Annotated in this window: 61 protein-coding genes (1 of these 61 only partly in view); 19 read left to right on the forward strand and 42 right to left on the reverse strand. The window is 42.4% G+C overall.

Translation table 11 applies throughout. The features are described 5' to 3' along the window. The 7 genes in view from MHB66_RS17585 to MHB66_RS17615 are tightly spaced (at most 21 nt apart) and all read right to left on the reverse strand, a layout consistent with a single transcriptional unit that may run on beyond the window. Positions 1-954, reverse strand: the 5' portion of a protein-coding gene (locus MHB66_RS17585) for a glycosyltransferase (protein ID WP_046312871.1). Its footprint begins 75 nt before the window's first position; 954 of the gene's 1,029 nt are visible here — the first part of the coding sequence; the start codon lies at positions 952-954; the stop codon falls past the left edge of the window. Then, positions 951-1,691, reverse strand: a complete 741-nt coding sequence (locus tag MHB66_RS17590; RefSeq protein ID WP_046312869.1) for a glycosyltransferase family protein — start codon at positions 1,689-1,691, stop codon at positions 951-953. Before MHB66_RS17590 ends, MHB66_RS17585 begins: the two co-directional genes overlap by 4 nt. Then, a complete protein-coding gene (locus MHB66_RS17595) occupies positions 1,681-2,805 on the reverse strand; it encodes an N-acetylneuraminate synthase family protein (protein WP_046312867.1) in 1,125 nt (374 codons plus the stop codon). Before MHB66_RS17595 ends, MHB66_RS17590 begins: the two co-directional genes overlap by 11 nt. A 1-nt stretch (position 2,806) precedes the next feature. Next, positions 2,807-3,682 (reverse strand): GNAT family N-acetyltransferase, encoded by an 876-nt coding sequence (locus tag MHB66_RS17600; RefSeq protein WP_046312865.1) that lies wholly within the window; start codon positions 3,680-3,682, stop codon positions 2,807-2,809. Continuing rightward, positions 3,679-4,857: a DegT/DnrJ/EryC1/StrS family aminotransferase gene (locus MHB66_RS17605; RefSeq protein WP_041115442.1), complete on the reverse strand. Its 1,179-nt coding sequence runs from the start codon at positions 4,855-4,857 to the stop codon at positions 3,679-3,681. Before MHB66_RS17605 ends, MHB66_RS17600 begins: the two co-directional genes overlap by 4 nt. A gap of 21 nt (positions 4,858-4,878) precedes the next feature. Continuing rightward, positions 4,879-6,291, reverse strand: coding sequence for a CDP-glycerol glycerophosphotransferase family protein (locus MHB66_RS17610; protein ID WP_061110225.1), 1,413 nt, complete (start codon positions 6,289-6,291; stop codon positions 4,879-4,881). Positions 6,292-6,297: 6 nt separating this feature from the next. Next, complete coding sequence (locus MHB66_RS17615; RefSeq protein ID WP_041115894.1) at positions 6,298-7,068, reverse strand: glycosyltransferase family 2 protein; 771 nt, start codon at positions 7,066-7,068, stop codon at positions 6,298-6,300. Positions 7,069-7,252: 184 nt separating this feature from the next. On the opposite strand from MHB66_RS17615, the gene MHB66_RS17620 reads away from it, so the two are divergent. From MHB66_RS17620 to MHB66_RS17630, 3 genes are all read left to right on the forward strand, one after another. Continuing rightward, positions 7,253-7,918, forward strand: a complete 666-nt coding sequence (locus MHB66_RS17620) for a hypothetical protein (RefSeq protein ID WP_227001751.1) — start codon at positions 7,253-7,255, stop codon at positions 7,916-7,918. Between the two features lie 193 nt (positions 7,919-8,111). Next, positions 8,112-8,642 carry a spore coat protein GerQ gene (gene gerQ / locus MHB66_RS17625; RefSeq protein ID WP_024426405.1) on the forward strand — a complete coding sequence of 177 codons (531 nt, stop codon included), beginning with the start codon at positions 8,112-8,114 and terminating at the stop codon, positions 8,640-8,642. Between the two features lie 130 nt (positions 8,643-8,772). After that, a complete protein-coding gene (locus tag MHB66_RS17630; protein ID WP_046312860.1) occupies positions 8,773-9,390 on the forward strand; it encodes a cupin domain-containing protein in 618 nt (205 codons plus the stop codon). Positions 9,391-9,431: 41 nt separating this feature from the next. Here the strand turns inward: MHB66_RS17630 and MHB66_RS17635 are convergent, their stop codons facing one another. The 3 genes from MHB66_RS17635 to MHB66_RS17645 all read right to left on the reverse strand — a co-directional run bounded on the left by MHB66_RS17635 (position 9,432) and on the right by MHB66_RS17645 (position 11,547). Then, a complete protein-coding gene (locus tag MHB66_RS17635) occupies positions 9,432-9,803 on the reverse strand; it encodes a DUF423 domain-containing protein (protein WP_025093833.1) in 372 nt (123 codons plus the stop codon). 70 nt (positions 9,804-9,873) lie between these two features. Further along, complete coding sequence (locus MHB66_RS17640) at positions 9,874-11,181, reverse strand: purine/pyrimidine permease (RefSeq protein ID WP_034281286.1); 1,308 nt, start codon at positions 11,179-11,181, stop codon at positions 9,874-9,876. 33 nt (positions 11,182-11,214) lie between these two features. After that, complete coding sequence (locus MHB66_RS17645; RefSeq protein WP_034281287.1) at positions 11,215-11,547, reverse strand: YwdI family protein; 333 nt, start codon at positions 11,545-11,547, stop codon at positions 11,215-11,217. A gap of 170 nt (positions 11,548-11,717) precedes the next feature. Here MHB66_RS17645 and MHB66_RS17650 point away from each other — a divergent pair, with 170 nt between their 5' ends. Then, a complete protein-coding gene (locus MHB66_RS17650) occupies positions 11,718-13,076 on the forward strand; it encodes an aldehyde dehydrogenase (protein ID WP_342490565.1) in 1,359 nt (452 codons plus the stop codon). Between the two features lie 33 nt (positions 13,077-13,109). Here MHB66_RS17650 and MHB66_RS17655 read toward each other — a convergent pair whose 3' ends face one another. Further along, the gene (locus MHB66_RS17655) at positions 13,110-13,790 is read right to left on the reverse strand and encodes a uracil-DNA glycosylase (protein WP_046312854.1); all 681 of its coding nucleotides are present in this window, start codon (positions 13,788-13,790) and stop codon (positions 13,110-13,112) included. Then, complete coding sequence (locus tag MHB66_RS17660) at positions 13,787-14,614, reverse strand: glycosyltransferase family 2 protein (protein ID WP_024423819.1); 828 nt, start codon at positions 14,612-14,614, stop codon at positions 13,787-13,789. Before MHB66_RS17660 ends, MHB66_RS17655 begins: the two co-directional genes overlap by 4 nt. A 128-nt stretch (positions 14,615-14,742) precedes the next feature. Here MHB66_RS17660 and MHB66_RS17665 point away from each other — a divergent pair, with 128 nt between their 5' ends. Both MHB66_RS17665 and MHB66_RS17670 read left to right on the forward strand, forming a co-directional pair. Next, positions 14,743-15,057 carry a general stress protein gene (locus tag MHB66_RS17665; protein ID WP_046312851.1) on the forward strand — a complete coding sequence of 105 codons (315 nt, stop codon included), beginning with the start codon at positions 14,743-14,745 and terminating at the stop codon, positions 15,055-15,057. A gap of 125 nt (positions 15,058-15,182) precedes the next feature. After that, positions 15,183-15,992, forward strand: coding sequence for a bifunctional hydroxymethylpyrimidine kinase/phosphomethylpyrimidine kinase (locus MHB66_RS17670; protein WP_024426411.1), 810 nt, complete (start codon positions 15,183-15,185; stop codon positions 15,990-15,992). Between the two features lie 47 nt (positions 15,993-16,039). Here MHB66_RS17670 and MHB66_RS17675 read toward each other — a convergent pair whose 3' ends face one another. The 6 genes from MHB66_RS17675 to MHB66_RS17700 form a co-directional block, all read right to left on the reverse strand. Further along, entirely contained in the window at positions 16,040-17,113 is a 1,074-nt protein-coding gene (locus MHB66_RS17675) for a chitobiase/beta-hexosaminidase C-terminal domain-containing protein (RefSeq protein WP_046312847.1), read from the reverse strand. 155 nt (positions 17,114-17,268) lie between these two features. Beyond that, positions 17,269-17,523 carry a hypothetical protein gene (locus MHB66_RS17680; RefSeq protein WP_024423823.1) on the reverse strand — a complete coding sequence of 85 codons (255 nt, stop codon included), beginning with the start codon at positions 17,521-17,523 and terminating at the stop codon, positions 17,269-17,271. Between the two features lie 188 nt (positions 17,524-17,711). Then, positions 17,712-19,169: a sucrose-6-phosphate hydrolase gene (locus tag MHB66_RS17685; RefSeq protein ID WP_046312845.1), complete on the reverse strand. Its 1,458-nt coding sequence runs from the start codon at positions 19,167-19,169 to the stop codon at positions 17,712-17,714. Positions 19,170-19,188: 19 nt separating this feature from the next. Beyond that, positions 19,189-20,577: a sucrose-specific PTS transporter subunit IIBC gene (locus MHB66_RS17690; protein WP_046312843.1), complete on the reverse strand. Its 1,389-nt coding sequence runs from the start codon at positions 20,575-20,577 to the stop codon at positions 19,189-19,191. A 255-nt stretch (positions 20,578-20,832) separates the two neighbouring features. Further along, positions 20,833-21,666, reverse strand: a complete 834-nt coding sequence (locus MHB66_RS17695; protein WP_034281297.1) for a PRD domain-containing protein — start codon at positions 21,664-21,666, stop codon at positions 20,833-20,835. A 52-nt stretch (positions 21,667-21,718) separates the two neighbouring features. Further along, positions 21,719-21,997, reverse strand: a complete 279-nt coding sequence (locus MHB66_RS17700) for a hypothetical protein (RefSeq protein ID WP_034281298.1) — start codon at positions 21,995-21,997, stop codon at positions 21,719-21,721. Positions 21,998-22,497: 500 nt separating this feature from the next. Between MHB66_RS17700 and MHB66_RS17705 the strand changes: the two genes are divergently transcribed. Continuing rightward, complete coding sequence (locus tag MHB66_RS17705; protein WP_046312840.1) at positions 22,498-24,924, forward strand: S8 family serine peptidase; 2,427 nt, start codon at positions 22,498-22,500, stop codon at positions 24,922-24,924. A gap of 320 nt (positions 24,925-25,244) precedes the next feature. Here the strand turns inward: MHB66_RS17705 and MHB66_RS17710 are convergent, their stop codons facing one another. The 3 genes from MHB66_RS17710 to MHB66_RS17720 form a co-directional block, all read right to left on the reverse strand. Next, positions 25,245-26,246: an LLM class flavin-dependent oxidoreductase gene (locus MHB66_RS17710; RefSeq protein WP_080701182.1), complete on the reverse strand. Its 1,002-nt coding sequence runs from the start codon at positions 26,244-26,246 to the stop codon at positions 25,245-25,247. Positions 26,247-26,302: 56 nt separating this feature from the next. Continuing rightward, the gene (gene nfsA / locus MHB66_RS17715; protein ID WP_046312838.1) at positions 26,303-27,052 is read right to left on the reverse strand and encodes an oxygen-insensitive NADPH nitroreductase; all 750 of its coding nucleotides are present in this window, start codon (positions 27,050-27,052) and stop codon (positions 26,303-26,305) included. A 110-nt stretch (positions 27,053-27,162) separates the two neighbouring features. After that, positions 27,163-28,374: an FtsW/RodA/SpoVE family cell cycle protein gene (locus MHB66_RS17720; RefSeq protein ID WP_034281302.1), complete on the reverse strand. Its 1,212-nt coding sequence runs from the start codon at positions 28,372-28,374 to the stop codon at positions 27,163-27,165. 469 nt (positions 28,375-28,843) lie between these two features. On the opposite strand from MHB66_RS17720, the gene MHB66_RS17725 reads away from it, so the two are divergent. Then, the gene (locus MHB66_RS17725) at positions 28,844-29,107 is read left to right on the forward strand and encodes a spore morphogenesis/germination protein YwcE (protein ID WP_008345491.1); all 264 of its coding nucleotides are present in this window, start codon (positions 28,844-28,846) and stop codon (positions 29,105-29,107) included. Between the two features lie 77 nt (positions 29,108-29,184). Here the strand turns inward: MHB66_RS17725 and qoxD are convergent, their stop codons facing one another. The 8 genes from qoxD to MHB66_RS17765 form a co-directional block, all read right to left on the reverse strand. Beyond that, positions 29,185-29,565, reverse strand: coding sequence for a cytochrome aa3 quinol oxidase subunit IV (gene qoxD / locus MHB66_RS17730; protein ID WP_012011667.1), 381 nt, complete (start codon positions 29,563-29,565; stop codon positions 29,185-29,187). Between the two features lies 1 nt (position 29,566). Continuing rightward, positions 29,567-30,184, reverse strand: coding sequence for a cytochrome aa3 quinol oxidase subunit III (gene qoxC / locus MHB66_RS17735; RefSeq protein WP_041115415.1), 618 nt, complete (start codon positions 30,182-30,184; stop codon positions 29,567-29,569). Next, on the reverse strand, positions 30,184-32,142 hold the full coding sequence (gene qoxB, locus MHB66_RS17740; protein ID WP_024423835.1) for a cytochrome aa3 quinol oxidase subunit I: 1,959 nt from the start codon (positions 32,140-32,142) through the stop codon (positions 30,184-30,186). Before qoxB ends, qoxC begins: the two co-directional genes overlap by 1 nt. Positions 32,143-32,169: 27 nt before the next feature. Beyond that, the gene (gene qoxA / locus MHB66_RS17745; protein WP_111927023.1) at positions 32,170-33,126 is read right to left on the reverse strand and encodes a cytochrome aa3 quinol oxidase subunit II; all 957 of its coding nucleotides are present in this window, start codon (positions 33,124-33,126) and stop codon (positions 32,170-32,172) included. 517 nt (positions 33,127-33,643) lie between these two features. Continuing rightward, positions 33,644-34,726 carry an aminopeptidase P family N-terminal domain-containing protein gene (locus MHB66_RS17750; protein ID WP_046312833.1) on the reverse strand — a complete coding sequence of 361 codons (1,083 nt, stop codon included), beginning with the start codon at positions 34,724-34,726 and terminating at the stop codon, positions 33,644-33,646. A 12-nt stretch (positions 34,727-34,738) separates the two neighbouring features. Further along, positions 34,739-36,250 carry a UDP-glucose--hexose-1-phosphate uridylyltransferase gene (gene galT, locus MHB66_RS17755; RefSeq protein WP_046312830.1) on the reverse strand — a complete coding sequence of 504 codons (1,512 nt, stop codon included), beginning with the start codon at positions 36,248-36,250 and terminating at the stop codon, positions 34,739-34,741. A gap of 35 nt (positions 36,251-36,285) precedes the next feature. Further along, on the reverse strand, positions 36,286-37,278 hold the full coding sequence (gene galE, locus MHB66_RS17760) for a UDP-glucose 4-epimerase GalE (protein WP_041115409.1): 993 nt from the start codon (positions 37,276-37,278) through the stop codon (positions 36,286-36,288). Continuing rightward, a complete protein-coding gene (locus tag MHB66_RS17765) occupies positions 37,278-38,465 on the reverse strand; it encodes a galactokinase (RefSeq protein ID WP_080943475.1) in 1,188 nt (395 codons plus the stop codon). Before MHB66_RS17765 ends, galE begins: the two co-directional genes overlap by 1 nt. 175 nt (positions 38,466-38,640) lie before the next feature. Here MHB66_RS17765 and MHB66_RS17770 point away from each other — a divergent pair, with 175 nt between their 5' ends. Next, positions 38,641-39,486: an AraC family transcriptional regulator gene (locus tag MHB66_RS17770; protein WP_024423841.1), complete on the forward strand. Its 846-nt coding sequence runs from the start codon at positions 38,641-38,643 to the stop codon at positions 39,484-39,486. Between the two features lie 34 nt (positions 39,487-39,520). Here the strand turns inward: MHB66_RS17770 and MHB66_RS17775 are convergent, their stop codons facing one another. Beyond that, positions 39,521-39,778 carry a hypothetical protein gene (locus tag MHB66_RS17775; RefSeq protein ID WP_034281308.1) on the reverse strand — a complete coding sequence of 86 codons (258 nt, stop codon included), beginning with the start codon at positions 39,776-39,778 and terminating at the stop codon, positions 39,521-39,523. 26 nt (positions 39,779-39,804) lie between these two features. Continuing rightward, positions 39,805-40,188, reverse strand: coding sequence for a GtrA family protein (locus tag MHB66_RS17780; RefSeq protein WP_012011676.1), 384 nt, complete (start codon positions 40,186-40,188; stop codon positions 39,805-39,807). A 454-nt stretch (positions 40,189-40,642) separates the two neighbouring features. On the opposite strand from MHB66_RS17780, the gene MHB66_RS17785 reads away from it, so the two are divergent. The 3 genes from MHB66_RS17785 to MHB66_RS17795 all read left to right on the forward strand — a co-directional run bounded on the left by MHB66_RS17785 (position 40,643) and on the right by MHB66_RS17795 (position 42,436). Continuing rightward, positions 40,643-40,783, forward strand: a complete 141-nt coding sequence (locus MHB66_RS17785; protein ID WP_008345506.1) for an anti-repressor SinI family protein — start codon at positions 40,643-40,645, stop codon at positions 40,781-40,783. Between the two features lie 302 nt (positions 40,784-41,085). After that, positions 41,086-41,775, forward strand: coding sequence for a class I SAM-dependent methyltransferase (locus MHB66_RS17790; protein WP_046312826.1), 690 nt, complete (start codon positions 41,086-41,088; stop codon positions 41,773-41,775). Then, positions 41,768-42,436, forward strand: a complete 669-nt coding sequence (locus tag MHB66_RS17795; protein WP_046312824.1) for a glycosyltransferase family protein — start codon at positions 41,768-41,770, stop codon at positions 42,434-42,436. The genes MHB66_RS17790 and MHB66_RS17795 overlap by 8 nt, the downstream gene beginning before the upstream one ends. Positions 42,437-42,687: 251 nt before the next feature. Here MHB66_RS17795 and MHB66_RS17800 read toward each other — a convergent pair whose 3' ends face one another. Further along, on the reverse strand, positions 42,688-42,972 hold the full coding sequence (locus MHB66_RS17800) for a hypothetical protein (RefSeq protein ID WP_041115399.1): 285 nt from the start codon (positions 42,970-42,972) through the stop codon (positions 42,688-42,690). Continuing rightward, positions 42,962-44,089, reverse strand: coding sequence for a Rap family tetratricopeptide repeat protein (locus MHB66_RS17805; protein ID WP_034281312.1), 1,128 nt, complete (start codon positions 44,087-44,089; stop codon positions 42,962-42,964). The genes MHB66_RS17800 and MHB66_RS17805 overlap by 11 nt, the downstream gene beginning before the upstream one ends. A 1,102-nt stretch (positions 44,090-45,191) precedes the next feature. On the opposite strand from MHB66_RS17805, the gene MHB66_RS17810 reads away from it, so the two are divergent. After that, on the forward strand, positions 45,192-45,770 hold the full coding sequence (locus MHB66_RS17810; RefSeq protein WP_131631247.1) for a hypothetical protein: 579 nt from the start codon (positions 45,192-45,194) through the stop codon (positions 45,768-45,770). A gap of 609 nt (positions 45,771-46,379) precedes the next feature. Here MHB66_RS17810 and MHB66_RS17815 read toward each other — a convergent pair. Beyond that, entirely contained in the window at positions 46,380-46,643 is a 264-nt protein-coding gene (locus tag MHB66_RS17815) for an SEC-C metal-binding domain-containing protein (protein WP_052712405.1), read from the reverse strand. Positions 46,644-46,958: 315 nt separating this feature from the next. On the opposite strand from MHB66_RS17815, the gene MHB66_RS17820 reads away from it, so the two are divergent. From MHB66_RS17820 to MHB66_RS17830, 3 genes are all read left to right on the forward strand, one after another. Further along, positions 46,959-47,273, forward strand: coding sequence for a DUF485 domain-containing protein (locus MHB66_RS17820; protein ID WP_034281315.1), 315 nt, complete (start codon positions 46,959-46,961; stop codon positions 47,271-47,273). After that, positions 47,270-48,811: a cation acetate symporter gene (locus MHB66_RS17825; RefSeq protein WP_046312821.1), complete on the forward strand. Its 1,542-nt coding sequence runs from the start codon at positions 47,270-47,272 to the stop codon at positions 48,809-48,811. Before MHB66_RS17820 ends, MHB66_RS17825 begins: the two co-directional genes overlap by 4 nt. 319 nt (positions 48,812-49,130) lie before the next feature. Beyond that, complete coding sequence (locus MHB66_RS17830; RefSeq protein WP_046312819.1) at positions 49,131-49,469, forward strand: DUF4288 domain-containing protein; 339 nt, start codon at positions 49,131-49,133, stop codon at positions 49,467-49,469. A 24-nt stretch (positions 49,470-49,493) separates the two neighbouring features. Here the strand turns inward: MHB66_RS17830 and MHB66_RS17835 are convergent, their stop codons facing one another. From MHB66_RS17835 to MHB66_RS17850, 4 genes are all read right to left on the reverse strand, one after another. Beyond that, on the reverse strand, positions 49,494-49,868 hold the full coding sequence (locus MHB66_RS17835) for a nuclear transport factor 2 family protein (RefSeq protein ID WP_034281317.1): 375 nt from the start codon (positions 49,866-49,868) through the stop codon (positions 49,494-49,496). 133 nt (positions 49,869-50,001) lie between these two features. Then, positions 50,002-50,670: a thiamine phosphate synthase gene (thiE, locus tag MHB66_RS17840; protein WP_046312817.1), complete on the reverse strand. Its 669-nt coding sequence runs from the start codon at positions 50,668-50,670 to the stop codon at positions 50,002-50,004. Continuing rightward, the gene (gene thiM, locus MHB66_RS17845) at positions 50,657-51,481 is read right to left on the reverse strand and encodes a hydroxyethylthiazole kinase (RefSeq protein WP_046312815.1); all 825 of its coding nucleotides are present in this window, start codon (positions 51,479-51,481) and stop codon (positions 50,657-50,659) included. Before thiM ends, thiE begins: the two co-directional genes overlap by 14 nt. A gap of 17 nt (positions 51,482-51,498) precedes the next feature. Next, positions 51,499-52,386 carry a LysR family transcriptional regulator gene (locus MHB66_RS17850; protein WP_039182411.1) on the reverse strand — a complete coding sequence of 296 codons (888 nt, stop codon included), beginning with the start codon at positions 52,384-52,386 and terminating at the stop codon, positions 51,499-51,501. 165 nt (positions 52,387-52,551) lie between these two features. Between MHB66_RS17850 and MHB66_RS17855 the strand changes: the two genes are divergently transcribed. Continuing rightward, on the forward strand, positions 52,552-52,935 hold the full coding sequence (locus tag MHB66_RS17855; protein ID WP_080701177.1) for a CidA/LrgA family holin-like protein: 384 nt from the start codon (positions 52,552-52,554) through the stop codon (positions 52,933-52,935). Continuing rightward, complete coding sequence (locus MHB66_RS17860) at positions 52,929-53,609, forward strand: CidB/LrgB family autolysis modulator (protein WP_024423852.1); 681 nt, start codon at positions 52,929-52,931, stop codon at positions 53,607-53,609. Before MHB66_RS17855 ends, MHB66_RS17860 begins: the two co-directional genes overlap by 7 nt. A 36-nt stretch (positions 53,610-53,645) precedes the next feature. On the opposite strand, the gene MHB66_RS17865 is transcribed toward MHB66_RS17860, so the two are convergent. After that, positions 53,646-54,827 carry a class I SAM-dependent rRNA methyltransferase gene (locus MHB66_RS17865; protein ID WP_034281321.1) on the reverse strand — a complete coding sequence of 394 codons (1,182 nt, stop codon included), beginning with the start codon at positions 54,825-54,827 and terminating at the stop codon, positions 53,646-53,648. A gap of 118 nt (positions 54,828-54,945) precedes the next feature. On the opposite strand from MHB66_RS17865, the gene MHB66_RS17870 reads away from it, so the two are divergent. Beyond that, complete coding sequence (locus tag MHB66_RS17870) at positions 54,946-55,329, forward strand: VOC family protein (protein WP_024423854.1); 384 nt, start codon at positions 54,946-54,948, stop codon at positions 55,327-55,329. An 85-nt stretch (positions 55,330-55,414) separates the two neighbouring features. Here the strand turns inward: MHB66_RS17870 and MHB66_RS17875 are convergent, their stop codons facing one another. From MHB66_RS17875 to MHB66_RS17885, 3 genes are all read right to left on the reverse strand, one after another. After that, positions 55,415-56,143, reverse strand: coding sequence for an amino acid ABC transporter ATP-binding protein (locus MHB66_RS17875; RefSeq protein ID WP_034281322.1), 729 nt, complete (start codon positions 56,141-56,143; stop codon positions 55,415-55,417). Further along, complete coding sequence (locus MHB66_RS17880) at positions 56,140-56,784, reverse strand: amino acid ABC transporter permease (protein ID WP_024423856.1); 645 nt, start codon at positions 56,782-56,784, stop codon at positions 56,140-56,142. Before MHB66_RS17880 ends, MHB66_RS17875 begins: the two co-directional genes overlap by 4 nt. A gap of 70 nt (positions 56,785-56,854) precedes the next feature. Continuing rightward, complete coding sequence (locus tag MHB66_RS17885; protein WP_024423857.1) at positions 56,855-57,619, reverse strand: transporter substrate-binding domain-containing protein; 765 nt, start codon at positions 57,617-57,619, stop codon at positions 56,855-56,857. Positions 57,620-57,671: the final 52 nt, after the last annotated feature.

Raw genomic sequence — 57,671 nt, forward strand, 5'->3', positions numbered from 1 at the left:
TCCATCAATGAGTGTCCGTCCATTAAGATGGATGCTCCTGCGGAGAAAGTAGCTGCTGGACAGTCTTTCCACAGCACACCGTATATCTTTTTCATCCACAAGTTCACCTAAGCCAAGATGGTGGCACGCTCCCTTTTGTGCAAAACGAGCGGCTGTCACTGCTTGATGATCGACTTGTGAAAGAACAATACTGGGCACTCCGATACAAACTGCCTCGTATAATGTCATCCCGCCAGCAACTATTGCCAGATCAGCTTCCGAAAGGCGTGCAGGTAATTGATCTGTATGACGAATGAATTGAATATGCTCAGCCTCTATTTGTTCTTCAATGCGGGAGGCTTTTCCTGTAACCGCTAAAATGTGTAAGTGGTCCGCTTCGAGGATTGCTGATACAGTCTTTAATAACAATCCACGCGGGTCACTGCCCCCAAGGCTGATGACCACCTTTTTGCATTCTTTTCGAACCTCATATGTGTCTTTTAATCGGCTTATCTCTTGATCTAACAATAAATAAGGTGTTCCATAAAAATATTCTGTCCCATCTACTTGCATGTACTTTTCGTCCAGACCGCCATAAATGCCGTTCACGACAGCATCGGCAAGCTGACAAGCTTCTGCTCTTTTTTCTTCGAATAAGACCAGCCTGGCAGAGCTGGAGGATGCTTTGACTAATTGAAGAAATTGGAGGTCACAATCAAGTACATCAATCAGCAGAAGATCTGGATTCAGCTCTTTTATGTCCTGCTCCATCTGAAGGAATGCCTTCGACTCCTGCACCAAATGAACGTGCCAATCTGGACCTGAGAGCATTTCTACACAGATCTGTTCATTTGTATAGAAAGATATGTCGTTTCCTTCTTGAAGCAGTTGATTTGCCAGCCGTTTCATTCTGACGACATGACCCATCCCTCTTAAAAACCCACCATACACAACAATCATGATTTTCTTGTTCATTCAGCATCCTTCTGTTTCACAAATTGATTCAGCCGAACAATATCAGGGTCTTGTTCGCAAATGGTGATGAGTTCAGCCGTAGGCACAGCAATGGAGTCGCCAGCTTTCTCTAGTAAACGGGTCGCAAACACATAATCTTCTTCTGTATCAATCGTGAATCGATAAGCAGGATATGCAAGTTCTTTGGGCGGTGTGAATAATTGCAGGTGAAATTGCTCAGGATGCTTTCTGATATAGAGCGTGACATGCTCACGCTCTGGCTGCGTAAGGGGAAAATTGTCGATTTCACTTAAAATCTGTGCGTCGATCATTTCCCCGGAAATACCGAGTGGCGTTCCAGCCGTATACGTGTAATCAGCCTTCTCTTGTCTATGTTTTTCAAGCATTTTCGACAAAAGGACTGGATCTATAAATGGGTTATCTCCTGTTAAACGCACAATGGTTTGTGGTTCAAAATGACGGACAATCTGCGCAAATCGCTGCAGTACATCCGCCTCACTGCCACGAAATACTTTATAGCCCTTTGATAAACAATAATGAGCCAGCAGATCATCTTCTGCCTCAACTGTTGTGGCGATCATGAGGTTCTGCGATTTGTGATTGTAATGATCTGATTGCTTTACTCGTTCAACAATCAGGTCGATCAGCGCCATACCGCCGATCGGTTTCATTACCTTTTTTGGCAGCCTTGTTGAGCCCATTCTCGCCTGTATGACAAAAAGGACATCATTGATCATTTGGCGTCTCCTGCATGAGTACATCTTTCCACGAAACCCCTGTATGGGCTGGGATATCTCTGACAGCCTTTGTGCCAAGTAAAACCGCCATATACCTTGGATGCAGACCTTGGCTTTTTTGTCCTGGACGTAACACGGCTAGATTTTCTGCGGTCAATGTCTCGCCTTTCGCAATGCCTTTTGTCGTAAAAATGCCTCGATACGCAAATTCACGAATCTTGCCTTCAATAGCTGTTGTCGTTTTATAAGAACTGCCAAGGAGCTCTTCTGGCACTGAATGAGTGTCAGCTTCTGTTAGATTCCGCTGCTTTTCTGCCGCTCGAATATGCTGAACCATTTTCTTCAATTCTTCAGGATCAAGAGCAAAGGAATGATCAGCCCCAGGTAACGTTTTATCGACTGTAAAGTGCTTTTCAATGATTGCTGCCCCAAGCTTCACAGCGGCCACAGGCGCTTCAGTTGGATGCTCACTATGATCAGAAAAGCCAATGACTGCCTCGGGAAATGCCGCAGCTAAGGTTTGAAGCACGCGGAGATTCGTGTAAGCTCTAGGTGCTGGATACTTTGCTACGCAATGCATGATAGCGACCTGCTGATTGTGCTCGCTTGTAATCGCCTCATATGCTTCATGGACATCCGAAATGGTTGCCCCGGCTGTTGAGAATATGATGGGCTTTTGAAAAGATGCCGTGTGACGCATAAGAGGCAAATGATTGATTTCATAGGATGCCAGCTTGAAAGCCGGCGGATCAGTTTGATTCAATAGATCCGCAGATTCTTCGTCACACACTGTGCTTAAAAATATCAGCCCTTTTTCCGCGCAACGTGACAATAACACCGGGAGCCATTCTGGCGGCAGCTCCATTTGTTCCACTAAAGAAAAAATAGACACCTCTTCCCCTTTGGCTGTTTCGTACAAACCCGGTTCCTTTTGATACATCCGATCAGCTTGAAACATTTGAAACTTCACCGCATCGGCACCTGCTTCCTTTGCCACATCAATTAAAGCAAGCGCCTGATCCAGCTTTCCATCATGGTTAATGCCTGCCTCTGCAATGATAAAGACAGGCGCGCCATCCCCTACTTTGCGATCTCCGATATAGAAATGCGCCATCTTACCTCTCTCCTTTTTTCGGCCACACATGGTAATACAAGAAGGCATTTTTTGTTCTAAAGCCCAGCTTTTCGTACAGCTGAATCGCGGTTGTGTTATGCATCTGAGTTCCGGCAGACATAAACCGATGCCCTCTCTCATGAGAGGCGTTAATCATCGCCATCACGAGCTTTCTCCCGATCCCTTTTCCTTGTGCATCCGCTCTAATGGACAATAAATCAAGTACCAGTTCATCGCCCTTTGTCACCCCTTGAATCAAACCAATGACTTCATCGTTCACCTTTGCTGCGAGATTGATATCTGCACGTCCGAGTAAATTGTTTCTCATCCATTCCTGAAAGAAATGCTGGACGGCATTCTGATCTAAAAAAGGATCAAGTGCATACCGGCTTTTCACAAACGCCTGATGAGCAAGTGACACCGCCTCATCGTAATCCTTTTCATCCGGCAGACTGATGACCACATCTTCACCTGTAGATGGCATCTCCATTTGAACAGGCGGCGCCTCAAGACGAGTGAGACCGCCCACATAGTACACATGTGACAGCCTTTGGACGATGCGGTTTTTTTCAAGATCAGACGCTTCAAGACGTAAAAAGAAAAAATCGCATTTTTCTGTTCTCATCCAATTGATGAAACGCTCCATCAATTCTTGAAAAGCAGACGCTGTCTCCGCTTCGACAAACTTCACATGAAAAATATGCTGATGAAAAATGCCGCTTTCCCATTTTGACCATTCATATAACAGGACTGCCTTTAGCTGTGCGCCATTAACAAGAGCAAACTGCTTGAAGCCGTTCATTTGTTCCGCTTGTTGACCGTATTTCTCCAGCCAAGAAGCCAGCACCTGATCATCTACAGCATGAACGACCTTCATGATAATGCCTTCTGTTCTTTTAAAATAGACAACACCGCTGTGATAACATCCTGCACATCTTCATCTGTCATACTTGGATAGAGCGGCAGTGAGAGCGTCTGCTTGTAGTATGCAAGTGACTCAGGAAAATCCTCCGGTGAATAGTGATATGTTTCTTGATAGTATGGATGCAAGTGAACAGGGATAAAGTGAACACTCGTGCCGATTTTATATTCCTTTTGCAGCTGATCAATCAGTTCATCACGCGTGATAAATGCTTCTTTTGGATTCACTTGCAGTACATACAAATGCCATGCATGTCTTCCTTCTTGATGCACAGGCGGCAGGATCAGACCCGCTTCTTTTTGAAAAGCCTGATTGTATGCTTTTGCAATCTGTTCTCTCCGCGCCTGCATGTCATCTAGTCGGCTTAGTTGAACAAGCCCTATCGATGCCTGCACGTCAAACATGTTCATTTTATAGCCTGGTTCCTCGACCTCGTAATACCACGTTCCTTTTTCTCCATAACGATTCCACGCTCCCTTGCTCATCCCATGGAGCGCTAGTCTTCTAATCCGAGCCGCAAGCGCATCATCATTTGTTGTCAGCATGCCGCCTTCACCAGTCGCTAGGTTTTTCGTTGCATAAAAGCTAAAAGCGGTCGCATCACCAATGGATCCAACGGGCTGACCGTGATACGTTGTGTAAAGAGCGTGGGCAGCATCTTCAAGTACAAATAGATCATACTTTTTGGCAATGGCTAAAATCCGGTCCATATCGCACGATTGACCGGCAAAGTGAACAGGAACAATTGCTTTTGTGTGTGGTGTAATCGCCGCTTCTAGTTTCTCTGCATCAAGGTTGAGTGTCGCTGGATCAATATCGACAAATACAGGCGCTGCTCCCGTATGGATAATCGTATTGGCTGTTGCGCAGAATGTCAGAGGGGTTGTAATCACCTCATCCCCAGCCCTAATCCCTCTTGCCTTTAACGCTAAAAATAAAGCAGCCGTACATGAATTGACAGCGATCGCATGTTTTGCACCTGTCAGCTGCTGAAATTCTTCTTCAAACTGTCTTACTTTTGGTCCAGTTGACAGCCAGCCGGACTTTAATGTTCCAATGACTTCATCAATTTCTTCCTGCTGAATGAAAGGCAGAGCATAAGGAAGAAATTGTGCTCTCTTTTTTCCCATATCGCTTGCACACCCCTATCTTCATCTCTGAAAATCCACACCAGTTTTTGTTTTAAGCAGAGAAAGCAGAACATCGATAGATCGCGCATGCGGATAATGTTGTTTAATGAACTGAGCTCCTTGCTGCTTTGCCAGTTTCATCTCTTGTTCATCCGACAAAATACGAATGGCTTTCTCAGCTAGTTCAACAGGGTTTTCCATATGATAGCTGCCAAGCGACTCGTAATATGGGTATCTTCTGCCTTCTGTCGTTTTCCCGATCAGCACACTCTTTTCAAAAAGCATCGCTTCAAGACCAACTGTAGATGTGAGCGTAATCACGATATCCACATATGGCAGCAAGTCATACAGGTCAATTTCTTTTTTAATCAATTTCACATGATTTCCCGCTCGTTCAATAGTCACATAGTCATTTAATCGATTTCGAGCAATTTCCCAAGGATGCGGCTTCATGATCAGCTGAATGTCTTTCCGTTTGGCGATCGTTTTAAGAACATCGCCATAAAAGGCTTCAGAAAACGGCTGCGTTGCCACAAGCACGGTCTTTTTAGCCGGACTGAAGTTCAATTTACGAAAAATGAGATCCTGTTGAAGCGGCGTTCGCTCCTTCACCAAATCAAACCTCGGATGACCTGTGATTTCCACCTGTTCCGGCTGACAGCCTTTATCTACATACCAGTCCTTTTCATATTTTCCAAATACCCCATGGCAAGTCGTGAAAATTGGTAAAAAGGCTTCGTCTCCCATAAGCGCACCGTGCTGAAGACAGATACTCGTAAGCTGGCGTTTCACTGTTTGCAAAGCGAGTACGCGGCTGTAAGCATCCTCCGTCGTTCCAACAATGACAGCTGCAATCGGCTGCATTTGAAATAGCATTTCTATTTGGTTAATGACATCAATAAATTGCACAATGTCCTTCCGCAGTTTTTCTCTAAAAAAGACATTGCCAAAGACAGGGTGGTGAGCGTAAGGTTTAAGGAGAGCATTTGCTTTTTCAATATATTCAGCGTGGGCTTCTTTATTAACCTCTCCGGCTAATTCCGGCTTACTGATCACGGGTAATCCGTAATAATCCGCCTTCTTCCAGCGAGCGAGCACCACCGTTTTGTTTGGATGGAACCGCGTGTAATTTTGTTCCGTAAAACGCAGGTGTTCAAAGTGAAGCAATACCTTTCCATTCGCCGGACGATAAGCGATACGCTTGATCTGCTGTTTATGCTGATCAAAAAATGGCTGAATCTCTTCCGGTAATGGACAAGCGGTTGTCAGTTCTTGACCGAATGCTTCATCTTCCATGCGTTCCCTCACTTCAGGACTGATATATTGATAAAAATTACTGATCAACCCAAGAGGAATTTGCTTGTAGGACAAATCCTTCATCAGATTCACATACTCAAAGTACACCTGCCAATAATGATGAATATAGTGCGACACTTCAGGTCACCTCCCATGTTTTTGTTTTAATATACTGCGAAGCTCCCAGCAGGTAGACTGCTCGGGAAGTGCTTGAATAAAGGCACTTTTCTCTTCTTCTGCCAGCTGATAATGAATGGACTGTTCTGTGATGTAATTTGTATCTAATATTTCATCAAAGGGATAGAACGGATAAAAATGATTTAACCGAAAAAAGAAACGGGCATCCCCTATCCGATAAAAATGCGGACTCTCGTCCCAGTAAGACCCAAATTCAGCATGAATTTTTGATAAAATGGATGCACGATGTACGACCGAGCAATGATCTATGGCACAGGGGGCATTCCATTGCACTGTTTGCGCCGGCCGAATCGTTTCCTTCACTGGCTCTTTTTTGCTATTTAAATAGATCACTTTAGAACTAGAATAGACAATCTCTTTACCTGGATGGGCATCTAGATAATGAGTGAGCTTCTCTAAACGGTCCGGGGCGTAGACATTGTCATCTGTGGCATAGGAAATATACTCGCCCTTTGCCAGTTCTAATGCTTGATTAATCAGCACGGCGTAGCGAGTTTTCGCTGTTCTCTCTTCCAGCGTTTTGACACCGCTTTGGATAAAGTGAACGCGGGGATCTTTGCGAAACGGTTCAATAGCAGCAAGGGTTTTTTCGTTTGATCCATCATCCATGATAAAAAGTTCAAAGTCTGACAGCGTCTGCTGCAGGACCGCTTCAATCGATCTGCCGACGTAAGCCGCCTTGTTGTAGCTCGTCATAATGACAGTTACTTTTGTCAAAGTTTTCACCTCGGTCTCTTTCAAACTATGTTTATCATATGTGTCTCCTCTTAAAGAGACTGTAGAGTGACCTATTTTTTATAAAATTGTATTTTTTTATTGATCTATCTTTGAAAAATGCGAAATTTTTGGTAATATAAGTAATCATTTGTGTGTATTAAAGGAGTAAAGAACATTGGAAGCTATGAAGAATGATCACTCCCAAGAAGAGGAAGTAAAAGGATTTTTTCGATTTTTTAAAATTTTCGTCGCGACAAAAACGATTATTCGCTCATATCAACATTCCAATATTCCCATTTGGCTGATGATGCTCCTTGCAAGTATCGCCGGTACGGGCTGGATCTACGAAGGGTATTTTAGCGAGTATATGGGCAATCATATTCCATTCCCTTTTATTCTGTTACAAGGAGCGGGATATGGTATTTTGGCAGGTAATATGATTCTATTTTTCGGTGTCCTTCTGATTAAATGGTTAGGCCGTCTCTTTTTCGACTGTCAAACGGCATATCGAGATATACTCAAAGCCTGCACACTGACGGTCTTTTTCCCTTCTGCTTTATTTTCACTTACTTGGATTTTCACTGTTGGGATGCTCGGTCCGTATACGTTTGTTAAAATCTCACCATATTTAGATCAGCATTATGAAGTATGGTATTATCTCGATCTTTTAACTCTTACGGATGTATATGCAAAGACGTGGATATTTGGAATGGCAATTTTAGGCATTGTCGCTGTGATGAAGCTCAAATTATGGCAAGCCTTCATCATTGTGATCACACCGCTCGCCGCGTTTTTTCTCATCACGACACTTTTATTTGATATTCAGCACGCTGTAAACTGGATCATGTAAAAAAGACGAGTACCGATAGAATACGAGGGATTGTCTACACGCTGAGGAATTGCATAGCAGTTCCTTTTTTTCGTTCAATGTACATATTCTCCCCTCCTGTCTCATAGTGTGAAAGAGAGAAAGAATGCTATGGAAACAACAGGTGCTTTAGCGCCTTCTGTTTAGAACACCATGAGGAAAGAGGAGGAACGTTATGAAATTGAAAAATCAATTTGGGCAAGGTTCGGGTTTCGAAGGTCAAGATTTCCGCCAGCAACAATATGGAGCAAATCCGTATCCTGCGCAGCAGATGGGTTATTCAGTCCCTCCCCAAACGCAGGGTCAAATGCAGCAGGGGTTTTCGCCAATGCCGTCTACCGGCACTTCACAAGGAGGCCAAGGAACGCAGGGCGGCGGTCAGCCATATCAAATTCCTTCTGGACCGGTTTATCAGCAGAATGTCACCGGGCAGCTGCCTATTGAGCAGTCCTATATTGAAAATATTTTACGATTGAACCGCGGCAAGGTAGCCACGATTTATATGACATTTGAGGCGAGCAAGGAATGGAATTCGAAGATTTTTAGAGGCGTCATTGAAGCTGCAGGACGTGACCACATTATCATTAGTGATAATAAGACAGGAACACGATACTTACTATTAACGATCTATCTTGATTACATTACGTTTGATGGGGAAATTCAATACGACTATCCATACTCCATGTCTACGTATTCTCCGAGATAACGTCAAGCATGGCAAAAGCAAGGCTCAGGTGCCCTTGCTTTTTTTCTTTTGTCTAGGTTTTTGTCACACCTCTAGGGCGCTGCTCATAAGATGCCTAGTAGTTTTTATCAAAAGCCTAGAGGTGACATCAATGACTGTTGAGCTGGATTATACATCACCAAATGTCAAATTTTCATACGATCTGAATCAAAGCCCCCTTGTGAAATTCGATCAGCATAACCTGATTAATGTGTTAGGAAAAAAACAATTAAACTCGTTGGATCAAGTGTCCCTGCTGGATATATATTTGAGTAAAAGCAAAGTCGTAGAGCCTCATTATCATCAAAATGCCGCAGAGCTTGTTTATTGTATAGCCGGTTCTGCTGCCGTATCGATGCTGAATCCATTTACAAAAAAACTGCACACCTACACCATCACACCTGGACAGGTGGCAAACGTGCCTCAAGGCTGGTGGCATTATGAAGTCGCTCTCCAAGACAGAACTCATTTGTTAGCCATTTTTAACGCATCTACACCTGAAGTGATCCTAGGCTCAGACCTTCTCACCCTCACCCCTTCTCACATCATGGCCCATACTTATTGCATGAACGAAACACAGTGGAAGCAGGCGATAAAGCCTGTGAAACCAAGTGTGTTTATCGGACCATTTTGCCACCGGGAGGAAGAGTCTCAAACGCATCCTGTCCCTCCATCTCACTACGTCCCATATTATCAAGCACCGTCCAACTATACCCCTTACTGGAGTTAAGAAAAAAACCGATGCCCCTATGAGAGCATCGGTTTATTGGCTTATAAATTTTTTGCTGCTGCAATGACAAGCATGATCCAAGAGGCGATAAATGCTACTCCGCCAATAGGAGTAATGGCTCCTAAAATCTTCACCTGCGTCAATGCCAGCACATAAAGGCTTCCTGAGAAGAAAAGGATACCTGCAAGCATCACCCAGCCAGCGGCAGGAACCAAGGAGACACCTGACAGCTTATCTGCAAGAAAAGCGACAACAAATAAGCCAATGGCATGGAACATTTGATATTGAACACCTTTATTCCATATTTCTATATATTTTTCAGGGATTTTCCCTTCTAGACCGTGCGCACCGAAGGCTCCAAGTCCAACAGCAAGCATGGCGTTAATAGCACCTAAAATGAAAAATAGTTTCATTCGTCATTCTCCTTATCTCGTCAATTATATTTATCATAGCGCGGGTGAAGGGCGACATTCAACTTTCCCTTTACGTTGACACGAGATTGTCGGATTTCTTTTTCTTTCGTAACAAGACTTGGTCGACCACGATCGCAATGAGTGTGCCTAGAACAAGACCGTTGCTTAATAATGAAATGAGCACAGGATGCATCCCTTTCAAGGCCCCCTGAGGCACAAACATCGCCCCTACGCCTGCTAAAACAGCAATCCCAAGAACAAAGCGAATCCGCGGGACTTCTTCTTTCTCATACTGATCAAACTCCGACATCGCAATCCCAATCATAGAAGAAAAGACCACAAAGTTTACAGCAAGCCCCACAGGTGATGGCAATGCAGAGAAAAAGCTCATGAGCAGGGGAAACAAACTAATGAGAACAACAAGCAGACTTCCTATGAAAAAAGGCTTTCTCGAAGGAATTTTGGTTGTCTGGATAAATCCGGCTGCCCCCGAAATAGGTACAGGCGCAATCGCCCCGATCAGCCCGCTTAATAAATGACCAAATGCTGCGACAAAACCAGCAGGACGTGCTCTTTTCCGCTCACGCAGTTCACCAAATGCCTTCACTGAGCTTTCCACAATTCGAATACTTGCCAGCATGTTCACAATGAGTAAAATCGTTATAAAAAAGGACGTGACAAGCAATCCGCTGTCAAAGACCGGCATACCGAATGGAAACAGCTTCGGAAACTCGATGATTTGTTCTGGAATTCGAACCGGCTTCGCCAATCCGAGTAGAGCGAATAACAGCCATCCGCCTGCAAGTGCGAATAACACAGAAAACTGCCTCAAGTAATGCCATTTTGAGCGGCTGATCATGAAGGTGAGGATAATAATCAAGATCGATAAGCAAAAGACAAGCCCGTCCACCTGATTTCCCCGATAGCCGATGCCCATCAGCCCTTTCATGATTGGCTGACTTAGCTGCACAACAAGCAGCAGCAGGTAAATGCCTGTGACGACTGGCGTAAATAAAGACGCGAGCCAATTGATGATTTTAAATAAACTAAAAATAAAAAAGAAAACAGCACTAAAAATTAAAGCCCCTTGTAATGCTTGCAGGGTTTCAGGATACGTCGCAAAGATTGTACCTGTCATGCCGGCATAAAGGGTATACACACCCCACCAAAGCCCTGCTGGACTTTCATTGATCGGCAGCATATGGCCGCATAAACACTGCACCATCGCCACAAGACCAAGTGAAAAGAAAGTACTTTGAATCAGCTCCGCCGATTGCACTTGGTTCAATTCAAATGCTTGTGCAATCGCAATTGGTACGGCAATAGAAGCTGCGATAAAAAATGCCATCCACTGAATGGCGCCCAAAAATAGTTTCAAACCGATCACCTTCCCTTTGTCGTGACAAGACCATTAAAAATCAAAAATAGAGTCGCCGTTCCCGTCCTTCTCTTTTTGACCCTCATCATTTTGCTGAAATTTCTTCGCACCACTTGTGCCCATGAGTTTCTCAAGCATGGCTTGATCTGTAGTCACAGATGGCGCTGATGGTGTATGTATCGATGGAGGTGGTGAGATGGCCGGCGACTGCGGCATTTGCACCTTTGATGGTGCGTCGAGAATGACATCACATAGTGAAGAAATGGCCGCTACTTGACGTTTCACCTCTTCATCATTTCCACTTTGTTTTGCTTTTTGAACCGCTTCCTCCATTTTTTGAAGCAGGCTTGATATATGAATATTCAAGGGTAGACCCTCCAATCTAAAAAAATCTCTTTTCAACATTATTTTACCAAATGAACAAACCAAATGGGTTCATTTTTTCAAAGCAGTGCGCTCACGCCTCTCTTATTTGACCCATCATCTTCATTCACACATAATAAAAGAAACAAAATCGTCTATGAAAGGATTGAATAATGGACAAGCTCACTGCTCTATTTCAGAAACAAAAAGTCTTTCAGAAGCCAGCGGTTCAAGAACGCATCCGCATTCTTCAAGACTTAAAAGCAGCAATCAAACAGCATGAAAAGGATATTTTACAGGCCTTAGCCCATGATTTACATAAATCCGAACAGGAAGCCTATACAACAGAGATTGGGATGGTGTATGAAGAAATCAATCATACCATCAAACACCTTCACAAATGGGCGAAGCCAACTCGCGTGAAAACACCGCTGACTCATATCGGATCAAAAAGCATGATTATCAAGGAACCTTATGGAACTGTGCTCATCATTGCTCCTTGGAACTATCCTTTCCAATTGGCCCTTTCTCCATTAGTCGGTGCGATTTCTGCGGGAAATGCCGTGATTTTAAAGCAGTCTGAGCTGACGCCGGCAGTCTCACAAGTGATCAGCACTATCATCAAACTTGTATTTCAAGAAGACCATGCGGCTGTCGTAGAGGGCGGTGTTGAAGTCAGTACAGAACTGCTGAAACTGCCCTTTGATTATATCTTCTTTACTGGAAGTGTGGCAGTTGGCAAAGTCGTCATGGAAGCCGCCGCAAAGCATTTGACACCTGTCACACTTGAGCTTGGCGGAAAAAGTCCCAGCATCGTCATGCCTGATGCCGACATCAAGCTAGCAGCGAAGCGGATCACCTTTGGAAAGTTCACCAATGCAGGGCAAACCTGCATTGCACCAGACTATTTGCTCGTTCATGAATCCATCAAAGAGGAACTATTGCGAGAAATGACAGCCTGTATCCGTGATTTTTATGGTGAACATCCCGAAACGCATCCGCACTTTGGAAAAAATGTCAGTCAGCGTCATTTTGACAGGCTTACACAATTTCTCTCAAATGGAACGATCGTCACAGGTGGACAGCGCAATGAACAGGAGCTCAAAATCGCTCCGACCATTTTAGACCACATCACATGGGAAGATCCTGTCATGCAGGAGGAAATTTTCGGACCGATTCTGCCTGTCATGACCTTTGATTCTCTGCATGAGGCAGTTCATATGATCAAAGCAAGGCCGAAGCCGCTTGCGCTTTACTTATTTACAACAAATAAAGAAACAGAATCCTATATTCTAGACAACCTCTCATTTGGCGGAGGATGTATCAATGACACGCTTATGCATGTCGCTACCCCTTACCTGCCATTCGGAGGCGTCGGCGAAAGCGGCATGGGGCGATATCACGGGAAGGAAAGCTTCTTTACTTTTACGCATGAAAAAAGCGTCCTGCGGCAAACCAATCGCTTCGATTTTTCCTTCCGTTATCCAAATGCGAAAAATGGACTCGACTTGGTCCGCAAATTTTTAAAATAAACAGGACGAAGGGGCTCTCCCCTCGTCCTATTTTCATTCAATATCCTTGATGCACCAATTGATTTCTTCAATCCCCATTTGCTTTAAATACGCGTTTACCTTTGAAAACGGCCGGCTGCCAAAAAAGCCGTTTCTTGCAGAAAAAGGACTTGGATGAGGTGACTCAATGATGAAATGCTTGTTTTGATCAATGCGTTCTTTCTTGTTTTGAGCATGTCTTCCCCATAACACAAAAACGACAGGCTGCTCACGCTGATTCAGCACATCAATCACGCGGTCTGTCACTCGTTCCCAGCCCTTGCCTTTATGAGAATTCGCCTCGCCCCTTCTCACAGTCAGCACAGTGTTTAAGAGCAGCACACCCTGCTCTGCCCAGCTGACAAGTGAACCGTGGTTTGGAACAGGACAGCCAAGATCATCCTTTAGCTCCTGAAAAATATTTCTCAAAGATGGCGGGTGTTTGACGCCCGGCTGAACAGAAAAGCTTAATCCATGTGCCTGCCCTGGGCCATGATAAGGGTCTTGTCCTAAAATCACCACTTTGACCTTTTCATATGACGTCAAATGAAGAGCACGATACACGTCATCTGGTTTTGGAAAAACGGTCTGCGTGCGATATTCTTCCTTCATCCATTCACGTAATTCCTGATAATACGGCTGTTCAAATTCACTTTTCATCACAGCCCACCAGCTATCATTTAAAAATGGCTTCATTGTGGTTTTCCTCCTTCTACTTGCTGCGCTAGTCTGGAGATCATCGGTTTTCCATCCCACACAATCTCACTCTCTGATTCTCTTTTTTTCATCGCTGGTTCTTCTAATAATATCGCAAAGTTCGCTGTCGGCAGATCGCCCAGTTCATGCTTTTCACTTAAATCATCTAAGTAGTTTTTCCTTGTTTCACCCAGATCACTAGACTGATTTCCACCGCCGTCAAAAAACGCATAGATCACGCTCGCCGCTGGCACTCGTTTGACTCGGGCATGCTGTGATACACGCAAAAAGAAGTCCCAGTCCCAATAATGATGCATCGCTGGATCAAAATAGCCAATCTCATCGTGTATACAGCGTTTGTACATACTGCCCGAAGGAACATATGTAGAAAAGACACGCATATCCTCAATATCCGCTGTATAAGCAAACAAACGTCTCGACAGCGGGAAACGGGTCGCGCCTTTTTCTTCAAATGATACAATTTCTGCATCAGAAAAGACAAAATCGGCATCTTCCAGCGCCTTGCTCATGCGTTCGATATGACAAGGTGTGAAGTAATCATCGTCGTCACTCAGCATGATGACGTCTCCTGTCAGCTCCCGCACCCCCACATTTCTGGCATTTACATGCTGGACATTCTCATCTAAATGAATCAAGCGGATCGGAAGCTCAGGGTAAAGTTCCTGAATGATGTCGACTCGCTCTCCTGCATCATTGACGACAACAATTTCAAAAGGCTGTACGGTTTGTCTTGTAATGGATTCAAGCAGCTCACACAGTGCGCTGAGCCGGTTATGTGTCACAATTAATAAGGAAATCTTCATATGCAGCTTACTCCTTTAATAGATTCGTCTTTTTCCATTAAAACATAAATTGACTTTCTTCTCATGATATAAAAGGCGGTTTGATTTGATGGGAAAATGGGAATTTTTGATGAAAAGGAGTGATCATGATGGAATATATCACGGTGGAGAATAGTAAAGAAGCAAAACAGACCATTGACCACATTCATTCATCGGATTCATCAAAAGACGCTGTTTTTGTTTTTGCGTACGACCCAGAACGCTCTGATACCGTAACGGAGTATACAGATGCCAAAAGCATGACTGCGGTCGATCAAGGGATTTTGGATCAAGTCGCCAATGTCATTCGTACCCGGGATGATGAACTGATGGCCAAAATGATGTCAGCTGGGGCCGATCAAGAGTTAGCCTTAACCCTTTTAGATGAACTGAAAAAAGGGAAATTGGTGATTTGTAAAAGGTAAGAAAGGGAGGCGTTCCGATGAGAGGAACGCTTTTTTATGCCGTTTCATTGTGATAAATGGAAAAGCTGATTATAATAAGGGATAGAACAGTAACTGTTACACATCACATTGGAGGTTCAGCAACTATGTCTATGAATAAAGCACTCACCATCGCAGGTTCGGATTCAAGCGGCGGTGCAGGTATCCAAGCAGATTTAAAAACGTTTCAAGAAAAAAACGTCTACGGGATGACAGCTTTAACCGTTGTCGTTGCAATGGACCCTCATAATCATTGGGATCATCAGGTGTTTCCAATTGATACGGCGACAATTCGCGCGCAGCTCTCTACCATTGTAGAAGGCATTGGTGTAGATGCGCTGAAAACGGGTATGCTTCCAACCGTCGACGTGATCGAGCTTGCAGCTGACACCATCAAAACATATGACCTAAAAAATGTAGTCATTGATCCTGTCATGGTTTGTAAGGGTGCGAACGAAGTCCTTTACCCAGAGCACGCGGAAGCATTGCGTGAAAAGCTCACGCCACTGGCAACCGTTATCACACCTAATCTTTTCGAAGCAGGTCAATTAAGCGGAATCGGCGAGATCAAAACGATCGAACAAATGGAAGAAGCAGCAAAACGCATTCACGAACTTGGTGCAAAGTATGTGGTTATCACTGGAGGCGGTAAGCTCAGCGAAGACAAAGCCATCGATTTGCTTTATGATGGACAAACCTTTGAACGCCTTGAAACAGATAAAATCGACACAGAATACACACACGGCGCAGGCTGCACATTCTCAGCAGCAGTCACAGCTGAACTAGCGAATGGATCAGACGTGAAAGAAGCCATTTATGCAGCAAAAGAATTCATCACGGCTGCCATTAAAGGCTCTTTCCAGCTAAACGAATACATCGGACCAACAAAGCATTCTGCTCATCGTTTTGACAAATAAAACAGAAAAAACCGATTCGCCTTGTTAGGAGGTGAATCGGTTTTTGTTTATCGAAAGCTTCGTCTCTGTGCAAACAGCCAATCTGTTAAGCCTGGCGTCTCATAAGCAGGCGTCCATGATGCATGGTCATATCCATACTTGCTTGCATACTCCGTATAAAGCGGCTGGCCTCCAGCTTTTTGAATAGCTTGAATTGTATTTCTCGCATAGCTGATAGGGATAATGGAATCATCCTCTGCATGAAATGCCCATATTGGCTTGCTCGCTAAAATTCCCGCCTTGCTCGGATCTGCACCCCCAGCAATAGGAATCATCGCTGCAAACAAACGAGGATATGTGATGTTCAACTGGTACGTGCCAAATCCACCTTGTGATAAACCCGTCGCATAAATTCTTTTCTGATCAATCTGATAAGAAGCTAACACATGCTGAAGGACATCATAAGCTTTGTGTAAATCTGGTGAAAATTGAAACACATTCGTCAGATCAATTTCATTTTGCACATTTCTTGTTAATGCAAAGCCTCCATCGACAGTATTTCGCGCCTGAGGTGCAAGTACATACGAAGGATGTTTCTTTTGAACTTCAGGAGAAGCCCATAAAACTGCACCATCATTCGCAAGTAACTGCTTTTGATTGTCTGTTCCCCTCTCCCCGCCTCCATGTAAGAAGAGGACTAAAGGATAGGCTTTACCCCTCTTATGATTTTTCGGAATGTACAACCGATAAGGCATTCCTTGATATTCAAAAGATAAAAAAGATGATGCGATATCCTCTCGTGTGACAAAACGATAATTGTACGTAGACGTAGCAAGTCGATGCCTATTTTTGTAAGCGCTTACTTTTAAAGTCGTATCAGTTTCGATATGAATGGGCTTTTTGTATAACTGACTTTGAGTTGTCGGCTGGCTGCCATCTGTTGTGTAATAAAGAGAAGCTTTTTGAACGTGAGAATGCAGAGCTACCTCTTGTGAACGATAATATTGACCAGACGGGACTGAAGCAGTTGACGCAGCAGACGACGTATGATTTCGGGCAGAAGAAACGGAAGGAAAAAGAAAACTCATAGAAAACAGGACAATAATAAAGGTGATCAGGCATTTCTTGGTTGTATGGTTCATATCGTTCCTCCTGTACATGCTCAGATGAAATTTTTATTTATTATTGATCATGACAATACAAATGTCAACGCTTTCATTTAAATTTCTGAATAATCTTATTGAATTAAAAAAGCGTACCCGCTTCCGAGTACACTCTTTTATCCATACATGAACGCCTATTTTTGCTGATCGGACTCTTTCGCCATTTTTCGAATAAAGGCTTCAATGGATTCAACAAATAAAGCATATTCTTTCATTTGTTTATACGTATCTGACAGCTTCTCTTTCACTTCTTCCTGCTCTAAAGAAGGTTCACCGAGAATAGATTGAACTTGAATGAGCAATTCTTTATATTCTTCACGTTTATCTTCAACATGATCTGCCATTGTCTCCAAGCGTTTTCTAGTCGTCGGCTGCTGTTTTGAATTCAAGTAAACAACCCCTTTTTTGTCCTACCGCATTTGGATAAACGTCAGCCTCAGCTGTATATATTTTAAAATGATACCATAATTCCACCTGTTATCATATATGTAAAACGTCATCAAACCGCTTTAGGCCAACCTTGTATATACACGCTATAGGCTCTAAGATACAGGCTGATCTCACTAGAAAAAGCAGATCATTGATCTGCTTCTCTTTGTAAATGCCATGTCTTCAGTTTCAGCTTTGTTTCATTTCTGCCACTGATGGAGATCGATTTATTTCCCGGGGAAGGAAAGTAACGTGCAGTAAAAACTTCTCGGCCTCCGTTTACAAAAATCTCAATTGACGATGAGTCGATAAAGATATGAAGGTCGTGTAATTCCTCTATGACTACTTCACGAACTTCCTTTGATCGATCTTCAAATCGATCCCGCTCTAATGTCAGCTTCCCTTCCTCTTTATCATAGATGATGCGTGCTGCTGCACGGATACAGCATTCAAACCCTTTTTGTGTGTCAATTTGATCAATGAATACCTCTGCGCTCGTAATATCCTCTACAGGGATGGAATGAACAGAACGTTTAATATGAAAAACATGCTCTTGTTCATTGGTCCGCATGGATTGAAGTTCACTTACTGGTTTTTGAATCAGATGTCCATCCTCATCTAAACGGAGCTCTCTCGGGATCGTGAGGCAGTGTATCCATTGATAAGAAATGGTCGGATGATGTTCTTCTCCTTGATCAGGCACCCCCATCCACCCGATTAAAAGTCGTCTGCCTGATTCGTCTAGAAAGGTTTGCTGCGCATAGAAGTCAAAGCCGCGGTCCAGCTCCTCAAACGCTCCGTGTGTATATTGATAGGAATGATCATCCAATGTGCCAACAAAATAGCCTGATTGATGTGTGTTGTGATATTTTAAGCCATCCGGCTCTAGCCCTTGCGGTGACACAATCAATACATCCCGGCCGTCTAATTCAAACAGGTCTGGACATTCCCACATATAGCCGAAATTGTCTAAACCATTCTTTCCGCTGCCTGCAATCGTGCCTTGAAACGTCCAATTATCTAACGTATCAGAGGTAAATAAGACAAGGTGTCCCTTCAGGTCTAAGCTTTGTGCACCAAGGACCATGTACCACTGGCCATTTCGCTTCCATACCTTTGGATCTCGAAAATGAGCAGTGAACCCTTCCGGCAGTGTTGCCACGACACCTTTTTTCTGAAAGTGAATACCATCTTCCGAAACAGCTAAACATTGATACGTCTCACGGTTCCCTTGTTCATCCCGAACGTTTCCAGTGTACATCACATGCATCTGTCCATCGTCTATAAATGCACTGCCAGAATAACAGCCGTTTTGATCAAACCAATCACTTGGGGCAAGAGCGGCTTCTTCGTGCTGCCAATTGACTAGATCTGTCGATGTGTAATGCCCCCAGAATTTTGCACCATGCCCCGTTTTGAATGGCTGCCACTGATAAAAGACGTGGTAAATTCCTTTCCACTGAATCAGCCCATTCGGATCATTTAAAAGACCGACTGGCGGCATCAAATGAAAATGCTGCCGGTACACATCCTTTTTGACCAAATGCTCATAGTTTCGAATACGGTCTGCTATCTTTTGACGAAGTGCTGCGTCAGTAGTTGTCATGACTGTGACCACTCCTTGATTATTTTTCGACTTCTTTTATTTTAAAAATGATAGTGAGAATAAATGAAACAGCAACAGCGATTAACATACCAATCACATAATTGACCACATTCTGAACACCGAATGGTGCTGCAATCGCAATCATCGGAATGCCTGTTAAACCATAAGCATTGGCTGCTACCTTCGTGAAAACTACAAATGCCCCGCCCAATGCTCCTCCAATCATCGCCGCAATAAATGGTCGACGATAGCGGAGGTTTACACCGAATATAACAGGCTCAGTAATTCCTAAAAAAGCAGAGAAGGCAGCAGGAAGGGCAATTTCTTTTGTTTTTGCACGCTTGGCTATGAAAAAAACAGCCAATCCTGCCCCGCCTTGAGCGACATTGGACATTGCCCAGATTGGCAGCAAATAGTTACGCCCAATATCATTCAGCAATCCTGCCTCAATCGCATGGAAGCTATGGTGAACCCCTGTGAGCACAATTAAAGAGTAAGCACCGCCGAAAATGAGTCCTGCTAAGAACCCTGCATGGTCATAAATAAATGTCAGTGCATTCGAAATGCCTGTACCAAGCATTCTTCCAAGCGGTCCAACTGCAATAAATGTCACAAATCCAGTGACAATCACCGTCACAAATGGGGTCACAAGTAAATCAATACTGTTCGGAACGACTTTTCTTAAATTCTTCTCAACAAGGCACATGATATATACGGTCAATAACACTGGAATAACCGTCCCTTGGTAACCAAGAAGAGCAATATCAATATTGAATAAATGCATATATTCAGGTTTTGCTTCCGTCAATCCCCACGGATTAAGCAGATTCGGGTGAATCATAATTCCCCCTATGACAGCCCCTAAATACGGATTTCCGCCAAACTCTTTCGCTGCACTGACCCCAATTAAAATCGGCAAAATGATAAAGGCTGCACTTGAGAACATATCAAGCATTTGGAAGATCGCAGAGCTTGGATCAGCCCATTTGAAGGCTTTCATCATACCTAAGAGACCCATTAACAAACCGCTTGCCACAATTGCTGGAATGATCGGTACAAAAATATTCGATAACGTCTTTGCAAAACGCGCAAGTGGATTCATTTTTTGTTTCACTGCTTCATCATGGCTGACAGGCTTTTGTTTCTCGTCGCCAGTCTCAAGACCAGTCTCACGAGCAAATGGTTCATATACTTTGTTGACAGATCCCGTTCCAAAAATGACTTGAAATTGTCCTGAACTTGAGAAAGCCCCTTTTACACCTTCAAGTTCTTCAATGGCCTCTTTGTCAATCAAATCCTCATTTTTCACCACCAATCTGAGTCTTGTTGCACAATGCGTAGCACTGATGACATTTTCTTTGCCGCCTAACAGTTTTGTTAATTCTTTGGCTGCTTTTTGATAATCCATGAAGTTTCCTCCTTTTTTAAAGCAAAAAAGACCTAAAATTCACCAACGAGTAAAGGACATACACGTCCCCTCGTTACGCAAATTTTAGGTCTTGCCTGCCTGACAGTCACAATCCCGCGGTATCAAATTTTGATTACGCTTTCATCATAGTATAAGACTGTGACATGCGTCAACCTCTTTTTTCAAATCCAATGACCCATATACACTAATAAGAGTAGTGTGCATAAAAAAAAGCCTGCATGCAGGCACATCATTTTAAACCAATTCGGCTTCCTGCAGACGCTGGACATGCAGCGTGATGTAGCCGATCTCCGATTCAGGGAGATGAAGCCCATATTCATCTTTTAACAAATCAGCAAGTCCAAGTGCACACCGGTACGCTGTATCATACTTTGTTTGGATAAAAATCAGCATGTCTTCGTCCATGATTTGAAATGCCTCATTTGATTCCAACCTGCCTAATGCATACCTCAAATGTGTCACAAGCCGCTGATAGGAAATACTATCCTCATCAATTGAATGCTGAAAATATCTTTCAATATGCTCGATCATTTCTTTGATCATCGTTGTATATTTCACGGTCTTTTTCATGGACTCCGTATTCATTTTGGCCGTATGAATATGAAGTGCCACATATCCTGCCTCATCGTCCGGCAGTTCAACCCCAAGCCGCTCCTTTACATAACGAATGGCATACTTTCCAATCTCATATTCCTGCTTATATAAGACTTTGATCTCACCAAGCAATTTATTATATAACACAATGCCTTTTTGAAGGCGTTCAATGGCGAAGGACAAATGATCAGTCAGTGATATGTGAATGTGATCACTGAGCGGCATCATGAGTTTACCCTCTGCATAACTGATGATATGCTCTGCCACCTCAATATGCGCTTCTGGCAATGTGGCAAGAATTTGTTTGAATTTCTCATTTTCTTCACGCACAACAAAGATTTTCTCTATTTTTTGAAGAGGAACGACGTCATTTTTCCCCTTCTGAAAAGCAATTCCGGGTCCCATCACAATTTTCTCCTGATCGCCCTCCTTCACAATCACTGCGTTGTTATTCAATATTTTATATATCTTCAAGGGGTATCCTCTCCCAGCAGATAACATTTCTTATGTGGGATTTTACCCTGTTTCACTTTTTCTGTAAAGGTAAGAGCGGACCAGCACGCGCCTCTCGCATCGTCTTCTCTTCAAGCATCATCAGACTTTGAGTAAACCGCTTCTCTATCCTGCGTTTCTTCTTATGTTCTTCTGCCAGTTTCTCCAGCTCTCTCTCTTTCACTACTTCAAAGAATCCGGCATCCGCCGCGGCCGCCTGAAACCCTTGCTGTTTCATCATCACACCAGGGTTCACAAGCACATTCATCATAAAACCAAACCATACGCTCAACCAGCTTTTTAATTTCTTCACTGAACATCCCTCCGCTTTTCTTAGAATCTAGCAGCTCTAGCAAAACAACTGCTCCTATCATATCCCGAGAAAAAAGAGAGGTTTGTCACAATCTGGGTGAAAAAACCAACTAGTTTTCAGAAGTTTTGTTGAAAAGTGCAGAAGATCATCATGTGCCTGGATGTTTCAATGAAAATTTTATGCACACGCTATCCCAAAGATAAGCACACCTTATCAACAGGGTTTATCCACATATCAACACCCTCTTACTAGATTTTGTGTATGTAAATTTTTTATTTTCCATATATGTATCTGAATAATTGAGTTATCAACAGACATTTGTGAATAAGTGCGACTTTATAAACAAAATAGTTCTTTATAACTATGTAAAATAAGACCATTTTAGTAAAGGAATTGTTTTCAACGTATTGAATACTTAATAACGGGCAGTGAATCTTTCCTATTTATCCACAAAAAGAAAGGCTATCTCCCTAAAAACACAGCTAGAAAGGGGAAAATAAATGAAAAAGGTAATATCTCGTTCTTCTGTTCTATTGTTCTCCACTATTTTTATTTTATCCACATTCTTTACCGGTCAACAGGCTGCTGCTGCTCCATCTAACAAAAAGATGGAACTAGAAAAAGCAGAAATCTTCGGTGAAATCAATGTCAACTCGAAAAAACAAACCACTGTCATTGTTGAATTAAAGGAAAAATCCTTAGTTGAAGCCAAGCAAGAAGGCGAATCACAAACAAAGGCCTCCCTCAAAAAATCTCGAACAAAAGTAAAGAACGCAGCACTCAAAGAGGTAGATAAAGCGAGTGTTCGTCAAGAATATGAAAAAGTTTTCTCTGGTTTCTCTATGAAACTTCCTGCAAACGAAATCCCGAAGCTGCTCGCAGTGGATGGAGTAAAAGCCGTTTATCCGGATGTTACATATAAAACCGATGAAGTGAAAAAAGAAAGCATCCAGCTTCCAAACGAAGATGTCTCCCCGCTTATGGATAAAAGCGCTCCATTTATCGGTGCACCAAAAGCATGGGATGCCGGCTATTCTGGAAAAGGGGTCAAAGTCGCAGTCATTGATACTGGAGTAGACTATACCCACCCTGATTTAAAAGGAAACTTCGGTTTATACAAAGGCTATGATTTTGTTGATAATGATTATTCTCCGCAAGAGACACCTAAAGGAGATCCTAGAGGCGAATCCACAGATCACGGCACACACGTTGCAGGAACGATTGCGGCAAATGGACAAATTAAAGGGGTCGCAAAGGATGCCACGCTTCTTGCATACCGTGTACTTGGACCAGGTGGATCTGGAACAACTGAGAACGTTCTTGCAGGCATCGACCGGGCTGTTACTGACGGAGCAGATGTCATGAACCTCTCTCTTGGAAACAGTGTCAATAACCCTGATTATGCAACGAGCATTGCACTTGATTGGGCCATGTCTGAAGGCGTTGTCGCTGTGACTTCGAATGGAAACAGCGGTCCGAACAGCTGGACAGTCGGTTCTCCCGGCACGTCAAGAGAGGCCATTTCTGTCGGAGCAACTCAGCTTCCGTACAGTCTTTACAATGTGAAATTCCCGAACTATTCTACTGCAAAAGTCATGGGCTACTACCAAGAGAGTGATTTAAAAGCGCTTGACCAAAAACAAGTCACACTCGTCCAAGCAGGAATCGGTGACGAAAAGGCGTTTGAAGACATCGATGTTAAAGGAAAGGTGGCTGTGATTGAACGGGGTGCCATTGCTTTTGTGGATAAAGTCGACAATGCAAAAGCCGCTGGTGCAATCGGCGTTGTGATGTATAACAATACCGATGGAGAAATCCCAGTCGACGTACCAGGACTCGCACTTCCTACAATTAAGCTGTCAAAAGCTGAAGGAACAGCGCTTATCAAAGCCATTGAGGCTGGAAACGATACAACGGCTTTCTCCATTCAATTTGTCAAGGAACTTAGTGAGCAAGTCGCTGACTTCTCATCCCGCGGACCGGTTGTGGATACGTGGATGATTAAGCCTGATCTATCAGCACCTGGCGTCAGCATTGTGAGTACGATCCCAACGCATGATCCTTCTCAGCCTTACGGATATGGCTCTAAGCAAGGAACAAGTATGGCATCTCCACATGTGGCAGGAGTTGCAGCGATCATCAAACAAGCAAAACCATCGTACTCAACTGAACAAATCAAAGCATTGCTGATGAATACAGCAGAAAAACTGTTTGACGCAAATGGCAGCCCATTCCCTCATAACACACAAGGAACAGGCAGCGTTCGAATCATGGAATCACTTCAGGCGTCTTCTATCGTTTCTGATGCGAGCTATTCTTACGGCACTTTCTTAAAGGAAAAAGGCGTTCAAATCAAAACGAAAAAATTTAAGGTAGAAAACCTTTCAAAAGCACCGAAAACGTATACCATTGATTACAAATTCAATGGCAGCGGCATTAGTACAAACGGAACGAAAAAAATCACCGTCAAAGGGAATTCCACTGGATCCTTTACTTCCGCAGTACAGGTGAATTACGGAAAAACCAAAAAAGGGACGTACCAAGGCAGCATAACCCTTCGCGAAAATGGCAGAAAGATCACAGAAATCCCTACCCTATTGATTGTGAAAGAGCCTGATTATCCGCGCGTCACTTCTGTTTCCGTAGAGCCGGACAATCGTGCTGGAAGCTATGTCATTAGCAGCTACCTGCCTGGCGGTGCTGAGAACCTTGCATTCCTTGTCTACTCGACCGATGGAGAGTATTTAGGTGAAGCTGGTGTTTATCAACATGTTGATAAAGGAGAATACCGCGTAAAGTGGAATGGCACAATCAATCAAGGCCAGAAGCTTGAAGCTGGTGAGTATACAATGCTTGCGTATGCAAGCTTGAAAGGAAAATCAGATACCGTACAAACGAAGGAAGCTTTCGAAATTTACCCTGAATAAATGTGAATCACAAGAAAAGCCTTGTATGAGTGGATAAGCTCATCAAGGCTTTTCGATCATATATGGAGGAAAGAGAGACTGATGTTGATATTGCTATGGATCGTTTCTTTTTTTACTGCTTTTTTCCTGACGATCACCTTGGTTTATTTTCTAACCTTTTTACATACGAAGCAGCCTCGTCCTTTTCATCAAGCATGCGAGCTGTCTGTTTATACTTCCTGTATCTACCCGCTCAGCCTGCTCGTGTCAGCCGCCTTCTTCCTCACCATGATGTTCCTTTTCCCCTTGTACTGGCTCCGCAGGCGATAAATATACATACGTTATGCATCAAAGGCTTCTTTTAATAAACGATACGATGTGAGCCGGTCTTGCATGTGATGTGTGATGGTCACAGCGATCAATTCATCTGTCCGATAAGCCTTCGCGAGTGCGGTCAGCTGCTCTTTCACAGATGCTGGCGTTCCAACGACCATCCTTTGACGATTAGCAGCCACTCGTTTTTGTTCATATGGACTGTAGGAATACGACTGTGCCTCTTCATATGAAGGAAAGCCTTCAAGATTCAGCCCTTGTTCATTGGCAAGTAAAGATAAATCTAAGCTGACAGCCAGTTTTTCTGCCTGCTCCTCTGTTTCGGCACATAAAACAAAGACTGCCAGACTGACACGCGGCTTTTCACCGAATACTGAAGGTTCAAATCGGTTGATATATTGCTCCACAGAATCTTCTCCGCCTTCACCATTAATAAAAAGAGCAAACGTGTAGCCTGCCCCTGCTTTCGCCGCAAGCCTTGCACTCCCGCCAGAGGAACCGAGCATCCATACTTCTGGCGCGGTCTCTACCTTCGGAGAAGCGGTCAAATGAGGCAGCGGGTAAAATTCATCCGCTAGATCATGTAAATACACCTTCAATTCCTCTACCTGCTCAGGATATTGGTCGCCTAGACGCTTTCGCTCACCATGATGAAGGGCAATGGAGGAAATGGGCATACCACCAGGAGCACGTCCAATTCCAAGATCGATTCTGCCGGGAGCCAGCGCTTCGAGAACCCTGAAGTTCTCTGCTACTTTATAGGCACTGTAGTGGGGGAGCATGACGCCGCCAGAGCCAATGCGTATATGCGACGTAACAGCTGATAAATGCCCGAGGAGCACCTCTGGACTCGATCCTGCAAGCCGGTTTGAAAAATGATGCTCTGATACCCAAAAACGGTGATAGCCCCACTTTTCCGCCTGCTTCGCCAGTTCAACCGTCTGCTTCAGTGCTTCAGCAGGTGTTGCGTCTCCAATCAAAGGAGATTGATCCAGTATACTTAATTTCATTATGCTGCACCTCTTACAGAAATCCCCCTCTCTTAATGGAAAGGGGGATTTCTTATTTATTTTCGATTAAAGCCCTTCTCTTTCACAAATTCTCCAAGGAAGGCACGCTTTGGCTGACTAAAGCCTCTAAGCATCTGCTCAGACCAAGTATCTTTTCTCTCACCGTTAGTTCGTGCTTCATAATATGCGGAAATACGATCATCGTATTCTTTTAAATAACGATCCACATGCGCTTCATCTTGCTGATATGAATTTTCATGATAGATGAGTTCAACAGGCAGCCGTTCCTTTTGTGACGACTGATTAGCTGGATGGCCAACAGCCAGACCGAATAACGGCAGCACATAAGATGGCGTTTCAAGCACTTCAGAGACTTCTCTCAGCTGATTACGCAGTCCGCCAATATAGCAGATCCCAAGTCCCATTGATTCTGCAGCAACACTGACATTTTGTGCAGCCAATGCCGCATCAATGACGCTAATGAGAAAGGCTTCCGTGTTCTCAAACGCCTCCTGATGATTCTTCCCTGCTCTTTTTGCAATATGATCATGGCGTTTCAAGTCTGCACAGAAGACAAAGAAATGCCCATTCTTCTCAACGTAAGGCTGATTCCCAGCCAGTTCAGCAAGCTTGGCCTTCTTCTCCTGATCTGTCACCCCAATAATACTATACGCCTGTACATAGCTTGATGTCGAAGCAGCCTGTGCACTTTTAATCAGTGTCAGCACCTCTTCTTCTGTCAAACGCTCGTCTGTAAACGAACGGATGGATCGATGATTTAATATGGTTTCTATCGTTTTGTTCAATTCGAAGACCTCCTTCACTTCTTCTATCATAAGGCAAAGACATAGGGCTTTTCAAAAATGAAAACTCGCATAAAAAAAGACAGCCTATACTTAGACTGCCCTTACCCGTTTTATTTAAATAAATAACTTTGATATTTCGTTAATTGAACGCTTGCGTTATAGGCGATCCCGAATCCAATGAGAACGGACAAAACAGAGCTTCCTCCAAAGCTGATAAATAAGAGTGGAATCCCTGTTACCGGCATCACGCCTATGTTCATGCCAATGTTCTGGAACGTATGGATTACAATCAATGCTGTATATCCTACGCAGAAGAATGACGCAAATCGGCTATAAGGATGGATACGGTCAATCAGTACAACAAGCCGGTAAATCAAGAAGAAGAACATGATCACAACAAACGCACAGCCAATAAAGCCAAAGGCTTCACCTATAATGGAGAAAATCATATCCGTTTGTGCTTCAGGAACGTAAACCTTCAAGTTTTTAATGCCATTCCCAAAAATCTGCCCTGCACCAATGGCCATAATCGCCTGCTCTACTTGATATTTATCAGATCCAGATGCATCCTGCGTCTGTGCTTGGTTGGCTGACGTAGAGCTATCAGGCAGCCAAGCGGTAATCCGGTTGATCTGGTACTGCTGGATGCCTATTGTTTTCGCAAAATCAGGGAATAAGATAATCACAGCTAAAACAGAAGCAACTAAAAGCACAACCACTGAACCGATGAGAGAGATCAGTTTCCAATTGATCCCTGATAAAAACACCATCACCACAACAATAAACATACAAACAGCCGCAGTCCCTGCATCCTGCAAGAAGATCAGTCCAACTGGTACAGCTGCCACCCCGGCAATTTTTAATAGAAGGAAAATATCATCCTCTAATGTCCGCTTTCCTCTAGGTGTAGACTTTCCAATGACAGATGCAAGCATCATAATCAAACCAATTTTCATGAACTCTGAAGGCTGAAATGTCCCTATTCCAGGTAACACAAACCAGCTTTTTGCACCATTTTTGATTGGAGCAAAATCATGACCTCCGATTTGTGCAGGAGCAACCTTCAGAAAAAGTAACAGCAGGATGCCGCCTATAAAAATATAGAGACTTAGCTTCTCTAATTGCTCCAAATCAAAGTAATTTATGGCAACAATACATATAACTCCGACCATGTAGTAAATAATCTGTCTGGTCCATGCATTAGATCCGTACTGCCCAAATTGACCCGCAGCATAAATCGCAATGACACTGATGGCAAAGAAGGCTAAAAATATAAAAATCAAATCTCCTTGATAGTAAGGAGATGTATTCTGCTTGTTCATGAACTAACCACCCTTATTACAAAACATAAAAGCCCTTATTTATATTAGATTGAAATTTTCACAAAATCAACTCACCCTAAATATGACGGAAGATACATCCGAAAGGTTCCATTCAATTTTCAAAAAATGAAATACTTTTCATCCTAACAATAGGAAAAAATCCCTCTATACACTTTTCATTCAATCGATCTCAAGTCCTTTAAAAAGTTTATTTTACAGATTTTAAGGGGAAAATTCAATGACCTATGTGGCGATATGACAAGTAAACATCAGATGAGATAAGCTGCACTGAGGAATAAAACCATTTTGTATGGAATAAGGCCCATTTTCCAATTATTACGTTTACTTCAAAGTCAATTGTGGTATAATACTTGTAACAAAATGTTCACAATATCTCCTAAAAACAGACACAATTGCATCCTGACCTCTCATTTGATTTGAACATCAACTTACAAAGGAGTTGGATACGATGGATATGTTCTTTGCGTACCTATGTATAGCAACGGCTACACCCCTGTTTTTATGGCTGGAAAACAGAAAGATTGCATTAGCATCTATTCCACCCATTATGATTATGTGGATTTTCTTTGGTCTTTACATGACAAGCAGTTTATCTCCAGCAGGACATACCTTCATGATCGCATTCTTTGCCATTAACGTGATTTTGGCTCACATTGCAGCGTTCCTCATCTACGGACTTCCATTCATTCGCAAAAGATTCAGCAGCAGATAGATATCGCCCAACTATTGGAAGCGTTATCACCATCATGATAAAAACCACTCACCTTCAAGAGATGAGTGGTTTTTTTATTATTTCTCTGAATGCTCAGACTGCTTTGGCGCAGACGGTGAATAACCGTCTTTACTGTTCTCTCCGTGGCTGTAGTGAGCCGCAAAGATCCAAACAGATCCGATGACGAAGATAATCGCACAGAACAGACCAAACAAAGTATTTCCGACTTGAACAGTTCCGTTTTCACTCTCTGTCATGTGCATAAACATGAACAGCTGCAAGAATGCTTGAATGAACGCAAAACCAAAGATAATCCATAGTTTTGCGGAACTGCCAATTTCAGCTCCAATCGCAATCCAGAATGCTAAGACTGTCAGCACAATGGATAGGATAAAGCCAACTACGTGTTTCCAAGGGAAGTGTTCGTGCTCTGCTGAGGAATGTGTTTTTCCAGCCATATCACAAAAGCCCCCCTAATCCGATCAAGTAAACAGCTGTGAAGATGAAAATCCATACAACATCAAGGAAATGCCAGTATAGACTTGAGATGAAAATCTTCGCTGCTGTTTGTGGAGTTAATCCACGCTTTTTAATTTGGAACAAGATCCCGGTAATCCAGAAGATACCGATCGATACGTGTAATCCGTGAGTTCCTAAAAGTACAAAGAATGCAGACCAATACGCACTTGTATGGATGCTCGCACCTTCATGTACATAATGGAAGAACTCGAAAAGCTCAAATCCAACGAAGCCTGCACCTAGAAGCAGTGTGAGAATCGTCCAGATGACAACCCCTTTTGTACTTCCACGGCGCATTTCATGAACGGCAATCCCACATGTAAATGAACTAACCAATAGCAGGAATGTCATGATCAATACAAGCTTCATATCAAACAGCTCAGCTGGTAAAACGCCGCCAGCTGTTCTGCCATGTAGAACAAAGTAGGTCGCAAAAAGTGTTGAGAATAACACGATTTCCGCGCCAAGGAATATCCAGAAACCAAGTATGTTTAAACGTCCGGTTTCAGAGCGATATTCAAGCGGTGCATTTGCATAGCTGCTATCATTATGTCCCATTACTTCTGCGCCTCCTTATTCTTTTTCTCTGTTTCAATGACTTCTTCAACAGGAATATAGTAGCCATCGTCATATTCAAATGAACGTAAAATCATCGTTGCGAATACACCGATTAAGCCAATAACGCCAATCCAGTACCATTCAAATACAAGACCGAATGCACCAAGTCCAAAGAATGCAGACATGATCAGCGGTCTGCCTGAATTGTGCGGCATGTGAATTTTCTTGAATTCTTTTTCAGGATGAACGTCCACATTGTTTTGCTTCCAATGATGGAATGCATCTGGTGTTGTCACTTCTGGAAGTGCTGCAAAGTTATAATGCGGCGGAATTGCAGAAGATGTCGCCCAGTCAAGTGTACGTCCTTCTCCCCAGCTGTCTCCAGACACTTCACGTTTTGAATGTCTCCAGCTGTAGTAAATGTTGTAGCAAAGGATGATGAATCCGATACCCATCATAAATGCACCAATTGTTGAAATAAAGTTTAGTGCAGTCCAGCCATCTTCTGGTCCATACGTATAGATACGTCTTGGCATTCCTTGCAGTCCTAGGAAGTACTGCGGGAAGAAACAGATGTTAAATCCGATCATGAATACCCAGAAGAACCATTTGCCGATTCTTTCGTTTAACTTGTAACCAAACATTTTTGGATACCAGAAAACAAGACCAGCAAAACAAGCAAATACAGTACCTGCGATTAATACATAGTGGAAGTGGGATACAAGGAAGTACGTGTTATGGTACTGGTAATCCGCAGCTGCCATCGCAAGCATAACCCCAGTTACACCACCGATTACGAAGTTCGGGATGAAACCAAGTGCCCAAAGCATTGGTGATGTAAAGCTGATACGGCCTCGATACATCGTAAAGAGCCAGTTAAAGATTTTCACACCTGTTGGTACAGAAATCGCCATTGTTGTAATCGAGAAGAATGAGTTAACCGCTGCACTGTTCCCCATTGTAAAGAAGTGGTGAACCCACACAAGGAAACTAAGAACAGAGATTGCCACAATTGATACAACCATCGCTTTGTAACCAAACAACTGCTTTCTTGAGAACGTCGCAAAAATTTCTGAGAAAATACCGAAAGCCGGCAGGATAACAATATATACCTCAGGATGTCCCCAAATCCAGAAAAGGTTCGCCCAAAGCATCGGCATACCGCCTGCTTCGAGTGTAAAGAATGCAGAACCGAATAAACGATCAAATGTCATAAGTGCTAAAGCAACTGTTAGTACAGGGAATGCAAACACGATGATGACAGACGTAATCAATGTTGTCCATGTAAACATTGGCATACGCATAAGTGTCATACCTTTTGTACGCATTTTTAAGATGGTCACCATGAAGTTAATACCTGTCATAAGTGTACCAATACCTGCAATTTGGAGCCCGAGCAAGTAGTAGTTCTGTCCAGGTCCTGGTGAGAAATCATTTCCGGCGAGCGGCATGTAACTCGTCCAGCCTGCACTTGGTGATCCTCCAATAACGAAGGAAATGTTGAACAGCATTGCTCCGACCATAAATGTCCAGAAGCTAAGGTTGTTCAGATAAGGGAATGCAACGTCACGTGCACCAATTTGAAGAGGAACAACGACGTTGATTAAACCAATTAAAAATGGCATCGCCATGAATAGAATCATGATCGTACCATGCGTTGTAAAGATTTCATTATAGTGGTTTGAATCTAAAAACGTATTATTAGGAAGCGCCAGCTGCGCGCGCATCATCAGTCCGTCTACCCCACCGCGGAAGAACATAATCACAGCAGCAAGGATATACATGATTCCAAGCTTTTTATGATCAACTGATGTCAGCCATTCTTTCCAGAGCCATTTCCACTTTTTAAAGTAGGTTAAAACAAACACGATGGCAATGGAGGTAAGAGCGATAGAAATTTGCGCACCAAGAATTAATGGGTCTCCAGTTACAAAAAACTCATCCCATTTTAAATGCATAACGGCCTCCTCCTTTCCTTAGTCAGTTTATTCATTATCTAGTTTTCTTTTATAGTTCTTCACATTCTCGAAAGGATCTGTCTTGGAATGCGGAGAAACTGCTTGATAACCTAAACGTTTGCGTGCTTGGAGTGCATATTCAGAATCCTCTCCATGCTTTGCAAAGGATAAATGTGTTGATGAGAATGTCTGCACATCTGCAGCATCAGGAAGCATCAAGTAGTCATACGTTTTCTTCGTTAACTTTGGTGCTTCTTTCTTCGTTTTGTTTACCCATTTATCATAGTCAGACTGCGTCATCGCATTGACTTTGAATTTTTGCTGAGCAAAGCCCTCGCCTGTGAAGTTGGCGTTTCTTCCTTGATATGTGCCTACTTCATCAGCTTGAAGATATTGTTCCATTTCCATTCCAGCCATCGCATACTTCTCCCCGCCTAGCTGAGGAATCCATAGTGATGCCATTGTATCAGCGGAAGTGATTTTGAATAAAACCGGCTGATCTTTTGGAATGTTTAAGTAGTTCACTGTCTCAATATTTTCCTCTGGATAGCTAAAGATCCATTTCCAATCAACAGCTGTCGCATAAACGACAAGTGGATCTTTATGGCTTGTTGCTTGAGGTGCCTCTTCCAAAGAGTAAATTGTTTTTACAGTTGGAATCGAAAGAGCAGCAACGATTAATATTGGGATCACTGTCCAGACAACTTCTAGAAGCGTATTCCCGTGTATTTCTGGGTTATAAGAGGCGTTTCCAACGTCCTTACGCTCACGGTATTTAACCAAAATGATGGTAAACATTACAAATACCGCACCAACGATAAAGAGCATGAATCCGATAGATAAAAGGATTAAGTCTTTTTGTTGTGCTGCGACTGGTCCTTTAGGATCTAAAACAGCGATATTGCTGCAACCTCCTAATACAAAAACACTCACGAGCATCGCTAATAAAAGCATAGGTTTAATGGCTCTGAACAAGAAGATCACCATCCTTCCTTAAATAATGTATAAATTGCTGAATAATTGTGAAAAGCCATCTGCCTTCGAAAACTTTTCTTCCCTTTGTAATGCTATCAAAATCTGTTAGAGTTAGCTTCCCTTTTTTCAAAAGTTCATTTATTTTTCAACAGATTTCTTTTAAAATGTCATAAATTCGACATAAATTTATATTATTGCACACACAATAAATTTCTAGGATTTTGAAAAGTTGAGAGTTGAAGGCAAAGGACAAACAATCAAGAACTTTGTCAAATTTAGGTTTACCACAATAAAAAAGTTTGGTCAAATTTCAATTTAACTTAATGAAATTTTATCTAGGTAAACAATTTCAAAATAGGTATCCCCACATTTAACAAAAACCTTACTTATTTTAACGCAAGTTAACAAGAAAAGAAAGTATCGATCCTCTGACTATGCGCGTTAAGAATTGGCAATTATGATGAATATGTGGAATCCCGCTAAATGACTTCCAGCAAAAAACCGGCTCAGCGCCGGCATTCTGCAATTATTCATCTCTTACTAAAATGTCAGGGCGCCTATAGATGTCTCCTTCATGTTCAACATCAATGTATGTCCACTTGCCTGTATAGGTTAAAAAGCGGTTCCCCTCTTTCTCTACGACCATCGTATCCTCTGATTTCAATCCAGGCAATGAAGGATTCCAAGTAAAGACTTGATGCAGCTGAATTTCTTCCTTCGATGAGGGAACTGCAATGATTTCTCTAGATACAAAGCCCGTTTTTCCCCCTTGATGAAGCTTTTTCCAGCTATCAGGGAAGCCCTCTTTTTCATACTGAGCAATACCTGCTTTCAATACATCTCCCAATGTCTTACCAGGGCGCGTGGCAGCATTCATGACCGTGTCAATTCTTGCAAGCCGCTCTTTGTTCTCTTCAAGCTCCTTTGGAAGCTGACCGAAGTAAACAGACCTTGTGACATTCGCCACGAGTCCATGCCGTTCAGCGCAAAGAACAACAAGCGCATGCTTTTGAATTTTTTTGTCTGTCGGAATTGGATGACGGTATTGATGAATCCGGTCATCTGTTGCTACAAGCAGCACTTCAATCGTCATGCCCTGCGCGATCGCTTTTTGAGCCGCAAGCGAAGCGATTTCGTGCTCCGTCTGTCCTGGAACGATTTCTTTACAAACACTCTCTACAATGACCGCTGTTTCATGACAAAGCGTTTCATATTGGCGGAGCTGTGATGCAGAAAGAATGGATCGAACTTGCGACAAATCCGGCTCGATCCATTCGAATCCATCCATTTGAATGTCTGACCCGATCCGTTTGTCTTTTGTGAGTGTTTGAATGTGTGCCGTATCATCCTCAAACCAATCCATCGTCACCACTTGAAAGGGGTGATCGATATACGCCATCTCTTCTTCAATGATCCGCTTTTCTTCCATTTGATTCACTATGAGGACGATGTCGTCTTTTAACACAAGCAGCTTGCACACGCCCTCTGGTGTATTTAACACGATGTGATTTCTTCTCCCTCCTGTCAGCCAGGAGAAGTTATTACGCTTTTGAATCAAGACACCGTCGAGCTGTTTTTCTTCCATTAATGTTCTTACTTGTTCAATCATCTAATCACCTGCCTATATGAGTGTATGAATGAAACGTTTAAAAGCTGTTTTCCCTTGCTCGGTTCTTTTAAACACACCCGCCTGTGAGAGAATACGAGAAAAAATCATACCGACTTCTTTTTGTAAAATAGCTTCTGTATTGTCCTCTGTAAAGGTATTCTCTTCAAGCAGACGCTTTGCCCATGTTTCGTGTTTCGTGATAGCAGGGCGGGCTTTGATTTCTTCAAGGGGGTTTTTGGATAACAGCGCTTCTTTTAATTGACTTAATTCCTCTGCTAATCTACCAGGAAGAACTGCAAGACCCATCACTTCAATTAATCCGATATTCTCTTTTTTAATATGATGGACTTCTTCGTGCGGGTGGAAAATTCCATCCGGGTGCCGCTTGTTTGTACGATTATTGCGCAGCACTAGATCTAATTCATAGTCATCTCCATGGCGGCGTGCAATTGGTGTAATGGTATTATGCGGCGTCTCTCCTGTATGAGCTAGCAGCTCCACTTCTTCATCTGAATACATTTTCCACTCGTTTAAGATAAAGTCTGCTGCGTCTGCAAGCTTCTGCCGGTCGCTGCTTCGAAGGCGGATGACAGACATCGGCCATTTCACAATGCCAGCCCTCACATTCGGAAAGGCATTCAGAGAAAAGACCTCTTCCACCTCCGCTTTCGCCATCGGAAATTCATGCGCACCGCCCTGAAAATGGTCATGACTTAATATACTGCCCCCGACAATCGGAAGGTCGGCGTTCGATCCGATGAAATAGTGCGGGTATATATATATGAAAGAAAGCAATCGTTCAAAGGTCTTTTTGGTGATGCTCATCGGCTCATGTTCGCCTTTGAACACAATGCAGTGCTCGTTGTAATACACATAAGGTGAAAATTGTAGAAACCAAGATTCATCTGTGAGTGTCACAGGAATGATCCGGTGATTCTGTCTCGCTGGATGGTTGATGCGCCCCCCAAACCCAACGTTTTCTTTACAAAGGAGACAAAGAGGATATTGTTTTTGACTAAGCTTTTTGGCTTCAGCGATTGCTTTTGGGTCCTTTTCCGGCTTTGATAGATTGATTGTGATCTCCAGCACGCCATCATCTGTTGGTGTAAACCACTGCACATTTTTGGCGATTCTGCCTGTATGAATATAGTGTGCGTGCTGCTGCATTTCATAGAACCAGCTTGTAGCAGCCTCTGGCCCTTCATGCTGGCGCTTCTCTTCAAACTTTGCGTAGATGACACTTGGAGGCGCCACCAAGCATCCCATGATTTTCGCATCTAGTAAATCGCGATACGTATCCGTTCCCTCAGGGATAAGGCCAGTCTCAACTGCCCAATCCAGCATCGGCATTAAGATGTCTTCAAGCTCCGCCTCCCCTGAGACTGTTCTTGGCTCAGCTTCATCCAGCCCAAGCACCTCAAGCAGCCGATTTCTCGTATACTCGATATCTAGTCGTGTGATCAGCTCTTGATTGATCCCGTATTGAATCAGCTGTTCCAGTTTTTCAAAAATATCAACCACCATTCTCTCTGTCCCCTCTCTTGCCTGCCTGTTATGCGTTATTTACTTTGGTAGCCGTCTGGATGCTTCTGAAACCAATCCCACGCACTTTGAATGATGGTGTGAAGGTCAGCATATTGAGGTGTCCACCCTAATTCTTGCAGCGCTTTTTCAGAAGAAGCAATCAGCTTTGCTGGATCTCCCGCGCGTCTGTCAGCGACCTGTGCTGGGATCGCATGCCCCGTAACGTTTCTAACAGCATCTACTACCTGCTTCACGGAGAAACCAGTGCCATTCCCTAAGTTGTATGTTGCACTTCCTTTTCCAGCACGCAGACGATCAACAGCTAAGATGTGCGCGTCTACTAAATCCATGACATGAATGTAATCCCTAATACACGTGCCATCCTCTGTCTCATAATCATCACCGTAAATCATGATCTGATCTCGTTTTCCTAAAGCCACTTGCAGAATAATCGGAATGAGATGTGTCTCAGGCTGATGATCCTCTCCGACAAGTCCTTCTGTATGAGCGCCAGCTACATTAAAGTAGCGAAGCACAACGTATTTCATTCCATATGCCTGCTCAGACCACTTCAGCATTTTTTCAATCGCTAGTTTCGTTTCTCCATAAGGATTGGTTGGATTCGTCTCATCCGTTTCAACGATCGGCACTCGCTTTGGTTCACCATATGTGGCAGCGGTTGAAGAGAAAACGATGTGTTTCACATCAAATTCATTCATCACCTGAAGTAAGGCTATTGCTCCTCCAACGTTGTTGTCATAGTACTTTAGCGGGTCTGTTACACTCTCGCCGACAAGTGAATCTGCGGCAAAGTGCATCACCGCTTCTATTTGATGCGTTTTGAAAACCTGTCTTAAAAAATCTTGATCTCGTAAATCTCCCTCTTCTAAAACAGCTCCCTCCAAAACGGCTTCTTTGTGCCCTGTCTGCAAATTATCCACTACCACCACTTGTTCACCTTTCGCTAAAAGAGCCGCTACCGCATGGCTGCCAATGTACCCTGCTCCCCCGCACACTAAAATTGTCATTACACTTCCTCCTTCGTGAGTTCTCTTGCGCCGCCTCCAATTCCAGCTGTGTAAAAAGAGGCTTGAATGCCCGTCTTCTCTTGATAAATCGATCCCGTTTCTTTTATAAATGATGCCAGCTGCTTTTCTTTCACAATATTGATCGTGCAGCCGCCAAAACCCGCGCCCGTCATACGAGAGCCTATCGTTCCAGGATGGAGCCAAGCGGCTTCTGCCAGTGTATCTAGTTCAAATCCAGTCACTTCATAATCATTCTTTAAAGAGAGATGAGAAGCCTTCATGAGCGCACCTATTTCTTCCATTTTATCATCTTTCAGAAATTTGACTGCTTTTATGGTCCGCTCGTTTTCTGTCACCACGTGTCTTGCACGTTTGCGGCATGTTTCATCCTGAATCAAATGGGCATGTTCGGCAAATTCATCTGCCGTGAGCTCACATAAGTGGGCAAGGCCGATTTCTTCTCGTAAATCGTTTAAAGCTGATTGACACTCTGACCGGCGTTCATTGTATTTGGAGTCTGCCAGTGTCCGCTTTTTGTTTGTATTGGCAATGACAAGCGCCAGTCCCTCTTGCCGAAACGGACTGTATTGAAAATCAAGGGTATCGCAATTGAGCAAAATGGCGTGATCTTCTTTTCCAAGAGCAATTGAAAACTGATCCATGATGCCGCAATTGACGCCAATAAATTCATTTTCTGCACGCTGCGAAAGGAGGGCAAGACGGGCATTTGAAACGCCGAATGAATGCCATTCATTGATGCAGACGGCGGTGACAAGCTCGATGGAGGCAGAGGAAGACAGGCCTGCGCCATTGGGAATATTGCCGCCGTATACAATGTCAAAGCCTTCTTCTATCTTCATCCCTGCTTCAATAAACTGATGGAACACGCCCTTCGGATAATTCGCCCAGCCATCCGACTCTAAGTAAGCGATTTCAAAAAGGTCGAATTCTTTCACACCATCGCCATCAAAGTTCAAGGAATACATTCTCACGCGGCCATCTGACCGCTTTGCACATGCTGCATATGTACCGAGAGTGAGCGCACAAGGGAATACATGACCTCCATTGTAATCTGTATGTTCACCAATCAAGTTCACTCTTCCCGGGGCAAAAAAATAGCGAAGTTCTTCTTCTTTATCCCCAAATTGCTGGTGAAATGCCGTGCGTAACATATCGATCATATCCATTCCCCTTTTCTCATCTGATACTCTTATTTTAGTTGCCTGAACTGCGTAAGTTCAATGGTAAAAAAATCGTTAAAAAATACCCTTTTTTTGCTGTGAATGGTACGATGTGATATGAGGTGTAACATGATTCAAAATAGAAAAAGGTTGTTTTTTGCTGTGAAGGAGGTTTTCCAATTTGAAGAAGGAAGCATTTGCATTTCGTTTTCACCATTCTGATGTTACATTGCCGGCACAAATATGGTCTGTTGGCTGGGAGGTTCAATCATCTTCGTTATACAGCTGGAATGGCGTGGAGCGGAAGGATCAGGGCAAGTGCATCTTTCAGCTCACACTGTCTGGACACGGCATGATTGAAATCGGACAAAAGCGGTTCAAAGTCTTGCCAGGGCAGGCCTTTCTTGTGAAAAGTCCAAGTGCCTATCAATATTATTTTCCAGAGGACAGTGAGCATTGGGAATTTCTCTATTTGACGCTTTATGGGGAAGCCTGTGATCTTTGCTTTGACCAATTTATAGATCAAGGAAAGCAGGTCATGCGTTTTCATCCTCATTCCAAACCGATCCGCCTGCTGAAGAAAATTTATGATGAAGCCAGTGAAAGACGGATTACCAATCCATTTGAGGGGTCTAGCCTTGCTTATCAATTTGTCATGGAACTGTATTCATATTTGCCAAAGCTTGAGGGACAAATGGAGAAATGGCCTGAGCCCATCGTCCAAGCGGCCTTGTTTGCCAGCCATCATTTTCACGAGGAAATTGGCCCAGACGATATGGCAGCTGCGGCACGTTTATCCAAAAGTCATTTTACGAGAGAATTCAAAAAGGCCACTGGCTTCACACCTATTCACTACTTAACCAATATCCGGTTAGAGAAGGCGGAAACATTATTAAAAACAACGAAATACTCAATTGAAGAAATCGCCATACAGTGCGGCTACCGAAATGCGAATTACTTGAATAAAGTCTTTCGAAAGAAAATCGGCATGTCTCCAAAGCAACTGCGGGAAACAAGCGATGCATAATAAAAAGCAGCCGCTTCATCATTGGCTGCTTCTTTTACGATTTTGACAGATCAACATGAATTCTTCCTTGTTTTAAAACAATCGTCATTTGCGTATCAGGGGTCATTAAGTTTTCTAAAATGTCCGTTGCCGTTTGAAGCGCAATGTCCATTCGGTTGATCTTTTCCTTTTCTTGTTCCGAAAACGCTTCTGGATGTGCGGTCATTTCTTTGACTAGCCTCAGCACTTGTTCATGCTGCTTTTCTGTTTGTTGATATATGGCATCATATAAGTCGTCTGGCCTGCTGCTCATTTCACATCACCTATCTTTTTTATGTGTTAAATCGCATCTTCTTTTGTTTTCTTGAAGACGAACCACTTACTGGCGACATAATTGACCACCACAATCACAAAGTTGACGAGAATTTTTGCGACGGTTTCATTGAGCGCCATTTGGCTCACAAATAAAATCATCAGCCCCAGATCTACACCTAGAGACATGAGACGGACACTAAAAAATGAAGAAAGCTCACGCATGAGGCTTTTTGTGTCACGAGCCTTTTGCTTGAAGACATACTTCTTATTGGTGATATAAGCAAAGAGAACAGCAAATACCCATGAAACAACCGTAGCTGTTTTGTAATCCATGGAAAACATCTCAACGAATAAATAGAAGCTGACGATATTGACAATGGTTGTACACACACCCATCACAAGATACATGACAACTTCTTGATACTTTTGAAAAAGGCTATACATGTCTTTCTTCATTCCTTCTTGGTGGTTTCTGTTTCTTTTAGAATACCATCTTGAGAAGAACTTCCCAAACGAACAATATGTATGTCCGGAAAAGATGAAATTTGTTCTACTCGATGGCAAATGTCAACGCAATCGGTTTATATGAGTCAAATGTTTTAGGTCTTTATCATTATTTTAATTTATAATCTTTCAACTGACTTTACAATTGTTTATTATTAGAAGTAAGATTTCAATATTTATGGGTTTTTTAGTCATTTTTTTAGGGACGTGGTAGTGATAGATTTTACAAAATAGGTTAAATGTCATCATTTTTCGACAAAATTTATTTTGCGCTGTTTTCAACCACACGTACAGTTACTAGACGGTTTGTTCAAGTCATTGGTTGCAGTGAATATGTCTTATTGAACTGGAGGATATTATGGATACGCAAGTGAAAAGAAGAGTTGACGAAGAGTGGGTTTATTTGATTCAGGAAGCGAAAAAAATTGGACTAGGCATCGAAGAAATACAAGCTTTTTTAACATCCAACGGTGATCAGAAGATGATAAACAAACCGTAAATCAACGCCGTTATCCTTTGTCTTTCAGACTGCTTTGGCTATAAGTTCTGACCTGTCAATTGACCTTTTGAAAATCCTTTCATGACGATACGCTACAATAATTGAACACCTCTCCATACCAATCCCTTCCACTCAATGGGGTTCTGTCTTTCTATATTAGGAGGACAGTCCGTTTCCTGTTCTTTATATGATCCCTTTTTAGCCGCCATTCATGAAAATTGTCCTTCTCTCGTTATAAAACCAAGCTGTCCACCCATATATTAAGCATGAAAACAACGAGAAAGCAGAAAGGTGGGTAGAGCGTGAGTTCAGATTCCCTTTCGTATTATCACCAAAAAAAGGATCAGTATTATCATGGGGTAAACCCTGTCATCGTCAGCCGTATCCGCGCGGAATGGACGTCTTTGTTGGATATCGGATGCGGCACAGGCAAGCTTGGAAAAGTCCTGAAACAAAAGGGCCGGACCATTTATGGCATTGAGTCATTTGAAGATGCAGCAAAAGAGGCTAAGCAAGAGCTGGATCATGTTCTCTGCGGAAATATTGAACAGCTGGCTCTCCCTTATCAACATGAACAATTTGACTGCATGATTTTCGGAGACGTCCTCGAGCATTTATTGGACCCTTGGGCCGTTTTAAAAAAGGTGAAACCCTTCCTTAAAAAAGAGGGTGCCATCCTGTCATCTATTCCAAATATCGGCCACATTTCAACGGTTTTAGAATTACTAGCCGGCAGATTTACTTATACAGATGCAGGGTTAATGGATCAAACACATTTACGTTTCTTCACCCTTCACGAAATACATGCACTCTTTCATTCAGCGGGTTTTCGCATTCGCGAATTCGAGGCCATTCGCGTACAGCATCCTTCCTATGCAAGCGTGTTGAATGATCTACATGAATTACTCATGAAACACGGCATTCGTTCTGATTTCCACGAGGCAGCTACAGCCTATCAATATGTGGTCGAGGCGGTTCCATTTCATGAGTAATCCGACGATTCTGTTTGTTTTATGTGTGAATGATGAATCGATGTTTCAAGCTTGCTTCCGGCAGCTCGCTTCACTTCCGGCCCCTCATGGATACCATGTGGAGGTCTTACCCATCAGACAGGCATCAAGTATGACCTCTGCATACAATGAAGCCATCACTCATCCAGCTCAGTTTAAAATTTATCTTCATCAGGATACCTTGATTGTCAAACAGCATATGCTGCTTGAGCTCATCCCGCTTTTTTTACAAAATCCATCACTTGGCATGGTTGGCGTGATTGGAGCAGAATGCGTGCCTGACAATGGAATTTGGTGGGAGAGTTCTGATTGCAGGGGAAAAGTCATTGAATATCGTCACGACACCTATCAGCTGCTTTCGTTTGAAAGAGGCCGTCAGCAGCCCGAAGCGCAAGATTATATCAAAGCTGCGGCCATTGATGGTCTTTTCATGGCGACGCAGTATGATGTGAAGTGGCGTGAGGATCTCTTTGATGGCTTTCATTTTTATGATGTTTCGCAGTCCTTTGAATTCACTCAGAAGGGCTATGAGGTTGGGATTGTGAGGCAAGAAGAGCCTTGGTGCATTCATAAATGCGGAGATCATTTTGATGCGGAAGCGTATGAAAAAGCGAGACAAACATTTCTTGCAAATTATCGATAGAAAGCACCCTTTTCGGGTGCCCAGAATGTAGAGAAACTCATGTTTTTCTACATTCTTTTTTATTTTCCACGTCATGATGTTAGGTGAGAATGGGTCTTTTGGTGCTTTTAAGATCTTGTGCAGCTTTCAAGAAAAGGACACGGAGCACATGCTTTCGGATCTGATTTGTAGAACCGATAACCTTTCCGAGAAAATAAAGCTGTCGAGATTTTCTCGACAGCCTGACAGACCCTAAAGATCTGTTTGATTCATCAAGTAGATAATCTAGAATCACGTGTTCCAAAACGAATATCCGGATTTACACTAGAACGGGTTCCATTCCTCACAGCAAAATCGTTATCATGTTGAGATAAAGTTATAAGAGGGAAATCTTGAGTAGTAACGCTACTGCCTGTAGCATTTCTTACTGTCAGATCAGTTGATTCTGGAGAAGTAGCATTTCTTGAATTCACATCAAAATCGACAGATGATAATGAGATCACACCTAGCAATGCTGAAGCACTCAAAAAACCAGTAAGAACCGTTTTAAAATTCATATGAACAGTCGCCCCTTTGGATTTGTTTTCGGGCGTACATCACTTTTTCGTACATTTTTACAGATTCATCCATACGCCCATTCTCATTATAGTACCGAGCCGCTTCGAGCGCTAGGTCTTCTATGTATGGATAACCCCTCTCGTTCTCTAATTTTTCCAACGAGCTCAAGACCTCACTTAGGTTTGCTGTTTTTAAAAATAAATTTTCCAATACCATCAGCAACGATAAAAACAGATCATTTTTTCTATTCTTCGCTTCTTCCAAGCCTCTTTTGAAAAATCTTTCTCCCTCAATAAATTCCTTTTGACTCAAATGAAATAACGATAATTCATAATAAACCAAAAGCAACTCTGTAGCATGGATAGGCTCTCCTTCAAGAATAACCTGATTAAAATAAGCTAGTGCCCTATTAAAATCACCTAATCCTTTATAACAACAACCAATATTAAATAATGACTTCACAATCATTGGCTTATTAGAAATTGCCTTAGATCTTTCTAAAGCTGACAATAAATGAGGAAGCGCCTTTTCTCTGCATTCAAAATCAATGAAATTACCTGCCATAACAGTTAGACAATTAATTTCTCGAATCATATAAAGTGAATTGCTCTTATGTGCCTTATAGGTATCATAAGAAAGACCAACGTAATACATAGACACGTGTGTCTGTTTCATGTGATAAAACACTTCTGATAATTTGTAGTAAAATTCCGCTCTTTCTAACTCATCCCCTACTTGCTCCAGGCGCTTTTCCGCGCGCTTATAGAACACAATAGCTCTAATAAACTCACCATTTTTGAATTCATACATTCCTTGAAAAAAATTAAAATAGTATTCAAGAATGGCTGACATCTTCTTTCCTTGTCCTTCTACAGCTTTCAAGTAATCAGATTTTTCAAGTGGTTCTTTAGAAGGCTGCACATAGTCTGTCATCAATTGGTGACGGAACTCCATCAGCTGAAAATAAAGAACCGCCTGTTCATCTTCTTCCATGACATCTATATCTTTTCTAATCTCTTCCCTTAGCATCTGGGCCTCTTTAACATTGAATCTTTTTATATGCTTATACCATTCATTTATCTTGATCGCTACAACTGGAGACGGTATAGACGCCATCTACAATCCCCCCTAGAAAACCAATTTTTAATAAATGTTAGCACAATAATTCCTAATAAAATCCTATTTTTCCATTCATATGTAAAGTTTTCGGCATGACGCAAACACTTTGTAAGCAAGTAGGACACAAGACATATCAATCTTTAAATGCTATCGCAGCAGTTAACGCATTTAAATCCCATATAAGCGTTCTTGAAGCATCACACTATGGAAATACCCGAGCATAAATAAAGGTGCTTAGAAACGAATATGAACGCTCTTGGTGGTTTGAAATAGGCGCTATGTTTTTTAAGAAACAAAAAAACAGGCTCTTTAGCCTGTTCTTTATTATCCAGTGATGACCATATTGATGAATGGGACACTCAGTAAAAAGAAAACAACGGCAAAAACAACTTTTTAACCCATCTCTTTTTCTTTATTATTCTTACGTTTTATCATATAAACAGCAAAATAAGAGGCACCAATTAACATCATCAATACTGGTATTACAGTCATCATAAATTCTCCTCCCAAATAAAAGAACCTATATTGCGGTCACCGCAACCCAAAAAGAAACTTTCCATCACATTACCAATTATCAAGAAATAGATGGTAGCATGAAAATATATCAAAGAAAGTGAGTGATTCTTATAAGTCCATGACTCCTATGCCTCATTATGCAACCATTTTTTTGACTCTCTTATGATTCCCCAAAATAGGAATCTGTATAGAATTACAATCAAGAAAAAAGTATAAACAAACTCAAAGGGAGAGAATGGTTCATAATCAATTATGTATGCATTAATAAACACTATTATCAAAGAAAACAATTCCATCAAAGAATCTATAAATCTGTTTTCTTTGAACACGTCCCTTGTCTTTTTGAAATTAAAGATGTCTTTAATTTCCCCGCTGGAAAGTCCTTTGATCAAACCTAGACCTATAAAATACACCCCAAAAGAAAACTCATAGGACAAATTAAAAATGTGTGTGATTACACAATAAATCAAAGTGAATAAGAATAAATACATTTTATTACTCTCCTTAACCTCTAAGTATTCCACCCCAATAGAAGGAAATATCATGTATGCGTTACCCCAAAAAACAAATAGGAGTGGTACGTATGTTTAAAAAATTTCTAGTAATGTTATGTGTGCTTACTATTACATTTGGTTTCTCTTCTCCAATGATTAGTCATGCCAGTCAAGGTAATAATGAGACCCCTCCAGTCAGTGTAGATAAAAAACAATTGGAATTAGCAGAGAAACTATCTAATTACTTCGAATTAGATAAGGATGGAAATACTCATTTTACAGCTGATAAAGAAACCCTTATGGAAATGGGAATTTCAGAACACGACAGTCAACTAATGACTTCTATGAAATCAGAAGAATTTAGCTTTGAAGAGAATGAGAAAAAAGGTGACATGCAGGCTTATGGTTTTGTAGGTCTACACCTCAAATTAGGACCGAAAGTTAGAAGCATGAACGCCATAGTAGCAGGTGGATTTGCAGCCGGATATATCGGTTGGTACACAAGCAAAATTGCTGCTGCTGGACCATGGGGTGCCGGAGCCGCCGCGGCTATTACTGCTGGAACTTCTGGTGCGGTTGCATGGGCAGTTAAAAACAAATATAAGAAAGTTGATGTAGGCGTAAATATTATGTTTGTCGACTTAGCATATACTGTAAAAATACCTTAAAAATTACTGTTAAGCAACAATAAATAAAAAAAGCAGGCTCCAGTAAGAGCCTGCTTACTTTTAATATAAGACTTCAACACAAAATTTTTGAAATTCCTGAAAATATTTTGGTTCTGCATTAATAGTGGTAAGCGTATAGAAAGTGTTGCAGCGTGCAGACGATCGGTAAGCCCTCTCATTCTTCTCCTCGTAAAACAACCCTTTTTACATAAAAAAAGAAGCCATTTACGGCTTCTTGTGTTGAATTCCACTTTTCCATTATTTTATATCCGAAATCTATAAGGCACAGTTGAAAACCTCTCTGGAATGAATTTTTATCATCTTTATCTAACATACCATCCTTGTATGTTTCAATTAAGTTTTCAGCACGCGCCCTGTTCAATCGGCGTGTACCGGCACTAATTTATATTCCATAATACGATTTTCTCCTTGATCCTCGACTTCAAAACACCCTTTTTATAAAGCTATTTCAATTGTTCAACAAGTATTGTGCCAACGTCTTTCGAGACATATACCTCTAAATTTTCTCCAGGTGTCAGGTCGTTCATTTTTAATTGTTTCACACTGATCTAAAACAGTATCATATATTTTTTCTACTCGATCTTTGCTTCAAGTCTTCAACTCACGCATAATAAATTCAAACTCAATTTCAGTTATAGAAAAGTCCTCATAGCAGCAGTTATAACACCCCTTTTGACATGGAGGAATATTACCTGTTGATTTTTGATAATCTTCTATTTTTCGTTCGTACTTTCTGTATGTCTGGATAAGCCGAGCAGCTCTTGATTCAGGATGAATGTCACTATGACACTTTTTATATTTCTTCCCGCTACCACAGAAACACAGGTCATTTCTTGATATTGTCTTAACCATTGCCTTCCCCCTACAACAACAGGGTCAACCCATTAATTACCTAAACAATTTTATCATATATTACCAAAAAATGCCGTCTTGCATCTACAAGACGGTCAGTCACCTTTCTAGATTTCACTCTTCCAAAGATGCTATTTCGTCTAATAGAATTTTTGCCCCTTCTCGACTTAACACAATACCTCAAGATAAAGTCATGTTTTGATCAGGCTCAGCACCCTTTTCGGGTGCCTTTTTTATGATATACTGTCATAAACAGCCAGATCGTCTCATATGCATTGGAGTACCTTGTCCCTAATTCGTACAAAGGAGGAAACAATGGCAGACAAAAAAGTTCATTATAAGAAGGTTGCCGCTTCAGAGGATTTTCGAAAACTTCTTGAGGAAAAACGCAGATTTATCGTACCGATGACGATTTTCTTTTTTCTCTTTTACTTTTCACTTCCGGTTGCTACATCCTACTTCACCTTTTTGAACACGCCGGCAATTGGCGCGATCTCATGGGCTTGGTTATTCGCCCTCACACAATTTGTCATGACCTGGGTTTTATGTGGACTTTATGCGAAAAAAGCAGCTAAGTTCGACAATTATGTAAGCGCTTTAAAAAATGAATCAAGAGGTGATGACGAATGAGCATGACCGCTTTTATTTTGTTCGTAGCGATCGTAGGACTCACATTGGTCATCACATATTTTGCTGCGAAAAAAACAAGCAATGCGAGTGATTTTTACACAGCAGGCGGAGGTCTGACTGGGTTTCAAAACGGCCTTGCCATTGCTGGAGACTATATGTCTGCTGCATCATTTTTAGGGATTGCTGGCATGATCGCGTTAAACGGGTTTGACGGCTTTTTCTATAGCATTGGTTTTCTAGTAGCGTACCTTGTCGTTCTTTACGTTGTGGCTGAACCGCTTCGAAATCTAGGGAAATATACGATGGCCGATATGATCGCTGCACGATTTAAGCGCCCTGCCATTCGAGGGGTTGCCGCCTTTAATACCATTACAGTCTCTACTTTTTATATGATTGCACAGCTTGTTGGGGCAGGTGCATTAATCAAACTGCTTCTTGGCATTGATTACTGGATTGCGGTACTGATCGTGGGTGTCCTGATGACCATTTATGTCGTGTTTGGCGGCATGATTGCGACCAGCTGGGTACAGATCACAAAGGCTGTGCTTCTCATGCTTGGGACGTTAATTATTTCTCTGCTTGTGTTTGCAAAGTTTGATTTTAGTCTGCTGAAGATGTTTGAACAGATGAAAACAGCGACCCCGCTCGGTGGGGCATTTCTTCACCCGGGAAATAAATATGATGTGCCTTTAGAAACCTTGTCTCTTAACCTCGCCTTAGTGCTTGGGACAGCCGGTTTGCCACATATTTTGATCCGTTTTTATACAGTAAAGGATGCGATTTCTGCGCGAAAATCGGTTCTTTCAGCTACTTGGATCATCGGGATTTTTTATTTAATGACGGTTTTCCTTGGCTTCGGTGCGGCTGCCTTTGTGGGAACAGAAGCGATCACGGCAGCAGATGCAGCAGGAAATATGGCCGCTCCACTGCTCGCTCAAGCTCTTGGAGGAGATTTGTTATTTGCCTTTGTTTCCGCTATTGCCTTTGCGACTATTTTGGCGGTGGTAACGGGTCTCGTCCTATCCGCCGCGTCTGCCTTTGCGCATGATTTTTATAGTCAGATTATCCGCAAAGGAAAAGCGAGTGAACGGGAGCAGGTGAAGGCGGCACGCTTTGCTTCCATCGGCGTGGCGATCCTCTCTATCATTCTTGCATTATTTGCCCAGTCCTTAAACGTCGCTTTTCTTGTGTCTCTTGCCTTCGCAGTGGCAGCAAGTGCGAATTTACCTTTGATTATCTTCACTGTTTTTTGGAAACGATTTAACTCTACAGGTGCCATCGCAGGAAGCTTAACAGGCCTTCTGAGCGCACTGGTCATCGTCTCGCTCAGCCCAAGCGTCTGGGACCCGTCAGGAGCAGCCATCTTCACAGGAGAGCCGCTCATCCCGCTGTCGAACCCTGGGATTATCTCGATTCCACTCGGATTTCTTGCCGCTTACTTAGGCACGATATTCTCGTCTGAAAAGGCAGATGAAGACACCTTTACGGAAATTCAAGTAAAGGCACATACAGGCATGCATATGGATACTGATTCATAAGGAAAAGCCGGCTGCTCAGCCGGCTTTTCTTGTGTTCTTCTATTCAATCTCAGTAAGGTATAAATTGGCTTTTTAACTTATTTTTATACTTCTCTAATCTGGCAACCCTTCTAAACGTGATTAGAGAGCAGCATGTAATGAGGATTAACAGAATTTCATGAACTTCCCCTCTGTTATCAACCACACTCTTCATTCCTATTCCTCCCCGTAATGAATCTATTTATAGTGATGTATTCTCTGCAAGATGTCATTCCTATGTTATCATGTTATACACATACTGGAAATTATTTAAAACGACACGAAAGAAGTGGGATGACATATGCAAAGGATTTATTCTGCAAAATTATTATTCGAATCTATCTCATCACCAAGCAGTATACCTGATAAAATCTTTGAAGAACGAATTGTCTTAGTAAAAGCTAAAAACCAACGTCAAGTGAAGGAAATAATCAAACAAGGCTTCCCAGAAGAAACCTATGATAATGCAGAAGGTGGACAAACTAACATAAGTTTAGCAGCCATCCTAGATATCTTTGAGCTTGTAGATCACTTAGAGCAAGAATCACTGCACTTGAGTGAAGTGTACAGCCGCCACCTTATTTTTGATAAAGAAACATCTGTTCAAGAAGCCATTGAGGCATATTCTCTAGATAAATAAAAAGCCGGCTGCTCAGCCGGCTTTTTAATAGCGCTGGAATAACTCTGGGTTTTTCGGAACGTTTTCTAAATAAACGATCTTCCCTTGGTCGTCCAGCTCTGCGATATCAATTCCTTCTGCTGTATAGACACGGCCATCTGAAAGCTTTCCGCAAACGGCCCAGTTTGTTTCATACTTTCCATCTTCTCTTTTATTCCACCCATCCCACATATGCTTAATGTCATCATGTACGTGGAAAAATGTATTCAAAAATTGTGTGAACGCTTGGATCCCAGGCTTTTGGGCGCCATTTAAGACAATCATGACATCGTCAGAAAACAATGCCAGCAATTCATCCATCTGCTCCTGCCCTTTTCCTGCTTCATCGTATCGGCGAAAATACGTATCGAGCACTTCCATGTTCATTCTCCTTTATTTACCTGTCATTTCGAAAATAATCGAACTATATGATTGTACACAATTGTATAGCTCCTGTCTAATTTACCCGGCATAAGAAAAGACATGAATTGATTTAATCCATGTCTCCTTCAGATTAAAGAGATGCTTTTTCTGCTGCAACAAGTGATTTCAGCTCTTCTGCTGCTTTTTTTGGATCGGTGCTCTGGCTAATAGCACTAATGATGCTTATACCGTCTGCCCCAGCTTGTATCACTGGTGCTGCGTTATCGTATGTGATCCCTCCGATACCTACAATTGGAATCTGAAGGCCATGACGGCGGACTTCAGTGATCAAAGACACCCCCTGGACACTGCGTGTATCCTTTTTCGTTTCCGTTGGATAGACTGGGCCCATACCGACATAATCTGCTCCGTCCTTCATGGCTTGTTTTACTTCATCTAGGTTATGCGTCGATACGCCTAATATTTTATTCCCGATCCTTTCTCTGACGTCTTTTGCATTTGTGTCTTCCTGTCCAACATGAACGCCATCTGCATCAAGATCAATCGCTAGCTGTACATCATCATTCACAATAAAGGGAACATTTGCTTCTTGGCAAAGCGCTTGGATTTGACGAGCCAATTGTTTCTTCTCATCACTCTGCAAAGCTTTTTCACCCTTTTCACGAAATTGAAACATGGTGATTCCGCCTTGAATGGCCTCTTTCACAACATCAAGCGGCTGCCTCGTTGTATTCGCTGTGCCCAAAATAAAATAAACCGATAATTGCTGTTTGATTTGCTGTTGATCAGCCTTTGTCATGTGAAACTCCCCCTATTTTCCCTAGTGTCAGCACATCATCGCCGGTTGTGTGCGAAAGTGCGTTTAACAATTCCATTTGAAAGGTTCCAGGTCCTTTATCCTTTGCGTGCAGAGCTGCCCTTTCAGCGGCGACACCATAAAACAGCAATGCGGCTGCCGACGCATGAAGCGGCTGTTCACCCGCTGCACAAAATGCTCCGATGACAGACGTCAGCAAACAGCCAGTTCCCGTCACCTTCGTGAGCCATTCATGTCCATTACGAATGGACAGCACCTCATCTCCATCTGACACCACATCGACTTTTCCTGTGATTACCACTATTGTCTGAAGTGCAATGGACGCTTGTTTGGCTAATGCCGATACATCTCCATTCGCTGCTTTCGCATCAACGCCTTTTGACTCCCAGCCATCCACTCCAAGTAAATGAGCCACTTCAGCAGCATTTCCTCTGACAACGGTGATTTTCACTTTCTCTAACAGCTGTTGAGCAGCATTCGTTCGAAACGTTGTTGCACCAACGCCGACAGGATCTAACAAAACAGGTACACCTTTTTCATTGGCGGCTTGTCCAGCGAGAATCATGGCTTCAACCGTTTCCTTAGTCAATGTGCCAATATTCAGCACTAGTGCATCCGCTAATTGCGCCATTTCAGCCACTTCTTCTTTGGCGTTTGCCATGACCGGCGAAGCACCTAAAGCAAGCAGTCCATTCGCTGTAAAATTCGTCACAACTTGATTGGTGATATTATGAACGAGTGGATTTTTTTCTCGAACCTTCTCCAATAAATGAGACGCGCAGCTTGTTTTCATCCGTATCGTCCTCCCTTTTACTCTGCATCCCACACGTAGGATTTCGTATGCTTTAACCATTCTCTTGCCGCAAACGACAAATAGCGGTCCTTTCGCCAAATGACACCTAAATGCCACGGAATCGACGGGTTTAGGGAAATGACCTTTACCTTTTCAGGATCAAGATCACGGCAGATTCGTTCTGGCAGAAGTCCAATCCCTAAGTTTTCAGCTACCATTTCACTAATGAAATCCCACTGAGACGTTTCATAAATGACATTTGGCCGAAATCCCGCATTCATACATTCATTCAAAATCCGGCTGTGTAGAACAAAATCTTCTCTAAAGAAAATAAAAGACTCTTCCCTTAAATCAGCTAAATGTACTTCCTCACGACCAGCCATCGGATGGGATGGATGCGTCACGAGCTTCATGTTCTCTTTAATAATGGTGTACGTATGAAAAATTTTATCATTTGCAGGCAGAACAATGACACCAATATCAAGCGACCCATCCTCGACCCCTTCCTCTACTTTAATGGAGCCGTGCTCAACTAATTGAAATGTGACATCTGGATATTGCTGGCGGAATTCCCCCATGACATTCGGGAAGAAACTTGACCCAATCATCGGCGGCAGTCCGATTCGAATATGCCCTTTTTTCACATTCATTAAATCATTTAATTCGCTCGTTAAATTCTGAAATGACTGTGTAATTTCACTCGCCTGTGTATACATGGTTTGGCCAGCATCTGTCATTTCAACCTGCCGGCCATTCCGGTAAAACAACTGCACCCCCAGCTCATCCTCCAGGTTTTTGACCATCTTAGAAATGGTCGGCTGCGATACGTAAAGAGACTGCGATGCTTTCGTGAAGCTCTTTAATCTTGCCACTTCTAAGAAATATGTTAAATGTCTGATGTCCACATGCTTCATCCTTCCTATAGACAAAAGGAATAATTACTATTCGATATATGTATTTTACCTATAACTGAACGTGCTGTACACTTTAAAGTAAGCTCATCAATTGGAACGTTGTCATGTTTTTGTGAAACACTGAACAATTTATATAGAAAAAGGAGTGAACAGAAAGTGAAATTGCTCAAAACGCCGCTGATTGCTGCCCTTCAGATTATGGTCTTGTTTATTTTTGCGAAATTCATGAATGTGCTGGCGGCCTTTTTGCATTTGAGAATTCCGGGCACGATCTTAGGCATTCTTGTCATTTTCTTATTACTTCATTTTAAGATCATTCAATTAAAATGGATAGAACTTGGCGCCGTATGGCTGCTCGGAGAACTGCTGCTTTTCTTTATTCCATCAGCAGTTGGTGTCATTGATTATGGAAAATTGCTTTCTCAATCTGGCACAAGTATTGTCCTTGTCGTCTTAATTAGTACGTTTGTGGTCATGCTCTCAACTGGTATCATGACGCAAATGATTGCAAAACGAAAGGAGCGGAAAAAGCTATGTTAGTTGGCGGACTATTTCTGATTTTAACAGTTCTTTTATATCTCGGATCAAAAGCGGTATACAAACGGCATCCGAAGGTCTATGTCTCACCGTTACTTGTCACTCCGCTTGTCCTTGTCGTCTTGCTGTTAATCGTCAACATTCCTTACGATGCTTATAATCAAGGCGGGAAATGGCTCACGAATATGCTGCAGCCTGCGACTGTTGCTTTTGCCATTCCTTTATATAAGTATTTTCATATCCTGAAGAAGCATGCAGTGGAAATTATTTTGAATGTGGCTTGCGGCTCTGTCATTGCGATCTTATCAACGGCTTTTATCGCCAAGTTGTTTCATCTGGACACAGGCCTTATTGAGAGCCTTGTCCCAAGATCGGTCACAACACCTGTAGCGATGAGTGTGTCAGAGATGATCGGCGGCATGCCGTCCGTTACGGCCGTGTTTGTCATTTTAACTGCACTGTTTGGCTCAATTATCGGTCCAATGGTGATCCGTTACTTCCGCATCGATAATGACATTGCCATGGGTGTCCTTCTTGGAACGGGTGCACACGGGGCAGGAACATCGAAGGCTTTTGAAATGAGCTCCGTCTCAGGAACGATCTCAAGTGTATCGATGATTATTTCAGCCATTATTACATTATGTGCAGCGCCTATCCTTATGTCGTTTGCCTTATAAAAAAAGCCATTTCCCTTATTGGAAAATGGCTTTTTCTTATGCTTGTATGAAGACAACCTTTAAATAGTTCCCTTCAGGATAATTCTTCGTTGTACGGAAATCCTCAGGAAGGGTATATTCTTCAAGTATCCGATAGGTTTGCCCTGCTTCTTTAAAAGCCTGCGCAATAAACCCTTTAAATTTCTTCATGCCAAATGCACTGCTATTCGTTGATGCCACAATGACGCCGTTCTCAGCTGTAATTTGGATGGCTTCTTTTAATAGCTTCTTATAATCCTTCGCCGCACTGAATGTGTGCTTTTTCGTTCGTGCAAAGGAAGGCGGGTCTAAGATGACGAGATCATAGGTCCAGCCTTTTTTCGCTGCAAACGGAAAATATTTAAAGACATCCATGACTTTGATATCCTGCCCGTCCACATCAATACCATTGACTTCAAACTGCTCAGATGTTTTTTTCAAGCTGCGGTTTGCAACATCCACACTTGTCGTACGGCTCGCTCCGCCAAGCGCAGCTGCCACTGAGAAAGCACCTGTGTAAGAAAATGTATTGAGCACAGTCTTTCCTTTTGCATAACGATCTCGGATCGCTTTTCTCACATGACGCTGATCAAGGAAGATACCCGTCATCGCGCCATCATTTAAGTAAACCGCCACGTTCATGCCGTTTTCTTTCACGATGAGAGGAAATTCACCTTTCTCTCCCTTCACAAAATCATCATCTTCAATATACTGTCCAGACGTATCAAATCGTTTCTTCTCATAAATACCTTTATAGTCTGGATAGACGTGCTCAAGTGCAGCCAATACTTCTGCCTTTAATGTATAGACTCCTTCGCTATACCATTGGATGAGGTAGAATCCGTCGTAATGATCAATCGTGACGCCGCCAATTCCATCCCCTTCTCCGTTGAACACACGAAAAGCAGTCGTCTGTGCATCACGAAATAAATGCGTTCTGCTTTTCGCTGCCTGCTCAAGCCTAGAGACAAAAAAAGCTTGATCTATTTTTTCGTTTGCATCAAAGGTTAGTACCCAGCCGATTCCTTTATTTTGCACACCATAATACCCTTTTCCTAAAAAAGTGCCCCGCTCATCCACCCATTCAATGAGCTCGCCTTCCCGTACACCGTTCACATGCGATACTGCATCTTTAGAAATGAGCGGATATCCCTTTTTCACTTGTTCCGCAAATGTTTGTTTTAATGAGATTTTTTTCATTTGTGTCATCCTTATCCTAAATTGACTCTCTCTATCCTACCATATGAATGTATACGTTACTTCTATTATGATAAGATGAGGAGAAAATTATCAACATGACATAGAGGAGGCACTTCGTTTGACGACATTACGCTTAGATCATACAGGTATTATGGTTTCGAATATTGATCAGTCGATTGATTTTTATGAAAAAGTGGTGGGCATGAAATTAAAGGACCGCATCACTCATACAAATGGAGTGATTGAGCTTGCCTTTCTCGGTTTTAAAGATGAAACCGAAACGGAAATTGAGCTCATCCAAGGCTACAGCAGTGACCTGCCATCTGAAGGGAAGGTCCATCATCTCGCTTTCACAACAGACAATATTCATGCTGAATTCAATCGTATTCAAAAGCTGCAAATTGAATTAATTGATGAAGAAATCACGACATTACCAAATGGATATTGCTACTTCTTTTTTAGAGGACCAGACCAAGAATGGATCGAATTCTTCCAGCGCTAATATTTCCTAGGAAATGGGGCCGCTAAATCTCTCCCATTCATTCATAAAGAAAAGAGTAAGAGCATATACATGCCCTTACTCTTTTTTATAACACTTTACTAAGAAATGATTTTGTACGCTCATGCTGCGGGTTCCCAAAGAGAGCTTCCGGTTTGTCTTCCTCAACAATATATCCGCCATCCATAAAGATGACACGATCTCCTACTTCTCTTGCAAAGCCCATTTCGTGTGTGACCACAATCATTGTCATGCCTTCGACAGCTAATTGTTTCATTACAGCTAATACATCCCCTACGACCTCAGGATCAAGAGCTGATGTCGGCTCATCGAATAATAGTACTTTCGGATCCATTGCCAACGCTCTTGCAATGGCTACACGCTGTTTTTGTCCACCAGATAATTGGTTAGGATAGCTTTGAGCTTTGTCTTTTAAGCCGACTTTTTCAAGCAAGTCTAACGCTTTTTCGACTGCCGCCTTCTTCTCGATGCCTTTTACTTTTATCGGTGCAATCGTAATATTTTCTAAAACGGTTTTATGAGGGAATAAATTAAAGTGCTGAAACACCATGCCTACTTCTTGCCTTACTTTATTGATATTCACCTTTGGGTCTGTAATCGTGTGCCCGTGGACAACGACTTCTCCAGCCGTGATATCTTCTAATTTATTGAGGCATCTTAGAAACGTGCTTTTCCCTGATCCAGAAGGACCTATGACACACACGACTTCCTTTTCCTCGATGACTGCATTAATATCCTTTAACACTTCGTGATCGCCAAAGGATTTCTTTAAGTTTTTCACCGTAATCATACTCATTTGATATCAAATCTCCTTTCTGCGTAGCTAGCCAGTAGAGAAAGTAAATAAATGATCACGAAATAAATGACACCGACAATCAGCCAGACATTCAAAGGATCAAATGTAGCCGATGCTTGAACTTGCCCTCGCTGCATAATATCGGCAATTCCGATAATAGATAAGAGAGATGTATCCTTCAAGCTGATGATGGCCTGGTTTGTAATCGCTGGGAGCATGCGGCGGAATGCCTGCGGTAGGACGATAAAGCGCATGTTTTGCCCCCCTGTAAAGCCTAAAGAGCGCGCAGCTTCTGTTTGTCCTTTATCAATAGACTGAATCCCTGCACGAATAATTTCTGAGAAATAAGCTCCTGCATTAATCGCTACTGTAATAATCCCTGCGGGCACTCGATCAAGCGAAATGAATTCAAGTGTATTCAAACCAAAATAAATGAAGAATAGCTGTACGATAAATGGTGTGCCTCGAATGGCATTCACAAAGACGAGTGCGATGAAATTTAAGATTTTAAATGGTGACAGACGGAATAATGCCACAATTAAACCGATGATAAACCCTAAAATGATGGCAACAACAAAGATATATAAAGTGGTTTGCAAACCATCCATTAAATACGGAAATGCATTAATAATAGTATCCATGTTTCTCCCTCCCTAATTCACATACGGCTGACACATAAAGAAAGCGCGCTCGGAGCGCGCCTCGCTTGTGTTATGACTTCAAATATTTATCAATAATTTTGTCATATTCACCGTTTTTCTTTAGGTTCTCAAGGCCTTTATTGATCTTCTTCAATAGGTCTTGGTTTTTCCCCTTCATGACAGAGATACCATACTGGTCTCCATTCAAGCGGTCTCCAACTGTTTTCAATTTTAAATCTTGTTGTGCGATCGCATACGTAATGACAGGATAATCCTCAATTAAGGCATCTGCATTTCCGTTTGATACTTCCTGGAACATAGATGGGCTGTCATTAAATTGAACGACTTCATACCCATATTTATCTGCGTTATCAGATGCGAACTTTGCACCAGTCGTCCCGTTTTTAACAGCTAGCTTTTTCCCCTTTAAATCATTAATAGATTTGATGCTGCTGTCCTTTTTCACAACAACTGTCAGTCCAGCGTCGAAGTAAGGATCTGAGAAATCTACTTTCTTCTTACGCTCATCTGTAATACTCATCCCGCCCATTCCAACATCAAGCTGTCCTGCCTGCATCGCTGGAATGATACCTGAGAAGTCCATGGCTTCAAGCTTCACTTTGAAACCTTGGTCTTTCGCGATTGCATTAATTAAATCAACGTCTATCCCTTCATATTTACCGCCCTTTTCAAATTCAAATGGCGGATAAGTTGTATCTATCCCGATTTTATATGTGCCTTTGCCTTCTCCCGAACCACTGTCCGATTTTGATCCACAGGCTGCCATGACAAGCACAACAATTAGTCCCATGATCAATAACATCGATTTCTTCATAAAACACGACCCCCATTGTCAGTTTTGTCTAAATATTCGCAATAACAATAAT

This window comes from Bacillus sp. FSL L8-0167 (assembly GCF_038630295.1).
Lineage (GTDB): Bacteria > Bacillota > Bacilli > Bacillales > Bacillaceae > Bacillus > Bacillus safensis.

Excerpts from the sequence above, each read along its gene's own strand:
- MHB66_RS17590 (WP_046312869.1), bottom strand. The coding sequence starts at position 1,691 with ATGATCAATGATGTCCTTTTTGTCATACAGGCGAGAATGGGCTCAACA.
- MHB66_RS17595 (WP_046312867.1), bottom strand. The coding sequence starts at position 2,805 with ATGGCGCATTTCTATATCGGAGATCGCAAAGTAGGGGATGGCGCGCCT.
- MHB66_RS17600 (WP_046312865.1), bottom strand. The coding sequence starts at position 3,682 with ATGAAGGTCGTTCATGCTGTAGATGATCAGGTGCTGGCTTCTTGGCTG.
- MHB66_RS17605 (WP_041115442.1), bottom strand. The coding sequence starts at position 4,857 with ATGGGAAAAAAGAGAGCACAATTTCTTCCTTATGCTCTGCCTTTCATT.
- MHB66_RS17620 (WP_227001751.1), top strand. The coding sequence starts at position 7,253 with ATGAAGAATGATCACTCCCAAGAAGAGGAAGTAAAAGGATTTTTTCGA.
- gerQ (WP_024426405.1), top strand. The coding sequence starts at position 8,112 with ATGAAATTGAAAAATCAATTTGGGCAAGGTTCGGGTTTCGAAGGTCAA.
- MHB66_RS17630 (WP_046312860.1), top strand. The coding sequence starts at position 8,773 with ATGACTGTTGAGCTGGATTATACATCACCAAATGTCAAATTTTCATAC.
- MHB66_RS17635 (WP_025093833.1), bottom strand. The coding sequence starts at position 9,803 with ATGAAACTATTTTTCATTTTAGGTGCTATTAACGCCATGCTTGCTGTT.
- MHB66_RS17650 (WP_342490565.1), top strand. The coding sequence starts at position 11,718 with ATGGACAAGCTCACTGCTCTATTTCAGAAACAAAAAGTCTTTCAGAAG.
- MHB66_RS17655 (WP_046312854.1), bottom strand. The coding sequence starts at position 13,790 with ATGAAGCCATTTTTAAATGATAGCTGGTGGGCTGTGATGAAAAGTGAA.
- MHB66_RS17660 (WP_024423819.1), bottom strand. The coding sequence starts at position 14,614 with ATGAAGATTTCCTTATTAATTGTGACACATAACCGGCTCAGCGCACTG.
- MHB66_RS17665 (WP_046312851.1), top strand. The coding sequence starts at position 14,743 with ATGGAATATATCACGGTGGAGAATAGTAAAGAAGCAAAACAGACCATT.
- MHB66_RS17670 (WP_024426411.1), top strand. The coding sequence starts at position 15,183 with ATGTCTATGAATAAAGCACTCACCATCGCAGGTTCGGATTCAAGCGGC.
- MHB66_RS17675 (WP_046312847.1), bottom strand. The coding sequence starts at position 17,113 with ATGAACCATACAACCAAGAAATGCCTGATCACCTTTATTATTGTCCTG.
- MHB66_RS17685 (WP_046312845.1), bottom strand. The coding sequence starts at position 19,169 with ATGACAACTACTGACGCAGCACTTCGTCAAAAGATAGCAGACCGTATT.
- MHB66_RS17690 (WP_046312843.1), bottom strand. The coding sequence starts at position 20,577 with ATGGATTATCAAAAAGCAGCCAAAGAATTAACAAAACTGTTAGGCGGC.
- MHB66_RS17705 (WP_046312840.1), top strand. The coding sequence starts at position 22,498 with ATGAAAAAGGTAATATCTCGTTCTTCTGTTCTATTGTTCTCCACTATT.
- MHB66_RS17710 (WP_080701182.1), bottom strand. The coding sequence starts at position 26,246 with ATGAAATTAAGTATACTGGATCAATCTCCTTTGATTGGAGACGCAACA.
- MHB66_RS17720 (WP_034281302.1), bottom strand. The coding sequence starts at position 28,374 with ATGAACAAGCAGAATACATCTCCTTACTATCAAGGAGATTTGATTTTT.
- MHB66_RS17725 (WP_008345491.1), top strand. The coding sequence starts at position 28,844 with ATGGATATGTTCTTTGCGTACCTATGTATAGCAACGGCTACACCCCTG.
- qoxD (WP_012011667.1), bottom strand. The coding sequence starts at position 29,565 with ATGGCTGGAAAAACACATTCCTCAGCAGAGCACGAACACTTCCCTTGG.
- qoxC (WP_041115415.1), bottom strand. The coding sequence starts at position 30,184 with ATGGGACATAATGATAGCAGCTATGCAAATGCACCGCTTGAATATCGC.
- qoxB (WP_024423835.1), bottom strand. The coding sequence starts at position 32,142 with ATGCATTTAAAATGGGATGAGTTTTTTGTAACTGGAGACCCATTAATT.
- MHB66_RS17750 (WP_046312833.1), bottom strand. The coding sequence starts at position 34,726 with ATGATTGAACAAGTAAGAACATTAATGGAAGAAAAACAGCTCGACGGT.
- galT (WP_046312830.1), bottom strand. The coding sequence starts at position 36,250 with ATGGTGGTTGATATTTTTGAAAAACTGGAACAGCTGATTCAATACGGG.
- galE (WP_041115409.1), bottom strand. The coding sequence starts at position 37,278 with ATGACAATTTTAGTGTGCGGGGGAGCAGGGTACATTGGCAGCCATGCG.
- MHB66_RS17765 (WP_080943475.1), bottom strand. The coding sequence starts at position 38,465 with ATGGATATGATCGATATGTTACGCACGGCATTTCACCAGCAATTTGGG.
- MHB66_RS17775 (WP_034281308.1), bottom strand. The coding sequence starts at position 39,778 with ATGAGCAGCAGGCCAGACGACTTATATGATGCCATATATCAACAAACA.
- MHB66_RS17780 (WP_012011676.1), bottom strand. The coding sequence starts at position 40,188 with ATGTATCTTGTGATGGGTGTGTGTACAACCATTGTCAATATCGTCAGC.
- MHB66_RS17785 (WP_008345506.1), top strand. The coding sequence starts at position 40,643 with ATGGATACGCAAGTGAAAAGAAGAGTTGACGAAGAGTGGGTTTATTTG.
- MHB66_RS17795 (WP_046312824.1), top strand. The coding sequence starts at position 41,768 with ATGAGTAATCCGACGATTCTGTTTGTTTTATGTGTGAATGATGAATCG.
- MHB66_RS17800 (WP_041115399.1), bottom strand. The coding sequence starts at position 42,972 with ATGAATTTTAAAACGGTTCTTACTGGTTTTTTGAGTGCTTCAGCATTG.
- MHB66_RS17805 (WP_034281312.1), bottom strand. The coding sequence starts at position 44,089 with ATGGCGTCTATACCGTCTCCAGTTGTAGCGATCAAGATAAATGAATGG.
- MHB66_RS17810 (WP_131631247.1), top strand. The coding sequence starts at position 45,192 with ATGTTTAAAAAATTTCTAGTAATGTTATGTGTGCTTACTATTACATTT.
- MHB66_RS17815 (WP_052712405.1), bottom strand. The coding sequence starts at position 46,643 with ATGGTTAAGACAATATCAAGAAATGACCTGTGTTTCTGTGGTAGCGGG.
- MHB66_RS17820 (WP_034281315.1), top strand. The coding sequence starts at position 46,959 with ATGGCAGACAAAAAAGTTCATTATAAGAAGGTTGCCGCTTCAGAGGAT.
- MHB66_RS17825 (WP_046312821.1), top strand. The coding sequence starts at position 47,270 with ATGAGCATGACCGCTTTTATTTTGTTCGTAGCGATCGTAGGACTCACA.
- MHB66_RS17830 (WP_046312819.1), top strand. The coding sequence starts at position 49,131 with ATGCAAAGGATTTATTCTGCAAAATTATTATTCGAATCTATCTCATCA.
- MHB66_RS17835 (WP_034281317.1), bottom strand. The coding sequence starts at position 49,868 with ATGGAAGTGCTCGATACGTATTTTCGCCGATACGATGAAGCAGGAAAA.
- thiE (WP_046312817.1), bottom strand. The coding sequence starts at position 50,670 with ATGACAAAGGCTGATCAACAGCAAATCAAACAGCAATTATCGGTTTAT.
- thiM (WP_046312815.1), bottom strand. The coding sequence starts at position 51,481 with ATGAAAACAAGCTGCGCGTCTCATTTATTGGAGAAGGTTCGAGAAAAA.
- MHB66_RS17860 (WP_024423852.1), top strand. The coding sequence starts at position 52,929 with ATGTTAGTTGGCGGACTATTTCTGATTTTAACAGTTCTTTTATATCTC.
- MHB66_RS17865 (WP_034281321.1), bottom strand. The coding sequence starts at position 54,827 with ATGAAAAAAATCTCATTAAAACAAACATTTGCGGAACAAGTGAAAAAG.
- MHB66_RS17875 (WP_034281322.1), bottom strand. The coding sequence starts at position 56,143 with ATGAGTATGATTACGGTGAAAAACTTAAAGAAATCCTTTGGCGATCAC.
- MHB66_RS17880 (WP_024423856.1), bottom strand. The coding sequence starts at position 56,784 with ATGGATACTATTATTAATGCATTTCCGTATTTAATGGATGGTTTGCAA.
- MHB66_RS17885 (WP_024423857.1), bottom strand. The coding sequence starts at position 57,619 with ATGAAGAAATCGATGTTATTGATCATGGGACTAATTGTTGTGCTTGTC.